The following is a 56,213-nucleotide window of genomic DNA, read 5'->3' as shown; positions in this document are numbered from 1 at the left end:
TTTCTTCTGATATGTGCGTAGCACCATCATGGAGATGTTTTGGACCTCCTACAAAAGGCACACACGTGTGCGCCCGCGAACAAGGATGTGCGTCATGACCGAGCTCGAAATGACCTCCGTCAGCACCTCATTGCCCAGCATCAGTGCCGGGGTAGGTCCAGCCGAGGGTGAATTCATTCGGGAGGTCCTCGACCGGGTCGGCGACAAATGGAGCGTGCTGATCATCGCGACATTGCACGATGGCCCTCGCAGATACACCGAGCTTCACGACGCCATTCCGGGCATCTCGCAGCGCATGCTCACGCGCACGTTGATGCTGTTACGCCGCGACGGGCTCGTCACGCGCACCGCGTTCGCCGAAGTGCCACCCCGAGTCGAATACGCGTTGACGCCGCTGGGAATCGACCTGCACGGCATCTCCGCCGCGTTGGTGCTCTGGGCACGCGCCCATCACGTGCAGATCCGTGGTCACAGAGCTGTGTTCGACGCCGCGCTGGACAACGCATCGGGGTCGTAGGTGCTGTCGCACCCGTTGCTTAGGGTAGGAGGGTGACTGCGCCTGCGACGAAGACCGGAACCAAACAGCCGACCCTCCTGCTGCTCGACGGTAACTCGCTGGCGTTCCGGGCGTTTTATGCGCTCCCGGCCGAGAACTTCAAGACGCAATCGGGCCTGACCACCAACGCGGTCTACGGATTCACCTCGATGTTGATCAACCTGCTGCGCGATGAGGCGCCCACACATGTGGCAGCCGCCTTCGACGTTTCCCGCAAGACGTTCCGCTCGGAGCGGTACCCCGAGTACAAAGCCACCCGCTCGGCCACTCCCGATGAGTTCCGCGGACAGATCGACATCACCAAGGAAGTCCTGCAGGCCCTCGGCATCACGGTGCTCGCCGAGGAGGGCTTCGAGGCAGACGACATCATCGCCACCCTGGCTACGCAGGGACAGGCCGAGGGTTTCAAGGTCTACGTGGTCACCGGTGACCGCGACTCGCTGCAGCTGGTCAACGAGGACGTGACGGTGCTGTATCCGCGCAAGGGCGTCAGCGACCTCACCCGGTTCACTCCGGAGGCGGTGGTCGAGAAGTACGGCCTGACGCCCACCCAGTACCCGGATTTCGCGGCACTGCGGGGCGACCCGAGCGATAATCTGCCCGGGATTCCCGGCGTCGGCGAGAAGACCGCTTCCAAGTGGATCCTCGAGTACGGGTCGTTGCAGGAATTGATCGACAAGGCCGACACCGTGCGCGGAAAGGTCGGCGACTCACTGCGCGCAAACCTGGCCTCGGTGGTCCTGAACCGCGAGCTCACTGATCTGGTGCGGACGGTGCCGCTTCCGTATGTGCCTGCCCAGCTGGCGTTGGCTCCCTGGGATCGTGACCAGATCCATCGTCTCTTCGACGATCTCGAATTCCGGGTACTGCGCGACAGGCTGTTCGAGACCCTGGAGGCCGTCGAGCCTGAGGTGGACGAGGGATTCCAGCTGGTGGGCCAGGCACTCGAGCCGGGAGCTGTCACCGACTGGCTGGCCACACACACCTCCGACGGTCGTCGTAGCGGGCTTGCCGTGGTCGGGGCGTACACGCCCTATGACGGCGATGCCACGGCAGTGGCCATCGCGTCGGCGGACGGCGATGGTGCGTACATCGACACCACCACCGTCACCCCAGAGGACGAGGCAGCTCTCGCCGCGTGGCTGGCCGACGAAGCCCGCCCCAAGGCTCTACACGAAGCGAAACAGGCCATGCATGCGCTGGCCGGGCGTGGGTGGCAGCTCGACGGTGTCACGTCCGACACGGCTCTCGCCGCGTACCTGGTGCGGCCGGGTCAGCGCAGCTTTGCACTCGACGACCTGTCGTTGCGGTATCTGCGCCGCGAGTTGCGTGCCGAAGACGATGGAGAGCAACAGCTTTCACTACTCGATGATGACGGCGCCGGTGATGCCAAGGCTGCTCAGGCCCAGATGTTGCGTGCCCGTGCTGTCATCGATCTCGCCGATGCGCTCGACGTCGAACTCGAACGTATCGAGTCGTCGGGTCTGCTGGCCGATATGGAGCTGCCGGTCCAGCGGGTGCTCGCGGGATTGGAATCCGTTGGTATCGCAGTCGACATCGACCACCTGACCTCGCTGCAGAACCAGTTCGCCACCGGTATCCGTGAGGCAGCCGATGCCGCCTACGCGGTGATCGGTAAGCAGATCAACCTGGGCTCTCCGAAACAGCTGCAGGTTGTGTTGTTCGACGAGCTCGGCATGCCCAAGACCAAGAAGACCAAGACCGGCTACACCACCGATGCGGATGCCCTGCAAACACTCTTCGACAAGACCGGGCATCCGTTCCTGGAGCATCTGCTCACGCACCGCGACGTCACCAGACTGAAGGTCACCGTCGACGGGCTACTGAAATCCGTTGCCGCCGATGGGCGTATCCACACCACCTTCAACCAGACAATCGCGGCGACGGGTCGATTGTCGTCAACCGAGCCGAACCTGCAGAACATCCCGGTGCGCACCGAGGCCGGTCGTGAGATTCGGGATGGATTTGTTGTCGGCGCGGGCTACTCCGAGTTGATGACGGTCGACTACAGCCAGATCGAGATGCGCATCATGGCGCATCTGTCGGCCGACGAGGGCCTTATCGAAGCGTTCAACACCGGCGAGGACCTGCACTCGTTTGTGGCTGCCCGCGCATTCGGGGTGCCGATCGACGAGGTCACCGGTGAGCTGCGTCGGCGGGTGAAGGCGATGTCGTACGGCCTGGCGTACGGATTGTCGGCCTATGGCCTGGCCACCCAGCTCAAGATCTCCAATGACGAGGCCAAAGAGCAGATGGACCAGTATTTTTCGCGATTCGGCGGTGTTCGCGAGTACCTGCACGCCGTGGTGGATCAGGCACGCAAGGACGGATACACCTCGACAGTGCTCGGCCGGCGCCGCTACCTGCCCGACTTGGACAGTGGCGATCGCCTGCGGCGCGAGGCGGCCGAACGTGCGGCTCTCAACGCCCCGATCCAGGGGAGCGCCGCCGACATCATCAAGGTCGCGATGATCACCACCGACAAGGCATTGCACGACAAGGGCTTACAGTCGCGCATGCTGCTTCAGGTGCACGACGAGCTGCTGTTCGAGGTGGCCGACTGCGAGCGGGAGACGCTGGAAGCGCTGGTTCGCGAAACCATGGGTTCGGCGTATCCGCTCGATGTGCCGCTGGAGGTTTCGGTGGGGTACGGCCGCAGTTGGGATGCCGCGGCCCACTAGTCCGTCAGGCCACGGCTCGCTAACCAGCCGTGCACCGTCATGGTGGTCGTTACCTCGTCGAGGTCCAGCACCATGCGGGTCTGATCGTTGATCAGCTGCACGGCGCGCTCGCAGACGGCAATGGATTCGCTACGTACCGCGGCATGGATCGCGTCGTTGATATCCGAAGGCAGATCCGCCGAGTCGCGCGTGAGTCGTCCGGCCGTACGTGCGGCGCGGGCGCCGATCTCGAGCAATGTGCTCCCGGCGTGGCGACGGATCGTCTCCACGGTGGTGATGGCACGGGCCAACGCGAGGTATTTCTCACGGGTATCGGCCTCGGGGGCATCAGGCCGGCCGAGTCGGTTCGTGGCGTCACGAAGCCTGTCGGAATCGTCTACGGCCTCGAAAGCCAAGTAGAAGCCCGCGACGGCACGACCTATGGGTGTCGAGGCGTCGACTGCGGGGGAGGACGGCCGTGGCGGGCGCTGACGCGCACTGGACTTTGATAACGGCAAGTCGACGGGCGACGGCAGGCCGCACCGTGGGACATCCATCTGTCCATACTGCCCGAAAAGTAGACGATGTGTGCAGAAGTTGACGAGGGAAAGATCACTAAGGACGAGGATCTCAGCGTTGTCCGAACCGCTCCCGCAGCTGTGGATCGTTCTCCCACCATAACGTCGAAGGGCCCTCGTCCCGCTCCGCCGCGTCGCGCAGATCGGCTGTGGCGCGATCGGCCTGGTCGAGTTCCGCGTCAATCCGGGCTGCCTGCGCCTTATCGTCGGCCGACAGTGCGCGCATGAGCAGCAGCAGGAAGGGAAGCCCAAGTACGTCGCCCAGGATCCAGAGAATCCCGGCACCATAGGTCTGATCGGTTCGCATATCCGGTCCCCAAGAGCGGTGCAGCGCCAGGTAGTAGGCCGACGCCACGAGCGGACCCTGCCACAGCACCAAACCCAGTATTCCGTCGCCGATCGTCTCGGCCACACTGATCAGCAGTGAGATCAGCTGTGGGTACCTGCGGGGTACCTGGTCAACCTGAAGGCGAGCGTAGAAGTACGCAAACCCTATGAATACCAACACTGTTCTTGTCGCCGCACCGAGCGCGCCGCTCGTGAGGGAGGCCGTGTACCAGGGCGTGAGATAGAGCAGCCATGGAGTGACCAGAATCGCCAGCGATGTGGTGAGTGGGTGCGTCACCATGCGCGCGGGCATCGACGACACTGCGCTATCGAATCTGTCCAGCATGCGCGGATGCAATGCGCTGCGCACAACGGTGACCGGGCGCCCCAGAGCCAAGAAGAACGGTACGACCAGCAGTAGCAAGACAACTTGCAGTGCGCGCATCCAGAACAGGGCGTGCGCATAGACACCGATGACGCTCATGCATGCCAGCGCCCAGCAGCCGATTCCGCCGAAAAAGCATCTCGTCGATGCGGCACTGACCGTCACGTGATGGCGACGCGCGCGAACCAGTGCCCAGCTATAGCCCACGCCGAGCAAGACAGTGCACACAGCCGCGGCCGCATCGAAATGCCATGCACACCAGAGCATCGTCCAGGTGAGTGGCTCAGAGGGTGCGAACATCTCAGGCCACGGCTCGAGGAGAGTGGGCGGTTGCGTCAGCCCGGTGAAGGACGGCGGCCGCGATGGTCACCACGGCCGTCGACAGCACGATCCCTGCCAACACATCGACCATCCAATGGTCTCCGAGGTAGAGACGGCTGCCGGCCACCGCCAGCACCGCAACGATCGTCCCCAACAGTGCTGCCTGACGTCGCCAATCGCGGTACCGGTAAGCGACGACCACCGTCAACATCCCGGCGAGTGCGGCTGTGCCCGTGACGTGCCCGGAGGGAAAGGACCAGCCGCTTTCGGCAACCAGCTGAGCTTCGCCGGGCGGACGGTGCTCTCCGACTGTCCATTTCGCCACCGCCGCGAGGATGAACGCCGCCGCGACCGCGACGGCGACGGTGGCAGCGGTTCTCGCCGAACGTGTGAAACGCCAGATCATCAGTGCCGCGACGACAGTCGCGATAGACACCGCCGTCGGGCTACCCAGATGGGTGACGACGACCGCCACCGCGGTGAGCCAACCATGCCGATGAATCTCCAACCAGCCCAACGTGTGGTGATCGACAGCGGTGCCCGAGTCGTAATGGCGCGCCGTCACCGCCAGTGTTGCGAAGACCACGAACAGCGCTGTTGCGAGAACCGCAGCGACCTTTGTGCTCGTTGTTTCGGGGCGAAGATTTCTCACGTTGAAAGCCATCGCGTCCTTCTCGTCGATTCCGGGACCGACGAATGAGGCTAGATCTCAGACCTGAGAATCTGCTGTCAGCACTCAACCAAGTGCCATCGCCTTCAGCCCCTCGGCGCGCGTTGTCTTTCCAACGTAACCCAGTTCGCGGCGTGCGGCGGTGTCGTCGGTCGTGAACTCACGTCCAATCAATCGCACCATCGTGCGGGTCAGCGGCGGGTCGCCCTTGTCGGAGCGCAATGCCGCGACCGCCTCCAGAACACGCCCGAGGGTGAAGGCCACTCAGTACGGGATGGACCGCAGGCCATCGATCGAAACACCTTCCACCTCTGCATGACTGGCTACAAACTCACGGAAGGTGACCGGTTCACGATCGTTGATGAAGTAGGGACGACCGCCGGTGCCGCGTTCGAGCGCGCATTGGACCGCCTCGACAACGTTATCGACATGGATGGTGGACACCGGGTATTCGCCGCGCGCGATAAATGCGAATTGTCCGGACTCCACCGCCGCGGGAAGCTGCTTGCTGAACGGACCGCCAGGACCCCAAACGCCGGGTGGGCGAAGTGCGAGGGTGCGGAACCCGGGCCGGTTCGCAGCCAGGACTGCCGCCTCGCCCTGAGATTTGCTTGCAATGTAACCGGAAAAGCTATTCGGGTAGGTGGGTGCGGTCTCATCGACGTTGCGCAGGGGTGTCTCACGATCGTCCATGACCAGCGCGGCGGCACTGATGTAGACAAATGTGTTAGCGCCAGCCTTTTGAGCTGCTGCCAGAAGCGCCTCGGTGCCAACGACATTCGCCTGGAAATAGGGGCCACGCGGGCCCGCGAACCGAAAGTGTGCAGCGGCGTGGACCACAGCGTCGACACGTGGAGGGCGTATGGCTGCATCGAGCTACAAGCTTCCCCAGGTCACCGCGTTGTTTTGGATCCTGAAAATCGCTGCGACGCCGCTCGGGGAGACCGGCGGGGACTTGATCGCCCAAACCCTGGGTCGCGGCTATGCCGCCGCGTCCGTCCTGTTTATCGGAGTGTTCGTGGTGAGCTTGCTCGCTCAGTTGCGTGCTCGGCAGTTCCGCCCAGCCCTGTATTGGACCGTGATTGCCGCCACCAGCACCGCCGGCACCACGATGTCAGATCTGGTCAACCGCGGCCCCGGAACGGGCACAGACACCGACGGCGGCCTGGGCTACGGCGCAGGGGCGGCCCTCTTGGTCACCGGCCTCGCCATCGTGTTCCTGATCTGGAAGCTGACGCGCGAAACCTTGGATGTCGCCAATATCAGCACCCTGCGCGCCGAAATGCTCGATTGGGCCGCAATCCTGCTGTCCAACACCCTGGGCATGTCACTGGGCGACTGCCTGGCCGACAGCTCCGGGCTCGGTTACTGGGGGGCGCCGCTCTCATCGCCACGGTCATGATCGCCATATTGGCCGCGCATTACCTCACCAACATCTCCGGCGTCCTGTTGTTCTGGGCGGCATTCATTCTCACCCGCCCCCTAGGTGCCACCGTCGGCGACTTGCTGTCCAAGCCAATTGAGAAGGGCGGGTTGGCACTCGGCACCTGGGGAACGTCGGCCGCATTGTTGGCCGTCCTTACCATTGGTATCGCTTTCGAATACCGCAAGGCGCAGGTCAACATGCCCGAGGATGATCCGGACCCGCGTGAGCTGATCCGAGACTAAGAGCGTGTTTCATGTGGATAGTTTTCTGAAGCAGACCAGGGTGGCGGCGAGTGTGAGGAATGCGGCGTAGAGATGGTCGTGGCGTTCCCAGCGGGTGCCCAGGCGGCGGTAGGTGAAGAGCCAGGACATGGTGCGTTCGACTTTCCAGCGTTTGGTGCCGAGCCGGTCGCCGGATTCGGTTCCGCGGCGGGCGATCCGGGGTGTGATGTGTCGATTGGTGAGCCATTGCCGCAGGTGGTTCGCGTCGTATGCCTTGTCTGCGTGCAGTTTTGCCGGTCGCCGCCTGCGTGGCCCGCCCGGGGATTTGATGGCGGGCAGTGCCCGTACCAGCGGCGGGACCGCATGCCCGTCCCAGGTGTTGGCGGCGGTGACCGCGGTCTGCAACGGCAGACCGGTCGCGTCGGTGAGCACGTGAATCTTGGTACCCGCTTTGCCCCGGTCTACCGGGCTCGGCCCGGTCATGGCGCCCCTTTTTTAGCCCGCACGTACGCCGAATCCACCACGGCCCGTGACCAATCCAATGCCCCATCGGCACCGAGCCGATCGAGTACCGCTTCTTGTAGACGCCGCCATACCCCGACGGCGGTCCACTCGGCGAACCGGCGATGCGCGGTAGGGACCGTCACTGCGAAACATGGTGGCAAATGCCGCCAGGCACACCCACTGACCAGCACAAACACCACCGCGGTGAATACCGCACGCTCATCGGCATACGCCGTCCCGCCGCCCTGGGGACGCACCCGCTGCACCGGCAACAACGGCTCCACCAACGCCCACAACTCGTCCGGAACCAACCTCAACGAAAGCTCTCTCACACCAGCACATCATGCCCCAACCACCCCACAAACCACACAAGACACGCTCTAAGAATGTCAAGCGAGCGCTTAAGTTTGGCTGAGAATTATCCGTTTTCATTTGAGGTGAGGCATGTCGACCGTGCATGACCTGCAGTGCCTCAGATCAAATGGAAATCTTGGGTTACGGCCGTTGCGATTTGTTTTCAGTTAACTTAAGGCAACTCGGCATGAGCGAGGCCGGGTCTGTTGGTAATTTGTTGGGGGCAAGAATGTGAGGAGATCAAAGTCGTTGAATTCGTGGCTATGCGGCGGAGCGAGCAGAATCCGGGTGGCAACGCGCGTCGACCACCCGGATTCTGCAGTTTTTTTCTAGCCCAGGGATGTCGTGTGTGTGGCTTCTTGTCCTTCTAGTCCTTTCCAGATGAGGGTTTCCGTTAAACGTGTGATGGCTTCCGCCACGCGTTTTCCTAGGGGTTGCCATCGGCAGGCATTGGCGAAGATCGAATTCGCGAAGGCTAGGGCTGACAACAGCCGCGCGCTAATTGGTGGATTGGGGATTTCGAGGTCAACGGCTATTCGGGAAGCGATACTCGGAATGTCTGACATTCCGTGGGTGAGGCTGCGGCTGGCTATGGCGTTGGTCAGCCAGCGAGGAAGCTTCACTCCACTGAGCAAGGCTCCGATGCTCTCATAGTAGTAGTCCGTCAGCCTCAATGCGGCATCTGTTGCTGGCCTCTGGTACCGCTCCCTGAACAGCTGTCGGCTCAACCGGTGCTGGTCACTAATGTCCGCCGGCACCAGTTCAGGCGGCGCGCCTTGTAGCAGCGTCACCCATTGCCACTGCCGGGTCATCGCGTCGAATTCTCTCTGAGAGAAGTATCCGCCCAACCCTCTGGCAGCCTGGACGGGATAATTGGCAAAAGTGTATACCCCGCCGGATATGGAGGCCGCGCTTATTGGCGTTCCTAGGCCATAATCCCATGTGCCGCTGCGGCTTATGCCGATGCGCACGCGACTGTGCATGAGGCGTATACGTACCCAACGAGCCCAGGATGAGCCTCCAGGTTTGATGTCCTCAACTTTCGATCCGTCGACGACGCCGCGCAGAGTCTCCCAGTATCTTCGGGAGATATCGCCGCCGTACCCTAGCCTCCCGCTGAAGTCTAGGACACCTGCGACATTGGGATCCCGATAGGTGAAGACAAGAGCACTGAACAGGGACGTGACCAGTCCGACAGGGTTTCGCATCAATGCGTTCAGCGCGGGTTTCATCTCGTCAAAATCGATGAAGTCCGGGACGTAGTTGATCGATTCCCACAGGTTAAGCGCGGCCGTGTGGCCTTGCTCTCGCATGATGTCGAGTGCGGCTAAGTCGTCGAGGTCTTTGAGCCCTTCCTCGGCTTTGGCGAGAATGAAGTTCTCGGCCAGTGGGTCGCCAACGAGATCAAGGGCGCGCCAATCCTCGATGGTGAGGTCATGCCACGACGTGATGTCGTTGCGGCACGGCGTGCTCAATAGTTGCTCCCAGTGTTCGATTCGTTCTGCCAGCATGGGGTCATGGCGGGGGCGGTGGCGCAGCCACTGAAGGCTTTCGGATGCGGCGGGCCGGGTGGTGGTGGGCATGGCGGTGTCTCCTTTGGCGGCAGTTTGAGCTAGCTGGTTCAGAGCGGGATTGGCTCTAAGGCCGTGGCGATTTGTCAGATCTGATGCGAATCCTGCGTGTAGATGTCCATTGCATCAGCGCGAGGGCGAATCGCGCTGTTTTGAATTTGTATGGCAGCCATAAAGGTTCTGTCGATCCAGTGCGGAATCGGGAGGCCGTGATTGCCTGCTTTTGGCAGTACTTTCTGAGGCCGTTCGCGCCACCCCGACTCCCGATGCCGGACTGTTTCCAACCTCCCATCGGCAGGGCGAAACTGAAAATATTGGCTAATGCGTCATTGATGTTGACTGAGCCGACATTAAGCTGTTCGGCCACCCGGCGCCCTCGTATGCTTGATTTGGTCCACACTGTCGCCGATAAGCCGTACACGGAATCATTCGCCAGTTCGATCGCTTCTTGTTCGTCTGACACCTTCATTACCGGCAGAGTGGGTCCGAAGGTTTCCTCGGTCATACATTTCATACCGTGATCCACATCCACTAAGATGGTGGGCAGATAGTAGTTACCTGGCAGCTCAGGCGCTCGGCCACCGGTCAATGCACGTGCACCTTTGGCGCGCGCTTCATCGACATGTTCGCGGACAATCTCACGTTGACGGTCACTGGCTAGCGTCCCGACATCATTGCCGGGGCTCGTCTGGTCGCAGCCCTGACGCACCTTGCCGACATGATCAACCAACTTCGCCACGAAAACGTCGTACACAGGCTCTTCGACATACACCCGCTCAACGGAGGCGCATACCTGCCCGGAATTGACCAACCCCCCATAGGCGACTCCTGCGACTGCACGATCAAGGTCAGCGTCAGCAAGGACGATGGCGGGATCTTTTCCGCCGAGTTCAAGACTGCATGGGATCAGGCGCTCCGCGCATGCAACGGCGATCTTTCGACCGGTACCCGTGGAACCAGTGAACTGAACATAGTCAACATGATTGACAACAGCGGCCCCTGTTTCACCCCCACCTGTTGCGACGGCGAATACGGGCGGCGCGCCGATCTCCTGCCAACCACGCTGCAACGCAAGCGCGGAAAGAGGGGTCAGTTCGGATGGTTTGAGTACGACCGACGCGCCCGCTGCAAGGGCGGGCACGACATCAAGCATCGGTATCGCCAATGGATAGTTCCACGGGGCAATCACACCTACGGCTTGGTATGGGCGGTATCGAACGGTGATCCGCTTGGCGCGAGCTAGCAGACTGTGCGGCGCCGGATGCTCGTCGGCCAGGAATTTCCCAGCGTTGCGCGCGTAATACGCGATGAGGTCCATGCCAGCTGCAGGTTCAAGTAGGGCGTCGACCCGCGGTTTGCCCGTCTCGGACTGGATAACATCGGCAATATGCTCGATGTTATCCAGGATCCAGTGCTGCCATGCAAGCAGCCAACGCTTACGCCCCTGCGGCGGCATCGCCTCCCAGCCAGGTTGATGCCGACGCACCTCATGCACAAGCGTTTCCACGGCGGCGGCCGAAAACACGGGCACTGTTCCGGCGACTCGGCCGGTCGCCGGATTCCGGACTTCTAAACACTCGTTGCCCGCTTGAGTCACACCTAAAAGTCAAACATAGTTGGACTACACAGTCAAGCATAGAGGCGGGGTGTGCTCCGACGGACGACCACCACGTCATCCGTGACAGCCGTCGCCGGAGCGTGCCAGATCTAGTGGCGCGTGTTTGAAGTGGCTTTACGGTGTTGCTTTGGGGCAATGATGTATGCGAGTGGCTCCGTTGGGTTTGTGGGATGGGGACCGGGAGAAGTTGGTGTCGTTGACGCGGTCCTCGACGGTGATGGCGGGGTTGGCGCAGCGGGCGCGGATTGTGTTGCTTGCCGCCGATGGTGTTTCGAACACTGAGATCGCTTCGCGGACAGGGGTTTCGCGTCCGACGGTGATTTCGTGGCGGGCTCGGTACGGTGAATCGGGAATCGTCGGGCTGGTTGATCTGGCGCGTTCTGGCCGTTCGCGCACGCTAGATCATGGCGAGATTGTGTCTGCGACGTTGCGGCCTTCACCTGCGACACTAGGTGTGACACATCGGAGTTCTCGGCTGTTGGCCGATCATTTGGGGATCAGTTTTTCGGCGGTGGCCAAGGCGTGGCGTGAGTATGGGGTGGCGCCGTGGCGCGTCGAGACGTTCAAGTTCTCGACCGATCCCGAACTGGTCGCCAAGGTCACCGATGTGGTCGGGTTGTATCTGGCGCCACCGGAGAATGCGGTCGTGCTCTGCATCGATGAAAAATCGCAGATCCGGGCGTTAGATCGGAGGGCGCCGATGCTGCCCATGCAGATCGGGATGCCCGAGCGTCGGACCCACGACTACGTCCGTCACGGCACCACCACCTTGTTTGCGGCCTTGGAGGTCGCCACCGGGAAAGTGACCGAAGTGTGCAAGCCCAGGCACCGCCATCAGGAGTTTCTCGCCTTCCTGCGTCACCTCGCACGCGCCTATCCGGATCAGGAACTTCATCTGGTGATGGACAACTACGCCGCCCACAAAAAGACCGAAGTTCGCGACTGGCTGGCCCAAAACCCCAGGATCAAAACATATTTCACGCCGACGTCGGCATCGTGGATGAACCTAGTCGAGGTATGGTTCGGCATCATCGAACGCCAAGGCATCCACCGTGGCGCCTTCGGCAGCGTCCGCGATCTGACCACCGCAATCCGCACCTTCATCAACGGCTGGAACCCTCGCGCGCATCCGTTTGTCTGGACCAAAACCACCGATCAAATCCTCAAAAAAGCAGAACGTCAACAGACTTCAAACACGCGCCACTAGCGAGATGTGGCGGGCTGCACAACGGTGGCGCCAGCTGCGATGAACGCCGCGCAAGTCTTGACCGCCAGAGCCGGATCAATGTCGTGGGCGATGGCGGTCAAGACCCCGGACATGACGGCGTTCGCGGCCATGGTCACCACGAGCAGGTGCTGGTGTGTGGCAGGGTCTTCTGCCTCCGCATCCGAGAAGTGAAAGGCGGCCATGACTCTAGCGACGGCATCGGCAAGAACCTGCTTGTCGAATCCCGGCACTTGCGGCGCTGTGGGATCGGCAAGCAATCGCATACCAAGCGAGCGCGCGGCGGCGTGCTTAAAGAATGGCTCAAGAGCCCCAGTCAAGTAGGTGGCCAGATCACTCACGTCGATTTTCTCAGGTGATGACACCTCGTCGAAAATTGCCCGCATCAGCGCAGCCTCGCGTCCGACGAGTCGGGAAAGCATCCCGTCCTTCGAACCGAAATGGGCATACAACGTCTGCTTGGTCACCTGGCCCGTGTCGGTGATCTGATCGACAGTTACCGCTCCGCAACCATACTCAACAACCACCGGTAACAATATGTCCAACAACTCGTCATCGGTCGGCCGGTAGCCGTGCCCGCGCCGCAACCGCCCTAACGCGCCAGCGTTGCGTGAACCCACCAGAGCACCATAGCCCACCAGCGTCACCACTCACCGCCCAGGCCTTATGTTCCGCAGCTCTCAAATGCCAGGCCGAGGGTTATCCACTTCGACAGCGTCATCGGGTCAATCCCGAAATCAGCGGCGATCTGCTCCAAGGTCACCCGGCATCGCGGTTACGGGCAACTCGCACCGTATCGGCACGGAACTCCTGCGGGAACGGCTTCGGCTCACCCACACCGGGCTAGCCAGCTCAGTTGTCACCTATCCGCCGGCCTGCCGGGCACCGCCGATCAATTTCCGCGGCGTCGCGAACGCTGCCAGCAACGTCTCAGCAACATCATCACGACAAACGCGCGGATGTCGATAACCCGACAGCCACCGGACGTTCACCACCAGCGCCGGATTAGGAGCACCCACCCGACGATAACGCCAACCCACTGTATAACAAGCGATTTCAGACAACTTGAACCTAGGCTGATCATCATCGGTGATGCGATCATCGGCCCTCACATCGACCACAGTCACACCGACATTGCTATGTCTAGCAAAATAGTCAGGGACATGGTGCGTGCCGTCAGTCCAGTGGAACCTGAAAGGCTGCGATGCCACAGCAACAACACCGGGATCAGCGTCCAGCAACATTAGATGATCGCGCTCCAGTCAAGGCTCATGACCAACATGCGTACCCGTCGTAGCAAACCACCACATGCCCGGATAGTTAACCTGGCCAGTTGGCGACAAATCGCTGAAGACGATTCGACCGCGAAGAATTGTGGTGAAGATGCCATTGTCCGACGGGTCGTCTATCCACCCCAATCGGCTGAGCATCAAGCATTCCCAATTGAGCGCCCAGCGAATCAGGCCCGGTTACTCTGCGCACGGTGGGGCCAGGCAAGGTGATGCGTCGTGCATATATCAACTGGTAGCGAGACGTGTTGAGGTGAGACGAGTGACTTTCAACTAGCGGTGCTGCGACACTTTTAGCTGGTCTCGGACTCACTCGAAGGCGCCCGGGGAACTATGGGGGGCTAGTCCTCGGCATCCGGGCTGTCAGCCCCCGGGCGCCGCTCGTCACTGGTCTTCTCGGCCGCGAGTCGTTGAGCGAGCTGGCTAATGGGGCGATGCAACTTCTTGTCGAGCTCCAACTTCAGACGAGCCGTCTCTATACGTACATCACGTGTGATCTCGGCTTGCGCATCCATCTGAGTCATCGGTTCGCCTCTCCTTCAACGCCATTGTCCTGCCCAAACACCACCATGTCCGTCAAACACACTCGCCGGAGGAGGGACTGTCGGGACTGTCTGAAAAACGGTGGATCTGACTTGGTTCAACACGCCGGGCGTTGCTTGGCGGGAAGGACTGATGATGACCGAAACCATGGATGACATGGCGAATCAGATTGATACCGCGGCGGTGGCCGCGCAGTTGCTGGCCCAAGCCGGCGAGCAGGGTGTGGAGCTGGTCGGCCCGGACGGGTTGCTCAATGCGCTCACCAAACAGGTGTTGGAGTCCGCGCTGCAAGCGGAGATGGATGAACACCTGGGCTATGAAAAACACCAGGTGGCGGGCCGTAATGGCGGGAACTCCCGCAACGGGGTCCGCGAGAAAACGGTGCTGACCGAGATCGGGCCGGTGCAAATCGAGGTGCCCCGCGATACCGACGCCCGCTTTGATCCGAAGATCGTCCGGAAACGCCAGCGCCGGCTGACCGGGATCGATCAGATCATCTTGTCCCTGACCGCCAAAGGGCTGACCACCGGCGAAGTCGCCGCTCATTTCGGTGAGGTCTATGGTGCTGACGTCTCGAAGGACACGATCTCGAAGATCACCGATAAGGTGGTCGGAGAAATGGCCGAATGGGCAGGGCGGCCACTAGATTCGGTGTATCCGGTGATGTTCATCGACGCTATCCACGTCAAGATCCGCGACGGCCAGGTCGCCAACCGGCCGGTCTATGTCGCCATCGGCGTCACCACCGCAGGTGAACGGGACATCCTGGGCTTGTGGGCCGGGGACGGCGGTGAAGGCGCCAAATACTGGCTTGCTGTCTTGACCGAGATCAAGAACCGTGGCACCGCCGATGTGTGCATCGTGGTCTGTGACGGACTCAAAGGCTTACCCGAGTCGATCAACACTGTCTGGCCCGCTGCTGTGATCCAGACCTGCGTTATCCATTTGATCCGCAATACCTTTCGCTACGCATCCCGCAAATACTGGGACGAGATGGCCCGCGATCTGCGGCCGGTCTACACCGCAGCGACCGAGGCCGCGGCCAAAGAACGCTTCGTCGAGTTCAGCGGCAAATGGGGCCAACGCTATCCGGCGATCATGCGACTCTGGGAGAACGCCTGGAGCGAGTTCGTGCCGTTCCTGGACTACGACACCGAGATCCGGCGAGTCATCTGCTCCACGAACGCTATCGAATCGGTCAACGCCCGCTACCGCCGGGCAATCCGCGCCCGCGGTCATTTCCCCACCGAGCAAGCAGCTCTCAAGTGCCTGTATCTGGTCACCCGATCACTAGACCCCACCGGCAAAGGTAGGGCACGATGGGCCATGCGGCGGAAACCAGCTTTGAACGCATTCGCTATCGCGTTCGAAGGCCGGATTACCCCGGCAGCGAATAACTAACCATGCCAAGCAGATCCACCGTTAATCTGACAGACCCCGAGGCAGGCGGCTTGGCCTTTTCTGGGGCCAGATCGATCGCACTTCTGCAGGCTGAAGGTATCGGCAGACCTCGTTCGGGCTGCACGAATGTGGGTCGAGGGTTTCGGCGTCTTGGCGCAGCCGGGTGATGGTGTCACGCAGCGCGAGCAGCGCGTTGATCTGTTTGTTGAGGTCGGCCAGGCGGGTGTCGAGCAGGTCGCGTACGTGGGTACATGGCGGCTGGCCGTGGTCGCGGGTATCGAGGATCTGTGTGACCTGGGTGAGGGTGAGCCGGTTCATTGTCTTTGAGTATTGCACCGGCCGACAATTCACGCCGGTCCGGTGTTAGCGCAGGAATTCTTCGAGTGCTGCGCGGGCGCCTGGCAGGCGGTTGCGGGATTGCAGTTCGAGTAGGGCCGCTTCGGCGGTCATGGCGACCCACAGCTGCGCCCCTTGAAGCGGGTGCTGCCGACCGATCGCCGCGAAATCCGGTCGGCACAACTCGGCCGTATCGGCGTTGCGTCGGGCGATCTCTGAGTTGACGGCGGGCTCTGCGCGCGCTTCCAGAAGCAACGCCCGCACACCACGATGCTGCAGGCAGCCGTCGAGATAGGTGTTTGCTGCGGCCATCAGGCGGCGCCGACCGGGCGACATCGTGGCGACGGCGTCCTGGATCTGCTCGGCGATGCGGTCGTGGAATTCGCGGTGCAAACACAGCAGGTAGGTCGACCGGTCGCCGAAGTGGTGAAAGAAGGTGCCTTTCGATACGCCCGCTTCGGCGACAAGGACGTTGACGCTCAGCCCTGCCAGACCAGTTCGTTCCGCGAGGATCAGCCCGGTGTCGATGAGCGTTGCGCGGGTTCGGGCGGCCGCGGCCTTGCGTCCGACCGCGGCGGTGGTTGCCGGTGGTGACGATTGCACTGGTGGGACTCTATGCGGCCGCGCACAGGTTGCGGGTGGCTTTTCGTCGGCTGCGCCGCGCCAGTGCTTCGCCGTATTGCGCGCACACATCGATGACGCCGGTGAGCTGGTAAGTGATCCAGCCCTTGTGGGTTGAGGGCAGATTGTGCTCGAACAGCACATGCCCGGCGATCTGTAGCAGCCACCCGCCGACGACCATCGGCACTCCCACGCGCGGCTTGGCGATGAGCAACGGCAGACCGGCCGCGATCACCGGGATGCCGATGAGGTGGACGACTCGCACGCCCCGGCTGGTGTGCTGGGTCCGGTAGTACGCCATCTTCTCGACGAACGGGGCCTCCGGCTCGGGAATGGACATTGCAACTCCTTCTTGCAGTAGGTTCGATCCTGATGCTAACATCGACCGACCGGTCGGTCAATAAAAGGATGTGCGACATGCCAGTTGTTCAAACCCGGGTGGGCCCCATTGCCTACGACGATCACGGCAGTGGGGCAGTGGTGGTCTTGCTTCATGCCACGTTGCATGACCGCCATGACTTCGGCACGATCGCACCCAAACTCGCCAGCCGTCACCGCGTGATCGCCATCGACTGGCCCGCCCACGGCGAATCACCTGATCTCGCGCCGTCGTTGGCGCCAGGAGCGGCGTTGTTCGCCGACGTTCTGCAAGACCTTGTCGAGGCGTTGGACTTGCCGCCGGCGGTGTTTGTGGGCAATTCGGTAGGAGGCTTTTGCGCGGCGCGCCTCGCGATCACTCACCCGCATCGGGTCGCGGGCCTGGTGCTGGTGAACGGGAGCGGTTTCCTGAGCAGTGCGGTCACTCGCACGTACTGCCGAGTCCTGGGCACGCCGGCGGTGATGCGTCCCCTCCTGCCACGCCTGGCCCGCAGTTATATGCGTGCCGCCAGCGCTAACGACCGCGCGATCCTGGACCGCGTGCTGGCCCGCGCCGACACCGATGAGGGTGTCAAAACCGTGACGGCGGTGTGGCGCAGCTTCGCCGCACCTGAGCACAACCTGCTTGCCCGTGCCGACCGGATCACCGCTCCGACGTTGATCGTCTGGGGATCCAAGGACACCGCGATCCCGCTGAGGTACGGCCGCGCCACCCACCGCGCGATCCCGGGCTCACGGCTGGAATTGCTGCCGACCGGACACCTCCCGTTTTCCTCGGATCCGGCCGGCTTCCTGACCATCGTGGACCCATTTCTGGCTGCCGTGCTGTCCACCCGGAGCCCGAAATAAGGTCGATCAATGACACCGCGGCGACGGTTCCGGTGACACCGATTCCCGGCCGATTACGCCGCCGCTGGGCGCGGCAACTGCACGGTTCCCCTTCGCGGGCAACAGGTGTCGACCATGCCACCGTGCAACCGATTGACAATCGCCCAGGTGCGGTACCGGAGATGAACGGAGTGAGGATGCTGACCTTCGACGACGTATTGTAGCTCGGGCTGCGTATACAGGCGGTTGTCGTTGGGGTCTTGGTCGTGCTTGAAAGTCAGTTCTCAGCACTGCGATGTCAACATCGCTATCCTGACGGACGTTTGTGTTATTTGCGTACGATCCTTTAACGACGTATCGAATGTTGGACGATGTCAGATCGTCCCGGCCATCAAGCCAGTTCGCAACGCTTTGCTTTACACGCTCCTCGGCGCGAAGAAACGAAACGCCGGGCTCTAGACGAAGCAAACGGGCTGCGGCACCGGGTAATTCGTCAAACACTCTGAATACCGCCCATCCCGCTTAGACTGGCCGAAACGTCACTGTGACGATTCTTTGTGGGGAGCCGGAGCTAGAGGTGGAACTACCGGATGGCAAGTCGGGGGTTCCGTGGCGGTAGTCGACTCGTGCGGCATGACGGCGTCCGGAACATTCTATCCTCAGCATCATTGCCTTCACTTGATGTTGAAATCAATCGTTTAATGAAAGAAACCCACGGCGACCTTGGGCGTGAGGTCAACAGAGACACGCGGACTGGGTGACATATCCAGTCACGAAACGCGGGGCGACGTGCGAAAACGACTGAATGCCAAGGAAGTGCGAGTTCTTTCATCTGATGCAACTCGCAATGGTTTAACGCCGATAAGACACATTATGTCAGATAATAGTTTGGCTTCTGCGGCGGATGTGCGATCGACTCCTGCTGCCCCGGCAGGCGGCTAGCGATTGACCGAACGTCCGCATGCTCTTCAGTTCACTGATCCTGCAATAGAATTGCAGCCAGTACGACCTCGCACCCTCAGTCGCATGGTCGGGTTCCTTCCTCTCCGCATTGGCCGGTAAGCGCCTGACCTTGCGTGAAATGATGTTGCGAGCAGATCGTCCATAACTCACCTTTGTGTCATGCGGGTCGGGGTTCAGGTGAGGGGTGACGGCCGAGTGCGCGTAGGCAGTCGTTGAAAACGATGTTCGCGACCCACACCGCGCATGAGAAGTGCGTCACAAACTCGCAAACCACTCCGTCAAGATCAATCCAGCCGTAGCCGTGCGCGGCCCCACTCGTCGTGTTGAACATGTGATCGATAAGCAGATTTCCATGGGCTTCATCGATCGACAGTCCTGTGAGCAGTGGCCCCAGCACATGTTCTTTCAGGTGCTCCAAGAGTTTCGTCTCACTAGATGTTCCCGGGGGCGGCGGGTACGGATTCGTGTAAGCCGCAAGCTGTCGCACAACGCCGTTTCGTGGGGGCCGCAGCCCTGCAAGAACATTCGAATTTTGTCGGTCGAGTTGCCCGACAAACTTCGACGCTGAATCAATCTCGAGCTTGTACAGTCGGCCCATGTGCTTCACACGCAGTTCGGGATCACCAGGGGGACTGTCTGAAAAACGGTGGATCTGACTTGGTTCAACACGCCGGGCGTTGCTTGGCGGGAAGGACTGATGATGACCGAAACCATGGATGACATGGCGAATCAGATTGATACCGCGGCGGTGGCCGCGCAGTTGCTGGCCCAAGCCAGCGAGCAGGGTGTGGAGCTGGTCGGCCCGGACGGGTTGCTCAATGCGCTCACCAAACAGGTGTTGGAGTCCGCGCTGCAAGCGGAGATGGATGAACACCTGGGCTATGAAAAACACCAGGTGGCGGGCCGTAATGGCGGGAACTCCCGCAACGGGGTCCGCGAGAAAACGGTGCTGACCGGGATCGATCAGATCATCTTGTCCCTGACCGCCAAAGGGCTGACCACCGGCGAAGTCGCCGCTCATTTCGGTGAGGTCTATGGTGCTGACGTCTCGAAGGACACGATCTCGAAGATCACCGATAAGGTGGTCGGAGAAATGGCCGAATGGGCAGGGCGGCCACTAGATTCGGTGTATCCGGTGATGTTCATCGACGCTATCCACGTCAAGATCCGCGACGGCCAGGTCGCCAACCGGCCGGTCTATGTCGCCATCGGCGTCACCACCGCAGGTGAACGGGACATCCTGGGCTTGTGGGCCGGGGACGGCGGTGAAGGCGCCAAATACTGGCTTGCTGTCTTGACCGAGATCAAGAACCGTGGCACCGCCGATGTGTGCATCGTGGTCTGTGACGGACTCAAAGGCTTACCCGAGTCGATCAACACTGTCTGGCCCGCTGCTGTGATCCAGACCTGCGTTATCCATTTGATCCGCAATACCTTTCGCTACGCATCCCGCAAATACTGGGACGAGATGGCCCGCGATCTGCGGCCGGTCTACACCGCAGCGACCGAGGCCGCGGCCAAAGAACGCTTCGTCGAGTTCAGCGGCAAATGGGGCCAACGCTATCCGGCGATCATGCGACTCTGGGAGAACGCCTGGAGCGAGTTCGTGCCGTTCCTGGACTACGACACCGAGATCCGGCGAGTCATCTGCTCCACGAACGCTATCGAATCGGTCAACGCCCGCTACCGCCGGGCAATCCGCGCCCGCGGTCATTTCCCCACCGAGCAAGCAGCTCTCAAGTGCCTGTATCTGGTCACCCGATCACTAGACCCCACCGGCAAAGGTAGAGCACGATGGGCCATGCGGCGGAAACCAGCTTTGAACGCATTCGCTATCGCGTTCGAAGGCCGGATTACCCCGGCAGCGAATAACTAACCATGCCAAGCAGATCCACCGTTAATCTGACAGACCCAATTCTGGATGACCCAGAACGCCATCGACGGACGCCATCTCAAAGCCCTACGGGACGAGTGCGTACTTCGAGTTGTTGGATCTTTGACTCGGTGCCGTACCTGCGGTTTGTTGATACACATAGGTTCCAGCGGTATCGGTGCTGCAGGTCAGCGTCAGGGTATATTTGACGGGCGTGGTGCCGTCCATCTCATCGCTAGCGATGAGACCGCGGCCATCCGGTTGCAGACTATAGGTATAGGTTCCGTTGTATCGCTGTCCGTCTATGTTGACATATTTGTAAGTACCATTAGACGCGTACACCATGACATAGGACTGATAGGCATTGGGGTTCTCTGGCGACGGCGGGTCGGTATCCTCCATAAGTATGGAGTGTCCAGCCACCGTAGTCGGAACCTTGCAGCTATTCGGTTCAGCATAAGCCGAAGGTGCCAGCACTCCCAACACCCCAATACCGCAAACCAATGAAAGCGCAATACCGCGAGTGCTCATCATGCGGCCCAATCTAGACGCACGAACCCCGGCTGTCGAGGACTGCGATCCACAGACCTAAAGAGCTGTTTCGCGAGCGTAACTACACCGCGATACAACAGATTTGCCGACCAACGCTAGCGGCCCCGCGCGCCGGCAAGGGCCTATCTCACCCAGCCTCGAAGCCGCGCGAACAGCAGTGGTGATGCCTCCAGCAAAACCAACACCAGCCAGGTGGGACAGTTGGTAGGAACCCATCACGTCGGCACCACCATCCACAGGTGGTCAATTTTCAACCGTCAATACCTGGTCAATTTTCAGTTGCCGTTGACAAACGAGCCGACCGCTCTGCTCGACGATGTCCATGACGTGACAAAGGTTGAGCAGCGCATGATCCATGGCATTCCGTAGCAAGGTTGTCGGCGACGCGGGCGCACCTGCAAAGGCTCGATCCACCTCATCAATAGGCGATCCCGCCACCGCAGCGATGGGTAGCTGCGCTACCGCGTCACGCATACCGTTCAGCAGAGACGCTGACCGTCCGTATTCCCGTCCATCGGCGTCGTCAGCTCGGAAATAGTGTTCGAACATGCGACCTCCCAGCTCGCGTCCAGCTTCACGACCGACGGCGCCATGTTCGGCGCTAGAGCCGGATCCGACAGACGTACGTCCGCCCTTTCGCCTCTGATCCACTCTGCGACCGCGTTCGGGCTGGAAGCCCGACGGACACATCGTTAGCATACTTGCATGATACCACCGACTAACTCTTGTTAACCGACTACAAGTCAGTTAACGTGAAGGTATCCGTATTGCGCAGGGCCGAAGGGAGTGCCTCCACATGAATAACTATCAGCCGCGGGTTCTTGTCATCGGTGCATCAGGTGCTCTAGGAAGAGCTGTCTGTAGTGCATTCACCGCCCGACACTGGAATGTGTTGCGTGGTCTAAGGACGCCGGATAACGAACCCCATTCGGTCTATGTAGACCTCGAAGATGAGCAATCAGTCGCCGAGGCGATGGCTAGCGCAGATATCACAGTCAATACGGTGCCACTGAATTACACCGCCGAGAAGATTGCGCTGATCACTGACGCGAAGCTGCTCAGCCTCGCGATTACCGAGACGTCCGCGCAACTGAGCCTTCGGAACCAGCATCTCAACGCACCTGGGACCGTTGTACTCAATGCTGGCCTCGCGCCCGGTGTTACGAACTTGGTTGCCGATGAACTGGTGGCGTACGACCGCTACTGGAAGGGACAGATCACCATCGCTGTGCCCCTGCCGTGGAATGGGTATAGGGGCACCGGCGGGATCCGCCTCGTGCACTCAAACTTCACGACATCCGGAAGGCATGGGGCCTACTCCGGATCCCATGACGCGGTGACGATTTCGTTTCCTGATCCGATCGGTGAGACGAAGTGCATCGGATGGTCTGAACGCAATGATGGCTGGGTACAGCGCTTAGCGGCCGGACGCATGGTCAGGGCCTACTGCTACATCGACAACCCGCGTCTGAACTCCCTAATCGTGCGTCTGAACAAGCGCGGAATCTTGGGCCGGCTTCCTTTGTGGCCATTCCTGAAGTTCCAGCACGAGTACGAGGCGCCCACTGAGGAGCCGGTGTCGATCTGGGTGGCGCTGAAAACTCCTGAGTTCCAGCAATCCAGGATTATCACGTGTAACGGGTGGTACCTCAGCTCGGCCAAGGCGGCCGAAGTGATGGCGGCGCAGTTGTTCCATAGCGAGCATCTCGCCGGTAGAGGCTGCCTGGACTCTAGCGAGGCATTCACGTTGGCGGAGCTACGCGGTGGTCTCGAAGACTGCGGCGTGAAGGTTTCCGAGCACACTCCTGGAATCGGGATGCAGAAGGCGGGCCCCGAGTACGCCGGTCGTCCAGCAGCCGGCTGGTCGGCTGGCTTGGGTGACCGTGAACGTTGGAGTGGCACCGATACCTCTCGGTGACTCAGCTAGCCCGCATTCGGGACGTTGTCCACGTGGGATCATCGGCGCTGATCGAGCTGTCGCTCGTTAAGGCGCGGCGTGGTGACGGTGGCGACAGTTGGGTGTATTCGAAGCGGCGTTGATTTGGGCTCTTATAGGTTCGGCAAGCCCTTACCCGACAGGCCCCGATTCATCTCAGCCTTGATGATTGCTCGGGAAGCGTCAAGGCAAGCCGAAATGTGGGTTCGTGCGGACACGACAGTATGACCGGTCCCCGCGAACCCAGATGCTTCAGTTACGACGCTGGCCGTCAGGCTGGCAGTTTGACGGCCAGTGCCATCTCAGCGGCATCGAGTACCTGCGTGAAGGCGCGCCCGAACAGCGCCGGAAAGATAATGCGCGTGAGCGGTACCGCCAACACGGGGAGCCGTAGCTCGGCAGTGGATGTCCAGACCAGCTCGGTCCCAGCACCGGTTTCGCGGAGCGCCACTTCTCCCCCGTCGTGATTCACTGGAGGCACGCTCTTGACAACCCTGTACTGAAATGAGAATGGCGGATCGAACTGCGTAATCTCCTCTTGCACAATCCCAAATGGAAATCTCAACTGACGCACTGCACCGGACCCGAACGCAGCTTCCCTACCCGGCTGAATCAGCCTGCAGGATCGGAAGAAGGGCGCAGCGGTGTAGTTGTGCGCGTTACTGAACCAGTCGAAAGTCTCAGTGATCGAGGCGGCGTAAGTGCGGCGGACCTCTAAGGTTTGCATTCGACTACTAGTCCTTTCTTCGGTGTGTGCAGTAGGCGCCCTGGCACTTGCCTCATCCCTAGTTACGCAATCCGGCGAACATGCTCAACATGACCACCTCAACCTCCGCGGAAGCCTTCCCAGGGTTATCTGAATTGGCGATCAGCAGCGACGACTCGCAGAGCACACGGAAAATCAGCTGAGAAGCCGTCTCGATCGAAACGTCGCTCAGCAGATCGGCTTCGTCCGCCTCCTGTAGCAGTGTGCGAATGAGCGGCAGCGCGAGTTCACCTTCAAGTTCCTGCGTCCGTTCGGCGCCCAAGACACCCATCACCTGTCGCACCAGCGACCTAGGCTCTGCCTGGTTGGTGTAGCCGCGAGTTACTGCACTGGCCGCTGCCTCGATGCGCTCCCAAGAGCCCACGGGCACATCGACAAGCACCTTGACGACGTCCTCGATGATGCCCTTGGTCGCCTCACGGTAAACGTCAATGAAGATCTCTTGCTTGTCTTTAAAATGATGGTAGACAGCGCCTTTGCTGACCTGTGCGCCTTCTGCGATGTCATCAACAGAAGTTTCTTCGAACCCTCGTTCGACAAACTGGACGCGAGCGACGTCCACGATTGCTGCACGAGTTAATGCCGCATACCACTCGCGTCGGCCCGACTTAGGTTCTTTCATATACCCGATAGTACTCTCCGAATACAATTCGTTGATAGAGCATCGGTATCTGAATCCGATATGACAGCAGATTCATTTCCGAACATCGATTACAGAACAGCGGATTCGTTTCCGAAAACCATGACCCGGTCCTGTCAGTGCCATGCGACTGCCCTGGAGAGCACCTGTCTCTCCACATCGGCCCCGAGGCGCGCCAGGTCCTCGACGGTGTGCGTGTGATCAACTCGGATCACGTCCTGCTCGATGATCGGGCCTCCATCGAGTTCTTCGGTGACGTAATGCGCTGTGGCGCCGATCATTTTCACGCCTCGTTCCCGCGCTCGGCGGTAGGGCATGGCCCCGGTGAACGCTGGTAGGAACGAGTGATGGATGTTGATCAGTGGGCAATCAATATCGGCCAGGAACGCCGGAGAGAGTATCTGCATATAGCGTGCCAATACCACAAGATCGGCATTGCCCCGAAGTAGGGCGAGCTGCCGCGACTCGGCGTCGGCCCGGGCGCCGGGTGTCACGGGTACGCAGATGAAAGGCACCCCGAAGGATCGAACTTGTTCGGCGAGATCAGGATGGTTTGACAGCACCAGCGCAATTCGCATGTCGAGATCTCCGCGGCGATGGCGCCACAGCAGATCCAACAGGCAATGATCAGCGCGAGACGCCAGGATCGCTACTCGTTTGGGAGCCGCCGAGTCGGTGAACCGGAAATCCATTCCGAATTCGGCGGCTATCGTAGTGTCGAATTCCCGTTCGATGTCATGCATAGCTGCCTTCAGTCCCGGCAGATGAAACACTGTGCGCTGCAGGAATCTGCCACCCTCGGGCTGCGTCGAGTGCTGAGCCAGCGAGATGATGTTCGCGCCGGATTTGGCTAGGAAGGTGCTCACTGATGCCACAACGCCGAGCTGATCGGCGCACTGCAACACTAGTCTGCCGGTGTCGGCGCTGTGGGTGTGCACGAGGGGTCCTGTCTCGGCGATCATGGCCTCTGCTACCCGTCGCTGGTGGGTGCCAGGGCACGCCGGGGTCTCGGGGTGAGCTCCCCCTTGCAGTTGGGGCACACCGGAAGTGAGGGCTTACACTCTGCGCAGTACGTGCATTCGTAGCTGCATATCCACGCGGAGTCGGTGTGGCCCAGCTCTACCTGGCAGCGCTGGCAGGCCGGTTTCATCTCCAACATCGTCGGCGTGCTCCTTATGCGGTCGAGCTCTGGTGGCCCGATGACCAGTGTCCTTGCAGCAGCGGGAGAAGTTGCTGGGCGTCTTCATCGGGGAAGTACAGTCGTGCATCGTTGAGTTCGTAGACGGCGACCGTGCCTGCGATCAGTTTCCCGAGCCTGTGGGCATATTTGACCGGAAAGAAGTGGTCGCCCGTCCCCCACACGATCAGCGTGGGGACTTTAAATGCGGCCAGTCCCGCTTTGGCGTCTTCGAGGTCCCGGCTGTGCATAGCGCGCAGCATTTTTGCGAGAAATCGGGATGACTCAGGGGTGCCGAAAACCGGCTGACCATAGGATTCGATGATCTCCGCGGGCAGCGCACCCGGGTCGCGATAGCCGGCCCGTAACAGTGCCCGCAGCACACCCTGCCGTCTGAATACGCGTGGACCCACCCTGGCCATCAGCCACGGAGGGCTTAGTGCCACGATCGGCTTGAACAGTGTTGGAGGTACGTGCCTTTCGGTGTCACAGTTGGTTAAGGTCAACGTGCGGATGCGGTCACCCGCACGTGCGGCGACAATCTGGGCGACGGCTCCCCCGGTGTCGTTGGCCACGAGGTCGAACCCGGCCACTCCCAGTGCGTTCACGAAACCGATCACCAGATCTGCAAGCCCGGAAAGGGTGATGTCCAGGTCTTGCACGGGTACCGGGGTCTGCCCGTGCCCAGGCAGATCGAGCGCGATGCACCGTCTGCCGTCCCTGGCAGCTTGGACAATGATTTTGCGCCACAACAAGCTGTTGGTGAGGACTCCGTGGATGAACACAGTGGCAGGCCCGGCTCCGACATCGAGGTAGCTGATGGTGCCGAGGGGCGTCACGACGGTATTGCGGTACTGCGACAGCAGCTGGTCCTCACTCACCGGAGCGGCTCACTTCGCGGGTCTGGCCACTGCGTGGGTGCCGGTACTCCCAGGCTGCAAGTCCTGCCAGCGTGCCGCTGGTCAAGCACAGCAGGATCGCTTCGGCGGGGCCGAGGTACTTGGTGTTGGCCATCGACATGTCGAGGATGTGGAAGAACCCGTGCATCCCGTTCCAGATCGCTGCCAGGATGAGGGTTGGAGCGCGCCAGCTCGGGATCCTCCACCCAAGGAGTAGCCCGGTGCCGAATGTTATCGAGCACACGGCGTAGTCGTGGATGAGATGTGGGTTGAACTCGCCGAAGTTCGCGATGGTCTTGCCGAACGATTCCGGATCAGTGGCTGCCCAAATACCGAGGGCTACGAACGTGAAACCGATGACCGCGATCACTGCTCCTGATGTGTCGCGGGGACGCGCGGCAGGAAGGCTGGCAGCGGTATGCACGCGCCTAGGCATTGTCATTGCCTTCCTGCCGTGTCCAGCGGGTTGGTTGCGATCGGGAGCCGCATGCCGATCTTCCACAACACAGATGCGCGGGAAGACTTCCGCTGAGTAGCTTCGTGCCGCATTGCGTCGATGAATGTGCTCGAAAAACCTTCTCGCGGATGCCTGCTGGCGACCTGGCGGGCGAACGAGGCGGGAATTTCGTCCACGCGCGCCCCGGCCACATCCAAATGTGCTGCTTCATGCAGGAGGTAGGGCTCGTTGCCGGCAACACCGGCTGAAACGCTGACGTCCATGTGCCGTGCGATGACATTCGCCACGGTGTCGCCGTATCCGGGGCTTGTGCCCTGGGCTTCGAGCCATGACTTGGCCAGTGCTCCCCCTTCGGCGGCGAAGCAGGCGTATGTCCGCTGATCCCGGTACTTGCTCGTTAGCGCGATATCGTGGAAAAGGCATGAGACATAAAGGAGCTCAGGGTCGTAGCGGTATCCGCCGATTTGGGCGAAGAAGTCTCCGAAGTACCAGCAGCGCAAGCAGTGGTGATACAGGCTCGTCGAATAGTGCTCAGCCACGAACCCTGCGGCTGCCAGCGACAGTGCGCTGTCCGGTGGGGCTTGTTCGCGGGCCAATGCGCTGGATGCACCGCGGCCGAGTCGGGCGCGCACACTTCCTGGAAGTGACTTCAGTTGCGCGCCGACCGCGTGGCGCGCAAACCGAAATTGTTCGTTCCGACTCAAACTTCCTGGTGACGTCGTCGATGTCGTCATCTTTTCAACTTTCCTGGTAGGTAACGGGTTTCAAGACGCGGATCCTATAGTGCGTTGGTCAGCCTCAGGAGGTGCCAGACCGGAAATACCTTGGGGCCGTGGGAGAACGCCAGGTATTCAGGCTCGATCACCTGGGGCGCCCACTTGTGTTTGAACGCTTCCTGTGTTTTCGCCGGGTATATGCTGCTTCCCCGCTGCGCGAGTTGTCTGACCATCCAGCTCACTACGCTGCTGGAGGACTTGGGAGAGTCCGCGGCGATACTCGCAAACGGTGTCAGTCCTAGGTGCAGCCAACCTGCTCCCTCGCTCTGGAACTGCTCCAGCGCAGTGAGATTGATCAGTTCAACGGTCCCAACCGAGGCATCCGGGCCGCGACGAGTCAGATCGTAGAGCCATCCTGGGCGGGTGCCGTATGCCGGCGAGTATGAGATGTATCCGGTGACTTCGCCGTCGCGCTCGGCGATGAACAGGCGCTTGCGGTCGCTTCCTCGGCCGATGCGCTGGCCTACCATGAAGTCGAGTTTCTTGACGTGCCATCCTTTGGCGCGCAGCCACGTTCGATCGATCTGATCCAGTTCTGCCGAAGATTCGGCACTGTCGATCTCCCGGACTTTGGTTCCCTCACGGCTAGCCCGGGAGACGTTCTGGCGTACCTTAGCTAGGTGTTTGCCCTTGGTAGTGAATTCGGACAAGTTGACTGAGTACGAGCTGCCGAACTGATCTATGGTGAAACCTCGTTCGTCGAACAGTGGGATGTCGGCTTCCCGGAGCTGCACGACGACCAGGTTGCGGCGACCCACAACACAGGTCAGGAAGCGGTCTAGGAGGGCCCCGCGATACTGTACTGGGGCGAATGGTCCGCCCAGCACGAAAACGGTTCGGCCCCGGTTTCGGTACGCGATAGCGCCGGGCACGTCCGGGTCGGTGAAGTGGCTGGTTTCGTCGTTACAGCCGAGGAATCCGCTGGGGTGGTCAGCGTATTTCGCGATCAACTCGACTGGGTCGATGACATTTTTTGTGTGCTCGGACAATGGTTTCCACCTTCTTGGTCGATCAGCTTGGGGCGACTTTGATACGTATAGCGGCGCCTGAGGTTGCCAGTTCCAGCTGCGGGTCGGCGGGTGCCGGAGTCTGGTCGTGTTCCGTGTCGGGATTCGGAGCCAGTGTGTGGCGCAGGACTGGCGCCGCAATGATGGTGGTGACGATGGTTGTCACCACCAGCGCGGTGAACATCTCGGGGCCAAAAACACCACAGCGCACGCCCACCGTGGCGATAACGATCTGAATGACGCCGCGGGTGTTGAGTCCGGCGCCTATCGCGATCGATTCACGCCAACTGAACCGGCTCATTCTGGCGCCTAGTCCAGCGCCGATGAATTTCGACGCCACTGCCACTAGACACGTTGTTGCGGTGAGGATTAGGACCGGGATACTGGCAAGTTTGGACAGGTCAAGCTGCAGTCCGATGGTGGCGAAGAAGATGGGACTAAAGAACGCTATTGCCATAGTGTGCATGGGTTTGTGCACTCGGCTGCCGGGCGGGGTTGCCAGCGCGATCAGCATCCCTGCGAAGAAGGCGCCGATGACCGGCTCGAACCCCAGCAGCTGACCGGCAGTGGCGAACAAGATGATGGTCGCCGCGGTTGCGGTCGTGCTGGTGGAGGCTGCCAGGTTCGAGCATCGATGCATCAACTGGCGCCGGGTTACCTGGCGTGCGAAGAACGCTGAGGCGGCAAGCACGCAAAGTATGGCTAGGGACATCTGGAGCAGTGCGCCCGTATGGGCGCCATCCGTGCCGGTGACGACCGATAGCAGCACCCATCCTGCAACGTCATCGACGACGGCGGCGGCCAGTATCACTTGCGTAATCTCGTGTTTCGACAGGCCGAGGTCCATGAGGATCCGCGCGATCACTGGGATCGCGGACACCGCGATTGCGGTGCCCAGGAACAGTGCGAAGGTAATGCGTTCCACTCCAGGAGGTTTCAGTGGTTCGGGCACTGCCAGCCCCGCTGCCACCCCGCATGCCAATGGGATGGCCAGCCCCAGCGTGCTGATGATCGCGATTCGGGCCATGCGTTGACGAATCATGTCGATGTCCACGTGCATGCCGGCCACCCCGACAAGCAGCACTACCGAGAGCTGACCCAGGCCGCTGATAATCTCCGATCCAGATCCAGGTCCGAACAATGCCTGTGCCCAGCCTGGGCAGAAGTGACCAAAGACCGTCGGCCCTAGTAGAACACCTGCGGCTATTTCTCCAACCATCTTCGATAGGCCGATCCGCGCCGCGGCTGCTCCGCAGATCAGTGCGGCCACCAAAAGGAGGACCAGGTCAACGAAGAAGACCAGCGTGGTCTCTTTCGGGAGCGACGCCAAGGCCACCACCGCGACGCTCATCGGCCGCTACTTCCAGTCTCTGTTCTTCGAGGTGACCATGTCCCGAATGGCGTGATTAGCCTCCCGGACACCGACTTTGACGGTGGTTCCGTAGAACTTTGCGGCTTCTTTCATGACCGGGCCGAAACCGGATTTGAAGTACTGGCCGCGTACATGCTCTGGACTCTGGTACTTGCCCCACGCCAGAATGCGCGACATGGACAGCAGTGTGAATGGACCTGAGGGGCACTGATCGGCGGCATCGAGGGTGTTCCAGAACCTGGGAATCAGCCCGCTCTCGCGGAGCGCTCCGTAGATGCGATCTTGCGCCTCAGCCGAGTCAATCAGCCCGCCTTGGTATTCATCGATGGCTGCCAGAGATTGACTGAACATGGTGCTGATTGTTGCGTTGTCGACACCCTGGATCCCGCGGTAGGGCCGGGTCTCGAGGACCTGGAATGCGGATCTGTTGCTTGACTTGCTGAAGTCGAACGAGGCTTCCATCTGGCCGTTCACCCCGTAGAGCGTCCCGATCGTCCAGACGCGGAACCAGGCGTTCCACAGATCAAAGCTGTCGAAGCTCGTGTACGAGGCCGATACCAGCTTGTCGTAGTAGTCAAACGATCGCTTCGTCCACTCCTGGATGTACGCAAACCGCTCCGTGGCAAAGTTGTTGTTGCGCACCGCGTCGATCAGCCGATGCCCGAGCGCGTTGAGAATCATTACCGTGACTGCGAGCCCGCTGGAAAATAGCGGGTCGATGAAGTCGGATGCGTGCGGCAGCAGGCACCACCGGTCCCCGACAACCTGTTTGGAGGCGAACTGACTGCGTCGGGACGCCGTATACGGGCGCACGGCGGCGGCTTGGGCCATCTGAGCACGGAAATCTGGGAACCGGTCTACATGCTTCCAGAACTCCTGCTCCGGTGTGAGCTCGGGGTCCATGGGATACCTGTCGACGTCGAGATTGATACCGACGCTGCAGAGGCGGCTGGTCGACCCGAGGTAGTTGTCGAACGGGATGACCCAGGCCCATCCCCCTTCGAACAGGTGGTGCAATGTTCCCTGGCTGAACGGACTGATCGCGCCCGTGCGGGCGTCGGTCTCCACGACATCGTCGAACGGACGCACCCCGGTGAAATGGCTGAAAATGGTTCGTGATCGGGTGCGGTAGGGCGGGTCGATACGCAAATCCAGTGTCTCGCCGAGGATGCTGCGCATCCCCCCGGCATCCACCAGGTACTTTGCCTCGAACTCGCCCTGGGATTCGGTATGCACGGTCACTTTGTCGGCGCCGAACACCACATCGGTAACCGCGGTGTGAGTAAGTCCCTTGGTACCATAGGATAGGGCGACCTGGTACATGTAGGCATCGACATCCTGGCGGAAGAAATGTGAATCCGGACCTATGGGAGGCCCCCAAGTCGGGTACTGGTTGTACTCCGTGGGTTTGGATCGCGCTCCGTCCTGGTGATAGACGAAGCTGAAGTTCCGCTTCACGCCGGAACCGGAACTGACCTTCTTCGACAGCGTGCCGTGTGCAGACAGGTCACCGATCTCCGGCACGTCGTACCGCAACGCGAGGTTCCTTAGCCCCATGATCGTCTCGGGCACAGTGGATTCGCCAATAGCGAATCGTGGGTGGCCGCTGGCTTCGATCATAAGCACACGCACCTCGTGCCGTGCCAGTATAGCCGCGAGCGTCGATCCCCCGATTCCCCCACCGACGATGATGACATCGTGTTTGCGATCGAGTTCGGTGGTGGTGCTCATTTGATGGCCTCCGTGAAACTTGTTGCACCAGGGGACTTCACAGCTGTGGGGTGCTGAGTGGGTGCGGTTGTCTTTGCGTCGAGAGTGTCTGCGGCTTGCAGGATCTTGAGATACGAGCCGATGGCGATCTGGCGTACCAGTGGCGAAGGTACCTTCTGTGCCTGGGACCGGAACCACGGAATGTCGGTGGGAAGTGGCTCGCCGATGAGTGTGCGCGCGAACCTCCATGCCGTATCGACCGACGTGGAAATGCCGTGACCGCACCAGCTTCCGGCGAACCAGAGTCCGTCCATTCCTGCTACTGGGCCCACGACTGGGTTGCGGTCAAAGGAGCTGGCGGTGATACCTGACCAGGCGGCGTCAATCTCGATTCCCGCGATCGCGGGGAACCGCTCTATGAGTTCTCGGCGAACCAGTTCCTGAATCTTTCGGGACCGCACCACGTCACGGGCAGCAACCTTCGACGGGACGAACGCTGGGCCGCCACCGAAGACGATCCGCTTGTCCTGGGACATCCGGTAGTAGTTGAAGAAGGTGCGCTGATCGATAATTGCGCCGCGCCCCAACCATCCGATCTGTCCCAGCTGTTCGTCGCTCAGTGGCGCGGTTGCCAGCAGATGGGTGCGCAGTGGGATTACCGACGAGCGCAGCGGATTGAGGTTCCCGGAGTAGCCGTCGGTAGCGAGAAGTCCGACGCGGGAGCGAATCTGGCCCCGCACCGTCGATACCTGTACACCGGACACACCCGCCGAGATGTCGATAACCGGGCTGTTCTCGTATACGGCGACCCCTCGGCGGCGCAGTGCAGAGGTAATGCCTACTACGAGCCGGTAGGGGTCGACCACCATCGCGTCGCGGTAGGCGAATCCAGCTTTGTATCCGGCGCCAGCCAGCTCGACGAGTTCTTGTGACCTCAACCAGGGCACCTCGCGGCCCAGCTCGGCCAAGTTCTGCAGGTGTACTTCCATCCGCCGCAGCGATCGGTCCGTCAGGGCCACCAGGGTGTGGGGTTCATCGCGCGCATCGCAGTCGATGTCTTCCTGGCGAACCAGATCACGCAGAAGCTGTACGCCGTGGAATGTCGCATCGAAGGATGCGGCGGCCGCCGGATCTCCGTACTTGCGGCGGAAAGACTTCAGCGGCATGCTCAGCCCGGGTGACACGATCCCGGTGCTTCTCCCGGTGGCGCCGGCACCGACGTGCTTGGCCTCGACGACGGCCACCGTCAACTCGGGTCGCAGTTCGGTGACGTAGTATGCGGCGGCCAGCCCTGCCAGTCCTGCACCGATGACGACCAGGTCGACGTCGGCGCGTCCTTCGAGGATCGGGCCGGGTTGTGCAGGTACGGATGGCCACCAAATCGGTTGTGTCTCAGCGGTGTGTGCGATCTCGGGTGCGCTCATTGTTCTCTCCCACTAATTGGCGGTGAAGGGTCGATGTCTAGATAGCTGCTGTCGTGCCAGATCAAGGGATCTCCCGAGGAGCCCTGGCGGGTTGCGATCACTTCACCGATAAGCAGGGTTCGGTCGCCGTATATGCGGGCATCAACTAGCTCGCTGATGGCCCAAGTGTCGACTTCGGTAAGAATCGGCACGCCCATGATCGAGGCGAATCCGTGCTGGGTGAATCGCGCCGAGTTCGGTGTGGCGAACTCAGTGGCCAAGGCACGCTGGTCGGCGCGCAGGACATGCACCCCGAAGCGCCCAGCGATGACCGCGGTGTTCAGAGTCCTGGACTCGTGGGCAAGACACACCGCTAGCAGCGGCGGGTCCGCGCTGATCGCGCCGATCGCCGAGACTGTGAGGCCGAGCGGGCCGAGTTCGGGGCACATTGCCGACACGATGCTCACTGAGGAGGACAGTGTGCGGTACAGGCTTAAGCACTGTTCGCGGTCTACTGGTTCCTGCTTGCGGCGTAGCCGGTACTCATTGAGTGACGTCGGCATAGTCGGCGTCCTTCCCGGATGGGTGGGAGCGCCCGCTGACCTGCCGTTCGAGCTCGACAAACTCGGGTAGCGCTTTCGGTTCGAATGGTAGATAGAACTGCTTCATGAAGTTGCCGAATAGCGCCCTGTCTCCGCACAGATGCAGTGGGATAACCAGGAGTGCCCATTCCCATCCGAAGAAATAGACCCAGAGCGCCGCGACGGCTGCTTGCGTCAGGAAGCTGTGCATCGTGTTGTATAGGACGTAATAGTATTTCGGCAGCGGTTCTCGCTTCCGCGTGAAATGCGCGATTACACCAGGGATGTATCCGACTACATCTATCCAGCTGAATAGGATTATCGCCGGTATCCAGCGGATTTCATCGATATTCCACAGCAGCAGTACGCCTGACGCGACCATCCCGACAAAATACTCAGCGCGTAGCAGACCGAACGTAGTCTTCGACTCGAAGCGATTTATATGATCCATGTCAGTGTTCCTCCCGGTGCGCTCTTATTGGGTTAAGTCAGCTCACGCCGACTCTGCGGGAGAAATAGGCATCGTCGGATGCCGCGGCGATGGCACGTTGATCTTCACTGGTCAGAAGATTATTTTCTGTCAGCGCAACATTCTCAAGAATGCGATCCAGGATGGTGTAGATGCTTTCCTTCAGGACACGTTCGGCGATAGGTTCTAGCACTCCGGCCAAGCTCGGGATGCCGAAATCGAAGGTGACTTCGAAACCGACTCGAGAGCCAGTATCTGTAGCGTCTACGCGCCACAGACCGCGGAACACTTCGAAATCTCCGGAGTGCTGCTCGAAAGATATCTGACGCTTCACGGGGTCGTGGTAGTCGACCTCCGTCCATTTGAGTGGTCCGTTGCGGAAATTCACCTCCCAATCGCTATACATGGTGTTGGGTGGAGCAGTGCCCGACGTTTCCGGGCGCACAGTGATAGAGGAGATGTCGTTCACGAAGTTGGGATACTCCTCGAATCGGGAGATCGCTACGTAAGCTCTGTCGGGGTACGAGCTGGATGACACGGTCAGGCATGCGGTACGCATAGAGATTCCTTCCAATGGTTACTGGGCGGCGGGGTGGTTTTTGGCTCGCCTAGAGACTTGCTCCACGGCATTGCGGAAACCTGATAGGAGGAAGTTGATCTCGTCTGCGTCGACGGTCGCCGGTGGGGTCAATCGCAAGACATGATCAGAGTTCAGTGAGTGGTTAACGATGATTCCGTGGCTGATGAGCTCGATGAGGAGATCGCCCACGAGGGATGCGTCGGTGAATGCGATCCCGATCAACAGACCCCTGCCCCGCACCTGAACCTCGTGGGATTCGAACCACGGCTCGAGTGCGGACCGGATGCCCTCCAAGATCTCCTCACCGATCGCCGCGGCGCGCTCGACCAGCCCTTCGGTGCTGATGACGGTCAGCGCACCGCAGACCGCTGCCATGCCCAATGGAGTGCTAGAGAATGTTGAGGTATGGAGGTAGGGGTCTTTGTCGAGCTGCCGGAAACATTCGGTGGTCGTGATCGCTGCAGATACTGGCATCACCCCGCCGCCGAGCATCTTGCCCGAGAGCAGGATGTCTGGGATCACCTGTTCGTGGTTGATTCCCCACCATTTCCCGAGCCTGCCGAGCCCGGTCTGGATCTCGTCGGCGACCATCAGCGCCTCGTACTGATCGCACAATGCGCGTACGCCGGACAGGTAACCAGCCGGTGGAATGATGACGCCTGCTTCACCCTGGACCGGCTCGACGACGACACAGGCCTTCGTGGTGTTCATCGCGAGTTCGGCGCGCAGTGCTTCAAGGTTTCCGTACGGTACGTGGCTGACGCCGGGAAGTAGCGGGCGAAACGGGGCCTGGAACACTTCGCGGGAGGTGAGCGACAGTGCGCCAAGGGTTTTCCCGTGGTATCCGCCGTGCATGGAGATGAACCGGCGGCACCCGTTGAGGCGCGCTATTTTCATGGCGGCCTCGGTGGCTTCGGCGCCAGAGCATGCGAAGTGGATGCGGTCGAGTCCGGCGGGCGTGATGGCCGCCAACGCCTCGGCGGCGCGGGCCGCCACAGGCTCGTAGAACATTCGCGAGGATATGGGGTGCTCGTCGAGCTGTTGGCGAATGTGCGCCACGATCACGGGATGCCGGTATCCGGCCAGCGCCACTCCATAGCCGCCGGCGTTGAAGAATCGGTTACCGGAAGCGGTGATGAGCCAGGATCCCGTGGACGATGTCTCGATGTGCCCACCGAAAACGTCCCCGAGGGTGGCCCGGCCCGCGTTCAGGTGCTTACGGTAGGTGTCAGCGATCTCGCGGGTGGTCGTGTGTGTCAATGTGCCACTGAGAGTTGGCATTTGTTGTCCGTTCTAGCTGAGTCGCAGCGGGCCGCCGACGGCCGCTTCCGCGAGTGCGTCGGACATCGATAGGCGTGACGGCGGGTGGAATGCGGCGCACTGGCAGGTGGCTGACAGGTACGCGACATCGCTCGTGGAGATGAATCCGATCCCGCCGAGTGCTTCCACGGCCTTGGCCGCCACTTCACGAATGGCATCTTGTGCGCCGTAGCGGGCGTGTAGCGCCGAGACGAGTGAGCGCTCGGTGACCTGCTCGTGCTGCAGGTGAAGAGCAACACGTTCAAGCAACAGCGTGGCTGTTTCTAGGCGCACCGAAAGGTCTGCGCGCACACTAGTTGAGCTGCGGGCGCCTTCGTACACACGCTCGACCAGGGCGGTCGCGGCGCCCAGGTAGCAGCTGGTGATCAGCAGCTCGAACCACACAAATCCGATTGTCTGAAGAAGGTCCAGTGCCCCGCCGTTGTTGTTGGCGGGCACAGTAAGCTGCTCGTCGACGAACACCTCGGTGAACCTGACTTCGTCGCTCTCGGCTCCGCCCAGCACTGGTGTGCCCCAGAACGGGTGGACCGAGACACCGTCTGTCTGAGCGGGGATGAGGGCAAAGAGCGTATCGGGCTCTTTTCCTTCGGATGGCGGTACTGCCATACTCAGCGACACAAAGTCCATCGAGCGCGACAAGCTGCATGGCTTTTTGGAGCCGTTGATCACGACTCCCCCGTCTGCATGCCGCGCCGAAACCACCGGAGAGACAACGCTTTGCCCCGGTACACCTTCTGCGAAAGCGGAGGAGACCAGCAGCCGCTGTGATGCGATCACTTCGAGCATGGCCCACTCGAATCCGCTAGATTGCAGGCTGTCGGCGAGTGTGAACAGTGTGGCTACTGAGAAGTGGTGCATCGCAGTGGCCACCGCCAGCGAGGGCGACTTGGTCGCAATCGCTCGCATTACGGCCACCGTCTCGATCGGTGATGCCCCTGCCCCCGAATGAGTGGTGGGAATGACCAGTGCCGGCCCGTTGAACTTGCGGAAGATTTCGATTCCTGGGCTTCCGGGAACCTCGAGCTCCTGCAATGTCTTTTCCGAGAGTGCATCCAGCATTCCGGGTAGCAGTTTTTCGGCGATTTCATACGCCGCGCCAGTGGTTTCGAGCATTACACACCTTCCTGGTGATGACGCGGTGCACGCGGTGTGTACGAGATCGAGACACCCTGCATGTGCGAGGTTCGCAGTGCCGGATAGTTCGCTTCACCGAGCGCTCCGCCGGTCAGGGCGGTGCCTCCGTGGGTAGGCAGCGGTGCGGTGAACGCGATATGCGATTGATTGACCTTGATGATTCCGCTGTTGGTGACATTGGCAACGTAGGTATCGATGATGTCTACGCTGTTGGTCCACAGGGAGTTTCGCAGGCCGTACATGTTGGTGTTGACGAAATCGATTACCGTGGACAGCGTCAGCTCTCCGTCGTGTTCATCGGGAACGACGATGGGTAGTAGCGGGAAGAACGTCTCATGTTCCACCGCCTGCGTTCGGCGCGCGTCTTGTAGGCCGTTGACGCGGATGATGGTGGGCTGCAGGAACATACCTGTCGACGACGGTGATCCGTCGACATGTGTGCTGCCGCCACCGGTCAGCAGGTGCGCTCCCTTGTCGATCGCGTCACTGAGAGTGTCGTAGAACTTGTCGTGCCGCAGCACTGGAGACAGCAGCACTCCATCCTCGTCTGGGTACCCATAGCGGAGGTTCCCAGCTTTTGCGAGCACCAGCTTGATCAGTTCGTCTGCGATATCTGGGTGCGCTATAACGAGATTGGGGATCATGCAGAGTTGCCCCGATCCGTAGAACGCCTCGAGCAGCGCATCTGAGGCGTAGTCGAGGTTGGCGTCTGACCATACGGTGACCACGTCGTTGCCGGCCAGCTCCAGGATGGGCTTCTTGCCCGCCTCGATGCTGCGCCGCTCGATGTCCAACCCCGGCTTGACCGCCCCGAAGTACATGATGTCGTTGACAAGGGGGCTTTCGAGCCACTGATCGAAGGTAGGTACTGGTTCGGTGCACACCACGTTGACCAACCCCGCTGGTGCGCCCACTTCTTCGAGCACCGGGGTGATGATCTCGATCATGCTGTAGAACGCGCCCAGCGGAACCGATCGCGGGGCACGTACGACCACTCCGTTTCCGGCCATGATGCTGGTGGCAGCCAGCATGGCGCTCGACATCGGCGCGTTGGACGGTGGGTTGATGCAGATCACGCCGTCGGGGCACCGGCGAATGATCCGCGTGGTGTCGCCTTCGGTGAGCTGTGTCCAGAGCTGGTTGCGGTAGAAGTCCTTGGAATCCTGCGTCGTTGTCGCCAGCCACCCGGAGATCTCCCAGCGCACCAATTCGCGCGGGTGGCCCTCGTACAGTGCCACACGCTCGATGTGCTCGCGCTGGTCAAGGATACGTGCCCGGAGTCGGTCAAGGAATTCATCGACACGGACCTCTACTGGCGCCGATCGCCAGAGTTTGGTGGCGTGCGCCGCGGAGGCGATCGCGGAGGCCATGTGCTCGGCGGTGCCGGCGGCTACCCGGCCGACGATCCCCTCAAGGTCTGGGGTGTACGGCTGCTCCCCTGTGTCCAGTCTGCGCTTGAGTGACAATGCAGCAAATGAGTCGTCAAGGATGTTGCGGGGATCAACTACGTAGTAACAACTATCCGAGGCTACTTCTTTTCCCCCGACGAAGCTCCCGAACGACAACAGTGCGCGGGTGTTCACGGTGTCCGTGACTGTCATGGATGTCTCCTGTCCCCGGCTGTCGTCCAGCCGGTGCCCGAAGAGTGGCAGAGCCCTCTGAAACGAGCCTGACTTCTCTCTGAAATGGGTAGCAGCAGTTCCGATGAAACCCCTGGTAGCAACCTAGAATTAACGTTCAAAAGTATCTCGTCGCTGCAAGATTTAATGTGTGCGCGCGGGATACGTGGCTGAGACTATGTGCGTAGTGCTTAAGGTTGGCGACTGATCAAGATCAGGCTAAGCTTCGTAACCACAAGCCCTACGATGTGTTTGTGATTATTCACAAACACTGGGGGTGTTTCGATGCGTGCCAAAATTGAGCTTCTAGGGCCTTTGCAAGTCAGAGTCGGTGATCGCGCATGCATTCCTTCGGGAGCTAAACTTCAAAATGCATTGACATTGTTATCGGTCCATTCTGGAGAAGTCCTCGCACGCGATGAATTGATTGAAGAACTGGCACTGACTGGCGCCAAAGACACAATCAATGCGTTGCATGCGAACATCCGGCGTCTGCGTAACTGGCTCGAGCTCCAGGGAGTCTCACCGGATCTCCTGCAGACCGCTGGACGCTCCGGTTACCGCTTGGATGTCACGCGACAGGATGTGGACGCGTACGTGTTCATCCGGTGGGTCAACGAGGGCTTCGCGCTTCGCACCAAGGCGCCCAGTGTTGCAGTGGCGATGCTGGAGAAGGCGCTGAGCACCTGGCGCGGTACGCCGCTGCAGGAGATGACCGACAGTCTGCGCGTGCAGTCGCTGAGCCGGGAGCTCGTCTCGAGCAAGGAGCTGGCGCAAGAGACCCTCCTTGCGTGCTACCTGTCCCTCAAAATGGCGCACGAGGCCGCAGCAGCAGCACAGCAATACACCCTGGACAACCCGTACAACGAGCGGATTTGGGGAAGTCGCATCGCTGCGCTGCGGATGCTCGGCAGGAATGCCGAGGCCGCCCGCACCTACCGGGAGATCCAGAAGCTGCTCTATGAAGACTTGCGAGTGTCTCCATCGGAGTCCCTACGCTTAGCCCTCACCGACATCAGCTGGAAGATGCCCTAGTTTGGGGCTGCGGCACCGTAGCCTCAAACTAGGAGTCAGCGCGTGCCGGCAGTTACCGGGACGGGGGAAGGTTCTGATTCCTCCACAAGCCCCCAGCGCCGGTGCCATCGGGCTAGGGGGCCGGGCGCCCACCAGTTCAGGCGCCCCATGAGCTGCATGAAGGCGGGCACCAGCAGGGGGCGAACGAGAAACGCATCTACGGCAACCCCGACTGCGAGACCGACGCCCAGGCCGCGCATGAACGCCACCTGTCCTGCGCTGATTGCGATGAAGACCACGATCATCACGGTCGCTGCTGCTGTCACGATTCGCCCCGTGCGCATGAGCCCGACCGCTACCGCCTGCTTATTGCCCGCAGGGGTGCCGTCCGTGGCCAGCCACGCCTCGCGGATACGTGAGAGCACGAAGATCTCGTAGTCGATCGCCAACGCGTAGGCGATACAGGCAAGCAGTGGCGGGATGAACGCGGTGAAGTGACCTGTCGCCACAGTTCCCAGGCCACCGAGGTTCCCGTCCTGGAAGATCCACACCAGCGCACCAAAAGCCACGCACAGCGAGAGCAGGTTCATCACGAGCGCCTTAATCGGCAGGATGATGCTTCCGGTCATCAGGAAGATCAGTACGAACGTCACCGCGATGATCGCGATCAGGACCAGCGGGAGGCGGTCGGTGATTCCGGCGATGTTGTCCTTGTTCTTCTGGGCGAGACTGTCGACGAGCACCTGCGCGGGCCCCGGAACTCCCTTGATCGTCTCGAGCATGTTCTTGCCTTGATCACTGAATGGATCCACGTCGGTGCTCAGTGAGACGTACGCCCCGGTGTCACGAAGATCGGCGCTGCCCGGGGTGCTGGGCCCCACGCGCTGGCCGTGGATATAGACGGTGCCGGGGGCGCTCACTGCCCGGACGCCGCCGATCTCTGAGAGGCGCTGCGCGTATTGGTCCACCGAATCGAGCGGTATGGATTCGCCCATAATTCCGATTCGGGTCGTAGCAGTGAAATTCTGATCAAAGTCAGTGCGGACAATATCGCCCGCAAGACGCGCTGTCTGAGAGGTCGGCAATACACGGTCGTCGGGATATGCCAGCTTGATTCCGAGCACCGGAAATCCCAACAAAGCCAGCACAGCTCCGATAACTATGATCACCGTTACTGGCCGGTTCGTGGAGAATCTGGCAATCCTGGCCCAGACTCTATCGCTCGTCTCCTGTGGCGCTGCATCGCTCCGACGAAATAGATGGCCCACATAACTACGTATATCGAACTTATTGAGTTTATCCCCAAGTAGCACTATGAGTGCCGGTGCAACTACAAGCGCACCCACCAGAGAAAGGATCACACTTATTAAGCTCGCGTATGCCAAAGATTTCAGCAAATACTGCGGAAAGATCAGCATCACAGCCACGGTACACGCCATGGTCATCGCCGAGTACAGCACCGTGCGGCCAGCGGTCTGCATCGTCACATTAAGTGCACACGCCTGTGTCGAGCCAGACACCAGCTCCTCGCGATACCGGGACACGATAAACAAGGTGTAGTCGATAGCTAATGCAAGCCCGAGAGCTGTCGCGACATTGACTCCGAAGATTGAAACATCCGTAGCTAAGTTTAGAGCACTGAGCGCCGCGGCAGTTCCTGCGATAGCGAACAGCGAGACCACCAACGGCAGCAGCGCGGCCACTGCACTGCCGAAGATCCATACCAGGGCTAGGAAGGTGATCGGGAACGCGATGACCTCCATCACGATCAGGTCTTCACGGGACTGCCGATTGCCGGCGTCGTATGTCAACGCCTGCCCGCCTCCTTGGACAGACACCCCGTCGTGCGCGCCCACCAGAGGATCTGCGATGTGACGGGCCCGCGCCGGGGCGTCTGTGTCATCCCCTTCGAGGCGTGCAACTACCAGTCCCGTTCTGCCGTCCTTGGAGATCAGGGGGTTGGTTACCCCGGCGGGGGTCTGCCCGTACCAGGTGATTTGGTGGATGTACTGAGACCCGGACAGCGCTGAAACCACTTTGTGGGCTTGCGTGAGCGCCGCAGTGCTATCTGCGCCGTTCTGTGCCGTCACGGTGAAATAGATCGGGTTGCCCCCGACGCCGAACTCGTCCTGCAAGAACTGCTGTGCCCGCAAGGACTCGGAGTTCGGCACGTCGTATCCGCCGGCGGGGAGACTCTGGCTTGCCGGAAGCCCGTAGAGACCAGCAGCGATAGTGAACAGGGCAGCCAATCCCACGATCATCTTGGGGGAACGCCCAACAAGTGCGGCGACTCTGCCCAACAATCCCGAACCACTCCCTACCCCGTGTTGCATACTGGCGACGTTAACACACTCGGAGTCGGTGAACATCCGACAGTTTGTTAAAATCTTGACCACGGTGACATACTGTCGTAGCCGATCGCCACCGGACCTCAATTTCGTGCGCGAGCGGTTGGGGGTTGATCTGGTTGTCGCGTGCCGCGATGATCTGCCGACTCTGACCATCAGATAGGTTGCGTGACAGTGTGATTAGCGTTCATGCGCAATCAACGACTCCAAATCGACTGCTGCACAGCAGCTCTGATCGGGCGGTTATGATCGATTGGAAAGGAAAGCTCGCAATTTCCAGCGATGTGTGTTTGACTCACCCGGTGATCACTTCTGGAACTGATCGACGAATCCTCTTAGCGCTTGGCGCCTTTCAGGCAGTCGATGCCGCTCTTTGTATCCAGCCCATCCCGTATGTGGGCCGGTGCCTAGACACAGTGAGATACCCCAAAGAACATCGAGAGATATTCCCGATCATCAAAGGCGCCTCGGCTATCGGCCTACTCGCGGGGGCGCGATTCCCCGCCCTGGCGAAGCTCACTCTGGTCATGCTGTCCATTTATTTCAGCTTCGCTTTCGGTGCCCACGTCCGTGTTCGCGATGTGAGCCTCAACGCTGCGGCAGCCGGTGCCCTGCTGGTTACCTACACCGCGCTCACAACCAGAGAGCTGATAGGCAGAAGTGTGAACTCGAGCTCGTGACCGACATTAGGTTGTCGACCCCGAAGGTCCAAACAACCCTGATTCGAACAAGTTTCATGCGTGAGAAACCGAGTGGCGCCCGTCGGTTGAAGTAATCCGGGGCAGTTGCGAGTGTCGTTCAATGGCAGGATCTCTGATTTCCAATCAGAAGACGTGGGTTCGACTCCCGCCACTCGCTCAACCTGCGATGGAACCCTAGCCTTGCGCGGCCTAGCCACCGCCGACCTGCAGCCTTACATCCCAGCGCCCGACAACTTCTGTCGGTGGGCGCGTCCCCGAGGATATCGGCCAGCAGACTCTCCGAAGTCGCCACTGCCCCATGGCAGCGCACAGCGCGACGATAGCAAGGGCGACATCCGCGCTAGTTACAAACGGGCCGGTTACACCAAGTAATTACTTACCATCCTGTAACGCAATGCTTTTGGTCATGCGCCGGATCGATAAGCATCGTGTCGACACAGGCTGCGCCTTCAAATGGATCACGGTGGCCGCAGGGACACTCAAGGAGTGGTTAGGGTGGCGAGCATGACTGTGCACGACCGGCTCGCTGAGCTTTCCCAGCGGATCACCGCGCTGACGGGGCAAACCATCAGCCGCGACCAGGTGATGGCAGTGGCCGACCAGGCCTTCAAACAGCAGATCGATCTCGATGACGACAACCAGCTGCGCACGCTGGCAGCAGAACTCGCTGCACCGCTGGCTGCCGGCGGACCCGTATTGCCGGGCATACAGTCTGGCCAGTCTGCTGAATCGGAGAACGCTGCCTCAACCTTGCCTGCACCCACGCCTCCTCCATCCGCGGCGTCCGGGTATCGCCGGATGCGATGGGCGGTAGTCGCAGCTGTCGCAGTATTAGTGATCGCGGTGGGCACCACCGCCTACTTCGTGATCCGACGCGCCTCGAACCACTGCGCCACTACGGTCGCCGCCGCCGCGGAGGTTGCCCACCTGAGCTTCGAGTTCACCGGTCTCGCAGATCAGAACCTGCCCGCACTCAAGGAGCGTCTATCCCCTGAGGTTTACACACAGTCCGAACAGGCATTCCGCTCCGTCAGCATGATTCCGGGCGCAGATCGATACGTCTCGCATATCGCCGAGCTGACCAGCAAGCAGGTCGAGTGCTCCGGTACCAAGGCCCGCGTTGAGTCACAGATCGCCTGGTCGGTAACGACACCGAGAAACCCTGCACCGCAGACCGCGCACGGGACCTGGGCCACCACTCTCGAGTACCAGAAGGACAGGTGGATCGTCACCAAGGTTGAGTACGCGTCTAAGCACTGAATGTGGCCGGTCCTAAGCGATTTTGCCGCCGGGAGGACATTCTGCCTGTGTCCTGGTTTCGGCTTATCCGGTTCCGGAAGTCGAATATGCCGGGTTACCAGCGTATCTGGGTGGTTAGTTCACCCGATCAATCGCTGCGGCCGCCTCGATAGAAATCCAGGGGGCGTCCGCATTTTGCTCAGCGGAAGAAAGGTTCAACCGTGCCACTGAGCTTGACGACCATCGGATTTCCGCGGCGATCCTTCGCGGTGGGGACTTCAACACGCACCCAACCCTCGGCCACGTTGTATTCGTGAACATTGGTTTTCTCGACACCATTAAAGCGAATACCCACGTCGCGGCGAAGCACCTCTTCGCTATAAAAGGCGCTACGCGGATCGATGGAGAGGTGATTCGGTGGAACGTCTGTGTTCTGATCCTCGGACATGATGGCCTTCGTTGAATGCTGCGTTGGTGCTCGGATTGTTCTCGAAGAATCTACGCGACCCTGCCGTAGTGGGTTGCGCGTAGGTCTCGGAGGGCCGCTCTCCCCTGCCGCTTCTGATGAACTCCGCACGTTCGTATCGGGAGGAATGCGCCGCTCTCCCATCATGCGCGCACCCCACTGTTGCTGCATGGTTGCGTGCCTGGGTGGCGACGCGAACAGACGTCTGGCGCGGCGGCCTGACTACTGAATGCGGCTGAATGCGGCCCGACTGCTCGGTGGGCGCCACTTGGGTGGACACTATGACGTGGCCCTTTCTGCAACAGTCTTCAAAGTCGAACTTGGCGTCTCCGATGTCGATCACGGTTACTACGCCGATCACTCGCTGACCGTGGCCCGTCACCCCAGTGAGACCGATGAGCGGATGGTGGTGCGGTTGTTGGCTTTTGGGCTTCGCGCGCACAGACTCAGCGACGTCGACGGGGAGTTGGTGTTCGGGCCAGGCCTGTCCACTCCTGGTGTGCCGGACTTGCGGCTCGTCGACTACACCGGCCGGATCCTGGAGTGGATCAACGTCGGCCAGCCCGATGAACGCGCATTAGGCAAGGCGGCCAGCCAGGCCGATCGGGTGCTGCTCTTCCCATTCGCCGCCGGCGTCACCACCTGGTGGCGCACCGTCGGCCCCAAAGTGGCGGGGCTGTCGAACCTGTCGGTAGTGCAGATACCGCATGCAGCCGTGCAGCAACTGGCCCAGACTGTTGATCGACGGGTCTCGGCGCAGGTGATGGTGATCGAAGGTCAGGTGACGATGACCGTAAGCGGGGTCGACGTCACCTTCACGCCCGAGCCATTGGAGTGAACGTCTGAGCCCGAGCGCTAGTCGATAGCGTTAGTGTCACGGATGCCGATGTCATCATCGTCTGGGCCGAGCCGGAATTGTCGCCACCCGCTCCCCTGACGCCGTTTTCACCTGTTGCCCAATTTTTCTCGACCGTAAGCCCGCACAGTGTTCACCTGCAGTCTGGACGTTCTGCCGGACCAGTAGGCAGTGGAAGGTGCTGCAGCACCGAGAATGGGGTCATCGTCGTCTCTCGGGTGCGGCGGCGGAACGGATAAAGCCCCAGTCGCATCCGACGCTTTTGGGCAAGACGTCGACGCTGGGCCGCTACCGCGCGACTGGATCGACCGGTCCGGGCAGCAATCTCATGCTCGGTGAGGGTGTCGGCTGTTATGAGTGCTATCTCGGCGGGCGACCAACGCCTACCACTGACCCGACCTAGCGGACTCGCAACCACAGCGCACCTTTCTCTTACTGGAATTCATACTGCTACAAAGCGTTTCGATGCAATTGGTTGGTTTTTTAGTTAGAGAAGTCGGCACGCTATCGAAGCGAACGTCGGCAGCCGAAGGTCGCCAACAGCGGTGAGACGACTGCCGAGGTGGTTGGTCACGAACGCTATTGACATACCCGACTCAGGAAACGTTCCAGGCCAGTCGAGTTCACCGGGAGTGAAGCTGGCGGCATGCACCCGGACGATGACATCATTCTCGGCAGCATGCGGGTACAGCATATCCATCAACGACAGCTCGACGCCCTCGGCGCCTTGCTGCGCGACGATCGCCTTCATCATCGCTGCCGCTTTCAAAGCCTTATCCATGGCCGGCATCCTCATCTTTTCGTCTGTGTCTCTCCATCACAGTCGACGCAAGTCATCTAGTCCAACGCATCTATTTGATAGGTTTCATCTACCAAATAGATGAGGTGGCGGATGGAACTTCGGCAGTTGGAGCATTTCGTCGCCGTTGCCAGCGAGATGAGCTTCTCCCGCGCGGTCCAGCGTGCCCATGTTGTCCAGTCCGCGCTCTCTACATCGGTGAGCAAGTTGGAGAAGGAACTCGGGGTGGAACTGTTCGACCGCACGCGGCAGCAGATCCGGTTGACCCCGGCCGGAGAGTTGTTCCGCACGCATGCCATTCGCGTCATCCAGACCGCCCGGCATGCCAAAGATTCCGTCGGCGATTTCCGTGGCGCGCTGACCGGCAGGGTAGATCTCGGCGCACTCATCTCCTTTGGACCGCTGGACGTACCCGCGGTGCTGGGGCAATTTCACCGCGACTATCCACTGGTTCAAATCCGCTTGCGGCAGAGCCAAACCGGATCGAGCGCATACCTGTCGGCCATCGCCGACGGGACCCTCGACCTGGCCCTGGTCTCGGCACCTGAGCGGTTTCCGGCCGGTATTCAGATGCGGCTCCTCTGTGCAGAGCCCATGATGTTTGTCTGCCGACCCGATCATCGACTCGCCGAGCGAAGCCACGTCGGCATCACCGAACTCGTCGACGAACACCTCATCGGCTTTCCCAGCCAGTTCGGCCTGCGACGCTTGGTCGACGACGCCTTTACCGCTGCGGGCGTCACCGCGTTCACGCCGCATGAAGTCGCCCTTGAGTATTCGATCGCAGCGAGCCTGGTCCAACATGGGCTCGGCACCATCTTCATGCCCGCCAGCGAGGCCGCACAGTTCTCGCACGTGCGCGCGCTCACCGTACGCCCCGCCATCACATGGAAGATCTACCTCGCGTCGGCCGAACAATCTCAACTCGGACCGGCGAGTGCTCAGCTGGCGGAACGTCTCATCGCCTCCGCTCACCATTAGCCGCAGGGCCGCCACGATCATCCTCTACCCACGTGCGATCTTTCTAAACCGTCCCGTAAATACCGCGTAATACGTTTCCAATTTGTTATCGACTTTCAGCAGACTGACAACTTTCACCTAGCCTCTATTCAGCAACAGGGAGTAATTTACCCTTTGAAAAATGGTCAGCTTGCGCAAAACAATTTGTTGCCGCCCATGGATATCGCACCTAATATCGGCAATATGCCAACATTTGATGTGAATGCCGTGGACTGGGACGAGTTGTACAAGGGCGAAGCCGTTTACGCACCTGGCGATCCGGGTTGGAATATCGGTGAGATGCAACCCGAAATAGCAGCTCTACACCGGCAAGGTCGTTTCGAGAGCCCGATCCTCGATTCTGGATGCGGGGTGGGGTTGACCTCGCTGAAGCTGGCCGGTCATGGGTACCAAGTCGTGGGTCTCGATCTATCTGGCAGTGCGATAGACAAAGCGCAGAGAGCGGCCGCCCAGCTCGGCTTGGATGCTATTTTCAATACAGCTGATCTGACCGCAGATACCGGCTACCACCATTATTTCAATACCGTCATTGATGGCCTTGTATTTCACTGCTTACCCGATGAGCTCAGAGAAAGCTATGTGCGATCGCTGGCGCAAGCGCTCAGGCCCGGCGGAAAGTTCTTTGCACTTGTTTTTGCGACCGAGGCCTTTCCGCCGGATGCCGGATTCGGGCCCCGGCCCTTCACCGAACAGCAGCTGCACAGCATCGTGGGGCGGCACTTGGTCATCGACGAGATCCGGCGCGCACGAGCCTGGGTGAATGTTCCCAGCCAGTTGCCCGAGGGCTTCGAGTATCGCGGTGTGACGATCGGCTCCGACGGACGCGCTCAGTTACCGGCCTGGTTGGTTTCTGCGCACCGCAGCCTCTAGCTGCACGGAACTTGCCCGTTGAGCACACAGTTCAACGGTGGCGTGTAGGAACCGCTCAGCACTCCCCGTAGACCGCCGGTGGCCGAACCTCCCGGCGCGATGATGCGGTTCCAGTTCGCGGGACTCAGCACGTAGTGCGTACCAGATTGCGTCACAGTGCTACTCCACGTGTGTCGGATGGACTCTCCGATCGGCAGGTCGAACTCAAGCCGCCAATCGGAGAGCGGCACCGTGCTCAAGTTGGTGATCGTGAAACTAGCGATGAAACCGGTCTGCCACGTCGATGTCACCGACAACGTCGCCGCGGCCGCAGCCGCATGGGCTACCGGCGCAATGGGGAGTCCGAGGCCGGCAAGCACCGATGCCGACACGGTTACGTGAAGGGCTGTGCGCCAGCGCTTCACGTAACCGACAAGTCCCGCCATAACAGCCAACACTAAAGCCACGCGGCGGCGATAAGTCCCCACATCGCGGGTAAGACGCAGTACCTTTGCCCAACTGAGACCGTTGCGACATCACTGATTAGGCTCGAAATTGCGCCGGTAATAGCTGATACGGGGCACGTCACGGGTATCGCTACAGAAGAATGGCAGGGTGCCGGGTGCCGGCACGGCGTCGGTGTAGCAGTCGATCCGGATCTCCCCTGAGATCCAGTCGATCTCGTCCGCCGCGTCTTCAAGAACGGGGACAACCCAGTCGGCGAGGGTGCCGGTCACCAGGGACTTGTTCGGCACCTGATGGAGCGGACCGGAGTGGAGCGGCTTCCAGCCAGGGTTCCGGTCTTCGGTGCACATCACCTGGTACCAATACGACTGCCAGTAGCGGCTCATCGGCGTCGCTTCTCCTGGGTTCGCCTTAAAGTCTCGACGTTCAGCGTAGCGTCGAGCTCCGTTCGGTATCAAGCAGTTTGGGCGAATCGCTCCACTCCCCGAGGTTCCGAATCCAGTGGCCAATTCATGTGCTGCCACACCGAACTACTGTCGGCCATTGGTTATCGGGCTGAACCTCTGATATGGTCAAAACGGTTGATTTTCTTAGTGACACGCTCGCGAAGATTTTCCGCGGCGGACACATACCCAATCTCCGTGACTTTTGCCGGTTGCTTTGATTTCGCGTACCTCCGCAAGACCCAGGGTCGAATGTCGACCCCGCAATTAGACACTCAGGAGAGTAATCGCATGGCTCAAGGCACCGTGAAGTGGTTCAACGCCGAAAAGGGATTCGGATTCATCACCCCGGACAACGGTAATAAGGACCTGTTCGTTCATTTCTCGGCCATCCTCGACAAGGGCGGCTTCCGCAGCCTCAACGAGAACGATCGCGTCAGCTTCGAAGAAGAAGCCGGCGATCGCGGCCCCCAGGCTGTCTCAGTGCAGACCGTCTAAGGTTCTCACAGCGCTCGAAAGATGCGCCCGGCTGGCCGTCCAGGAATCCTAGGCGGCCAGCCTTTCTACTTGCAGCCCAAGCTATCTCGCCTGCCGACTCAACGCTCGTGCGGCGCTCGACGAGATTGTCCCCTAGCGAGGCCACCCAAAGTCTCACGTGAAGGTGCGGCGCCCAAGCTCGGTGAAATCCACCTCGACCTCGTCACCGTCCCGCTCGACCTCGCAGTAACCCGTACTACGCAGCTCGTGCAGTGCCTCCCAGGGCGGCTCTTCGTCAGGCAGGTGCCAGCCGATCGCCGTGGGCCACTCGCGATCGTGATGGTGATCAACGAGCTGGTCAACCACAGAGGCGGCCTCAGCGCTGAGCGGAACGGGCTCGCGGTCTTCGCTGCGCCTCCGTGAGAACCATTTCATGGCAGCAGTTTACGAGTAGCCCCGGCTAGCGCGATACGCCCTCCGCGGACATCGCCTCGACCGCGGCGCGCTCGCCTGAGCGAATGGCGCCGTCGACCCACCCCAGCATGACGGCAGAACTCTCGGTTCCGGCCCAGTGGATGCGGCCACACGGCTGACGCAGCGCGGGCCCGAACTCCGTCATCACCCCGGTTGGCGCATGACTGATCATTCCTCCACCGGAATACCTCTCGGTGGTCCAGTTCTGCTCGTGATAGCCCTGCGGTGACGCGGCTTTGGGCCCGAACCGGTCGACGAGTTCCCTGATGACCGTCGCCCTGCGCGCGGATTCGTCGAGGCGCCCAAGAGCACGCGCGGCCGGTCCTTCGGTAATGACACACATGATGCCGGGCGTTCCGGTATCGGTGCAGGCGTCGATCGTCAACGTCGCGGGAGTGCCCGGTGCGGCGGATTGTCCGCATAGCCCGTCCCCGCGCCAGAACGGTTCGTCATAGACCACCGAGATTTTCATAACCGCGCCGCCGGGCATCCGTTGCTGCAGCAGGCCGCGGTCCGCGCTCAGCATCGGCTCATAGGCGATCTGTCCGGCGATCGCCAACGGTACGGCCACGATGACCCGGCGTGCCCGTACCGTCAGGTGGTCGGCACGAACCGTTACCCCGTCCGCATCTTGCGCAATGCTTCGTACCGGCTGCGAAAGACGCAGTGCCTCAGTGAGTTCAGTGGCGATCGGGCGGTAGATCGCGCCCATCCCGCCCACCGGTCGGGCATCCTGCGAGCCGTCCTTGGCCGAAATCACGAAGACTGGGCCGCCCCCCGAGGCCATCTGGGTCAGCATCCACAACATCGATGTCTCCGACGCTGCCGACGTGTACGTGCCGGCTAGCGCCATCTCGAGCATCTCTCGGGCTTTCCTGGACTTGATGCGGGTGCCAAGCCAGTGGCCAACACTTATTCGATCCCACTGTGCGGCTCTCTTGGCACTCCACGGTGTTTCCAGCGGAATCGACTTGCACATCTGGATGACCTCGAGCAGGCCGGCGCCAAGGTTCGCGATGGCCCATGGGCTCATGCTCCACGGAATGGTTCCGCGATAGCGATGCGTCGTGCCGTCGACGATCATCATCGCGTCACCACCGGTGTACTGCTTGTACTCGGCTACACCGAACTCGCTCATCAACGCATAGATTCAGTCCTGGCCGGGGCCAATCCAGGCGCCACCTCGATCGACCCACGTCCCATCGGGTAACACCTCGGTGAATGTGCGCCCACCGACCCGGTCACGGGCTTCCAGCAGCGCGATCGAGCGTCCCGCCTGTTTCAGGCGCAGTGCGGCGACCAGTCCGGCAAAACCCGCACCGACGATGCAGTAATCGACATCCGTCATCATCCACCTCGTATCGGCAGTTGACTCGGCAGCTCCAATCTGAAAGTTACTCGCGGACCGACGGAGGAAAGCACGATTGAGCGAGTTCGTCGAGGCGTGCCGATACCCGGGCAGTGTCGCCGCCCCGCTGCGTGGACGCCACTGACTCGGCACTCGCAGGCGGTCTCCACGCGGCTGTTAGCGTGGCGACCGTGAACTCCTCGCGCGTGTACCCCTCCGTCGCACTTGCCGCCTGCGCCGCCTCGTTCGTTGTGACGCTGGCCGCCTGCGGCTCCGACACGGAGGCCAAGTCAGCCCCCGCCGACCCGCCCACCACGGCCAGCGGGTGCCCCACGGCAGCGCCGCAGGGCTCCGGCACACCCGAGTGGACCCTGGCGGGTAGCACAGGAAATGTCGCCGTCACCGGGTCCACAGACACCGCGGCGCCGAATGTCAACGTGACCGCCCCATTCAGCGTGGCCGAGACCCAGGTGCACACACTCCAGGCAGGGTCCGGACCGATCGTCGGAGACCTGGCCACGGTTTCGGTCTGCTACATGGGCGTCAACGGGCGCGACGGCTCCGTGTTCGACAGCGCCTACACGCGTGGCACGCCGGCCCAGTTCCCGCTTAATGGGGTGGTACCGGGATTCAAGAAGGCCATCGCGGGCCAACATGTCGGCTCGACCGTCGCCGTCGCGATGGTCCCCGCCGACGGCTATCCGACCGGGCAGCCCAGCGCAGGCATCCGCCCCGGAGACACACTCGTCTTCGCGATCAAGATCCTCAACGCGTCGAACTGATTTAGCGCGCCGGCTCCGGCGCCGTCGACTGCGTGTTCTCGACGGCACCGAACGCGGCCACACTCACCGCCGAGACGACCGCAACCACGAACGCGACGGCAACAAGCCATCCCCATCCCGGGCGCGCACCGTCGCCCAACAGCAATACGCCGGTTACACCGGGTACGACCGTCTCCCCCACAACCAATGCCGCGGCCGCGCCGTTCACCGAACCCACTTGCAGCGCAACGGTAAACAGGTAGAAGCCGCCCACCCCGGCGAGGATCATCGCGTAGGCGGCGGGATCGGACAGCAGGACCTTCACCCGTAGCGGATCGAGCCCGTCAACCACCCTGACCGCGACAGACATTGCGCCATAAAGAATCCCGGCCAGCAACCCCGCGGGAATTGCGGCGCGTGAGCCCAAGAGGCGAATAAGACCCAGACCGGCGAGCAGCACCGCCACCGACGCGATCAACACGCCCCAGTGCACCGAGGGCTCCGCGGAATCCTCGCCACGAGGACCGGCAGTCAACGCCAGGACACACAGCGACAGCAGCACGGCCGAGATGGCCAACCAGTCCCGTCGTTGCAGGCGCACACCCAGTACGGCGATGCCGAGCACCGCGGTGACCGCCAGGTTCGCACTCATGATCGTCTGGGAGAGAAACAGTGGAATCAACCGGGCCGACACCAGGGTGCCCGCGAACCCGACGAGATCGAGAACCATCCCGGCGATGAATGCCGGAGTCAGCATCGCGGCGATTGTCGAGTTCAGCGACGGTGCACCCTTATCGGACCGCCCGTGAACGTTGCTCGCGGATTGGCGGACGCCATATCCCTGCAGGACGGACGCGGTTCCATATCCCAGGCAGGCCAGCACGGCCGCCGCGATACCGATCAGCATGAAGGAGCGCTGTCACTGCGGGTGGTCGTCGACATCGGTCGATTCTATTGGCAGCAGCTGGGATCCAGGACCGTGCACAACGCGGTCAGTGCATCCGGAACCGGGCGGTGATAGACGTTCATCCCGCGGCGGTCTGATTCCACCAGCCCCGCCTTTCTCAGCTGATTCATGTGGTGACTGATGGTTGACTCGGCGAGTCCGAGGATGCCCGCAAGATCACCGCTGATGATCTCTCCCGTGGACGCGCCAAAGAGCTGAGACATGATCTTGACCCGCACGGGGTCGGCGAGCGCCTTGAGCCGCAGCGCGACCTCGAGGGCCTGTTCGTCGCTCATCGGACCGGCCGCCACGGGTGCGCAGCACACGGGACCGGTGGTATCTACCACGGGAAGAGCCTTGGGCATGCTTTCAGCATCCCGAATGCTTTGACATATGTCAAAGACATGGCACACTGGCCACATTCCAATAGTTCGATAAATATCTCATTAGTTCCGGAGGTGAATCGGTGTCCCGTGTACAGCTGGCGCTCAATGTCGACGACCTCGATGCGTCAATCGACTTCTATTCAAAGCTTTTTAGCGTACAGCCGGCTAAACGTAAGCCCGGATATGCCAACTTTGCGATCGATTCCCCACCGCTGAAGCTGGTGTTGTTGGAGAACCCGGGCCACGGCGGCACGATCAACCACCTCGGGGTACAGGTCGAATCCAGCGAGCAGGTCCATGCCGAGATCGGCCGATTGACCGATGCAGGCATGTTCACCGAGGAGGAAATCGGCACCACGTGTTGTTTCGCGACACAAGACAAGGTGTGGGTCACCGCACCCGATCATGAGAAGTGGGAAATCTACACGGTTTTAGCGGATTCGGAGACATTCGGCACCAGTCCAGAACTCCTCGCCGAAGACAGCGACTGCGCCTGCGGGCATCTCGAGTGAGTACACCCGCTGCACCGAGATTATCGATGCTGGACCGGTTTCTGCCGGTGTGGATCGGACTCGCGATGGCGGCCGGGTTGCTGCTGGGTCGCTGGATCCCCGGGCTGAACAGTGTGCTGGAAAGAGTTCAGGTCGAAGGGATCTCGCTGCCTATCGCGATCGGACTGCTCATCATGATGTACCCGGTATTGGCCAAGGTGCGCTACGACCGCCTCGGTGCCGTCACCGCTGACCGCAGGCTGCTGATCGGCTCGCTGGTCTTGAACTGGGTGCTTGGCCCGGCGTTGATGTTCGCGCTGGCGTGGCTGCTGCTACCGGATCTGCCCGAGTATCGCACCGGCCTGATCGTCGTCGGATTGGCGCGGTGCATCGCCATGGTGATCATCTGGAACGACCTTGCGTGCGGTGATCGAGATGCGGCGGCCGTGCTCGTCGCGCTGAATTCGATGTTTCAGGTGCTCATGTTCGCGGTCTTGGGTTGGTTCTATCTATCCGTCCTGCCCGGTTGGCTGCATCTGCCGCAAACCGTCATCGCCGCCTCCCCGTGGCAGATCGCCAAATCTGTACTCCTGTTCCTGGGGATCCCACTCGCGGCCGGATACCTCTCCCGCCGTATCGGCGAACAGGCCAAGGGACGCACCTGGTACGAAACCCGATTCCTGCCGATCATCGGCCCCTGGGCGCTATGGGGACTGCTGTTCACCATCGTGACCTTGTTCGCGCTCCAAGGCGCTCAGATATCTTCTCGGCCTTGGGATATTGTACGTATCGCGGTGCCGCTACTCGCCTACTTCGCGATCATGTGGGGCGGCGGATACCTGCTCGGCGCTGCCCTGAGGCTGGGCTACCCACGCACCACCACGCTCGCGTTCACCGCCGCCGGTAACAACTTCGAACTGGCCATCGCTGTCGCGATCGCCACCTGGGGCGCCGCCTCCGGCCAGGCTCTGGCAGGTGTCGTCGGCCCCCTGATCGAAGTGCCCGTGCTGGTCGCCCTCGTGTACGTGTCCTTGGCGCTGCGGCGCCACATTATGCGTGCCCCTCAACCGGATTCGATCGACACCGCAGACCAGAAGGTGACCCAATGACCAAAGACAAGCCCACTGTGCTTTTTCTGTGCACGCACAATGCGGGCCGCTCCCAGATGGCACTCGGATTCTTCACACACTTAGCCGGCGATCGGGCGGTTGCCTGGTCGGGCGGCTCAGAGCCCGGAAAGGAAATCAACCCCTCCGCGGTCGCAGTCATGGCCGAGCTCGGCATCGATATCACCGGCGAGTACCCCAAACCGTGGACCGAAGAGATCGTGCGAGACGCCGATGTCGTCGTCACCATGGGCTGCGGCGACACCTGCCCGTACTTCGCCGGGAAACGTTACGAAAACTGGGAGCTGGCAGACCCTGCCGGTCAGCCCCTCGAAGCGGTGCGCCCCATCCGGGACGACATCGAACAACGCGTCCGCCGTCTGCTCGCCGAGCTCAATGTCGACCGCTAAGCGGCCATGATGATCCGGAGCGCCGCGGAGACTTCGTCCTCCTTAGGAGAATCGAGCAGAGGCATCTGCGCGGCCAGACGCATGATCATCCTCGCCAGAATCCTGTTCGTACGAGCCGGCACCATGAGAATCCGCACCGTCCGATGCTCACCTCGAAGTGTGACCACCCAATGGAACGGACGGTTGGCGAGCGCCGGAGGCATCGCCGCCGACCTCATGCTCGACCGAGGTGACCCCGCCTTCCAGTTCAGTGACACCTCACTGACCGCGCCGATGTGCTCGGACAGCTCTTCCACCAACGGCGAGAGTTCCCGCGCGATGAATCCGTCGTCCTGGGGCCACCATGCCCCGTTCATCCTGCCGGTCTTACGTGGACCTAGCGTGAAGCGAATGGGAGGGCCGGGGTACTCAGCCTGTGTCATGCGTACTTCCTTGTTGCTCAGTGGGACTCAAACAAACGGAATCCGTATGAGCCAAACCAGTCGGCGCTAGTACATGCCACGGCGATAGTTACGTCACGGACACTACTCCCCTTTTGATAGATGCG

58 protein-coding genes, 1 tRNA gene and 4 pseudogenes are annotated in these 56,213 nt (G+C 60.9%); 20 read left to right on the top strand and 43 right to left on the bottom strand.

Annotated elements, in window-relative coordinates; translation table 11 throughout:
- Window positions 1–94: 94 nt before the first annotated feature.
- Window positions 95–517 carry a winged helix-turn-helix transcriptional regulator gene (locus MSTE_RS12450; protein ID WP_408645786.1) on the top strand — a complete coding sequence of 141 codons (423 nt, stop codon included), beginning with the start codon at window positions 95–97 and terminating at the stop codon, window positions 515–517.
- 32 nt (window positions 518–549) lie between these two features.
- Window positions 550–3,258 carry a DNA polymerase I gene (polA, locus tag MSTE_RS12445; protein WP_096501587.1) on the top strand — a complete coding sequence of 903 codons (2,709 nt, stop codon included), beginning with the start codon at window positions 550–552 and terminating at the stop codon, window positions 3,256–3,258.
- Here the strand turns inward: polA and MSTE_RS12440 are convergent.
- The 5 genes from MSTE_RS12440 to MSTE_RS12425 form a co-directional block, all read right to left on the bottom strand.
- Entirely contained in the window at window positions 3,255–3,794 is a 540-nt protein-coding gene (locus MSTE_RS12440; RefSeq protein ID WP_096501585.1) for a hypothetical protein, read from the bottom strand. The two genes, polA and MSTE_RS12440, sit on opposite strands and share 4 nt — an antisense overlap.
- Before the next feature lie 73 nt (window positions 3,795–3,867).
- Window positions 3,868–4,827 carry a cytochrome c oxidase assembly protein gene (locus tag MSTE_RS12435; protein WP_096501583.1) on the bottom strand — a complete coding sequence of 320 codons (960 nt, stop codon included), beginning with the start codon at window positions 4,825–4,827 and terminating at the stop codon, window positions 3,868–3,870.
- 1 nt (window position 4,828) lies between these two features.
- Window positions 4,829–5,512: a phosphatase PAP2 family protein gene (locus tag MSTE_RS12430; protein ID WP_096501581.1), complete on the bottom strand. Its 684-nt coding sequence runs from the start codon at window positions 5,510–5,512 to the stop codon at window positions 4,829–4,831.
- 72 nt (window positions 5,513–5,584) lie between these two features.
- Window positions 5,585–5,782 carry a hypothetical protein gene (locus MSTE_RS25345; RefSeq protein ID WP_197704783.1) on the bottom strand — a complete coding sequence of 66 codons (198 nt, stop codon included), beginning with the start codon at window positions 5,780–5,782 and terminating at the stop codon, window positions 5,585–5,587.
- A complete protein-coding gene (locus MSTE_RS12425; RefSeq protein ID WP_197704782.1) occupies window positions 5,783–6,358 on the bottom strand; it encodes an NAD-dependent epimerase/dehydratase family protein in 576 nt (191 codons plus the stop codon). It abuts the gene before it with no gap.
- Window positions 6,359–6,380: 22 nt separating this feature from the next.
- Here MSTE_RS12425 and MSTE_RS12420 point away from each other — a divergent pair.
- Window positions 6,381–7,186, top strand: a pseudogene (locus tag MSTE_RS12420) (COG4705 family protein).
- A 9-nt stretch (window positions 7,187–7,195) separates the two neighbouring features.
- On the opposite strand, the gene MSTE_RS12415 reads toward MSTE_RS12420, so the two are convergent.
- The 3 genes from MSTE_RS12415 to MSTE_RS12405 all read right to left on the bottom strand — a co-directional run bounded on the left by MSTE_RS12415 (window position 7,196) and on the right by MSTE_RS12405 (window position 11,191).
- Window positions 7,196–8,001, bottom strand: a protein-coding gene (locus MSTE_RS12415; protein ID WP_231896870.1) for an IS5 family transposase whose coding sequence is annotated in 2 segments (ribosomal slippage) — window positions 7,196–7,654 and window positions 7,657–8,001 — 804 coding nt in all. Because the reading frame shifts where the segments join, the coding sequence is not laid out codon by codon here.
- Between the two features lie 351 nt (window positions 8,002–8,352).
- Window positions 8,353–9,606, bottom strand: a complete 1,254-nt coding sequence (locus tag MSTE_RS12410) for an oxygenase MpaB family protein (RefSeq protein WP_096501577.1) — start codon at window positions 9,604–9,606, stop codon at window positions 8,353–8,355.
- Window positions 9,607–9,661: 55 nt separating this feature from the next.
- Complete coding sequence (locus tag MSTE_RS12405; RefSeq protein WP_096501575.1) at window positions 9,662–11,191, bottom strand: aldehyde dehydrogenase family protein; 1,530 nt, start codon at window positions 11,189–11,191, stop codon at window positions 9,662–9,664.
- A gap of 163 nt (window positions 11,192–11,354) precedes the next feature.
- Between MSTE_RS12405 and MSTE_RS12400 the strand changes: the two genes are divergently transcribed.
- Window positions 11,355–12,419 carry an IS630 family transposase gene (locus tag MSTE_RS12400; RefSeq protein WP_096501573.1) on the top strand — a complete coding sequence of 355 codons (1,065 nt, stop codon included), beginning with the start codon at window positions 11,355–11,357 and terminating at the stop codon, window positions 12,417–12,419.
- On the opposite strand, the gene MSTE_RS12395 is transcribed toward MSTE_RS12400, so the two are convergent.
- From MSTE_RS12395 to MSTE_RS12385, 3 genes are all read right to left on the bottom strand, one after another.
- Window positions 12,416–13,084, bottom strand: a complete 669-nt coding sequence (locus MSTE_RS12395; RefSeq protein ID WP_162291415.1) for a TetR/AcrR family transcriptional regulator — start codon at window positions 13,082–13,084, stop codon at window positions 12,416–12,418. The two genes, MSTE_RS12400 and MSTE_RS12395, sit on opposite strands and share 4 nt — an antisense overlap.
- 216 nt (window positions 13,085–13,300) lie before the next feature.
- Complete coding sequence (locus MSTE_RS12390) at window positions 13,301–13,699, bottom strand: TnsA-like heteromeric transposase endonuclease subunit (protein WP_269458246.1); 399 nt, start codon at window positions 13,697–13,699, stop codon at window positions 13,301–13,303.
- Window positions 13,700–14,067: 368 nt separating this feature from the next.
- The gene (locus MSTE_RS12385) at window positions 14,068–14,250 is read right to left on the bottom strand and encodes a hypothetical protein (protein ID WP_096501569.1); all 183 of its coding nucleotides are present in this window, start codon (window positions 14,248–14,250) and stop codon (window positions 14,068–14,070) included.
- 175 nt (window positions 14,251–14,425) lie between these two features.
- Between MSTE_RS12385 and MSTE_RS12380 the strand changes: the two genes are divergently transcribed.
- Complete coding sequence (locus MSTE_RS12380) at window positions 14,426–15,670, top strand: IS256 family transposase (protein ID WP_408645785.1); 1,245 nt, start codon at window positions 14,426–14,428, stop codon at window positions 15,668–15,670.
- Window positions 15,671–15,691: 21 nt separating this feature from the next.
- Here the strand turns inward: MSTE_RS12380 and MSTE_RS12375 are convergent, their stop codons facing one another.
- From MSTE_RS12375 to MSTE_RS12365, 3 genes are read right to left on the bottom strand one after another with little or no spacing between them, the layout of a single operon-like run.
- Entirely contained in the window at window positions 15,692–15,988 is a 297-nt protein-coding gene (locus MSTE_RS12375) for a MerR family DNA-binding protein (protein ID WP_096501567.1), read from the bottom strand.
- A 45-nt stretch (window positions 15,989–16,033) separates the two neighbouring features.
- The gene (locus MSTE_RS12370; RefSeq protein WP_231896868.1) at window positions 16,034–16,609 is read right to left on the bottom strand and encodes a TetR/AcrR family transcriptional regulator; all 576 of its coding nucleotides are present in this window, start codon (window positions 16,607–16,609) and stop codon (window positions 16,034–16,036) included.
- Between the two features lie 10 nt (window positions 16,610–16,619).
- Window positions 16,620–16,967, bottom strand: a complete 348-nt coding sequence (locus MSTE_RS12365; RefSeq protein WP_197704780.1) for a DUF962 domain-containing protein — start codon at window positions 16,965–16,967, stop codon at window positions 16,620–16,622.
- A 77-nt stretch (window positions 16,968–17,044) separates the two neighbouring features.
- Between MSTE_RS12365 and MSTE_RS12360 the strand changes: the two genes are divergently transcribed.
- Window positions 17,045–17,854: an alpha/beta fold hydrolase gene (locus MSTE_RS12360; protein WP_096505802.1), complete on the top strand. Its 810-nt coding sequence runs from the start codon at window positions 17,045–17,047 to the stop codon at window positions 17,852–17,854.
- A gap of 1,663 nt (window positions 17,855–19,517) precedes the next feature.
- Window positions 19,518–20,672, top strand: coding sequence for an IS256 family transposase (locus MSTE_RS12345; protein WP_408645897.1), 1,155 nt, complete (start codon window positions 19,518–19,520; stop codon window positions 20,670–20,672).
- Window positions 20,673–20,756: 84 nt separating this feature from the next.
- Here MSTE_RS12345 and MSTE_RS12340 read toward each other — a convergent pair whose 3' ends face one another.
- A complete protein-coding gene (locus MSTE_RS12340; protein ID WP_157997680.1) occupies window positions 20,757–21,203 on the bottom strand; it encodes a hypothetical protein in 447 nt (148 codons plus the stop codon).
- A gap of 261 nt (window positions 21,204–21,464) precedes the next feature.
- Entirely contained in the window at window positions 21,465–21,770 is a 306-nt protein-coding gene (locus tag MSTE_RS12335; RefSeq protein WP_096501555.1) for a hypothetical protein, read from the bottom strand.
- 247 nt (window positions 21,771–22,017) lie between these two features.
- Here MSTE_RS12335 and MSTE_RS12330 point away from each other — a divergent pair, with 247 nt between their 5' ends.
- A complete protein-coding gene (locus MSTE_RS12330; RefSeq protein WP_096501553.1) occupies window positions 22,018–23,139 on the top strand; it encodes an NAD-dependent epimerase/dehydratase family protein in 1,122 nt (373 codons plus the stop codon).
- Between the two features lie 289 nt (window positions 23,140–23,428).
- On the opposite strand, the gene MSTE_RS12325 is transcribed toward MSTE_RS12330, so the two are convergent.
- The 17 genes from MSTE_RS12325 to MSTE_RS12245 form a co-directional block, all read right to left on the bottom strand.
- On the bottom strand, window positions 23,429–23,884 hold the full coding sequence (locus MSTE_RS12325) for an SRPBCC family protein (protein ID WP_096501551.1): 456 nt from the start codon (window positions 23,882–23,884) through the stop codon (window positions 23,429–23,431).
- Window positions 23,885–23,942: 58 nt separating this feature from the next.
- Window positions 23,943–24,545 carry a TetR/AcrR family transcriptional regulator gene (locus tag MSTE_RS12320; protein WP_096501550.1) on the bottom strand — a complete coding sequence of 201 codons (603 nt, stop codon included), beginning with the start codon at window positions 24,543–24,545 and terminating at the stop codon, window positions 23,943–23,945.
- A 134-nt stretch (window positions 24,546–24,679) separates the two neighbouring features.
- Complete coding sequence (purU, locus tag MSTE_RS12315; RefSeq protein WP_096501549.1) at window positions 24,680–25,525, bottom strand: formyltetrahydrofolate deformylase; 846 nt, start codon at window positions 25,523–25,525, stop codon at window positions 24,680–24,682.
- Between the two features lie 8 nt (window positions 25,526–25,533).
- A complete protein-coding gene (locus MSTE_RS12310) occupies window positions 25,534–25,713 on the bottom strand; it encodes a DUF1272 domain-containing protein (RefSeq protein ID WP_231897099.1) in 180 nt (59 codons plus the stop codon).
- A 23-nt stretch (window positions 25,714–25,736) separates the two neighbouring features.
- Complete coding sequence (locus MSTE_RS12305; RefSeq protein WP_231897057.1) at window positions 25,737–26,621, bottom strand: alpha/beta fold hydrolase; 885 nt, start codon at window positions 26,619–26,621, stop codon at window positions 25,737–25,739.
- Entirely contained in the window at window positions 26,614–27,006 is a 393-nt protein-coding gene (locus MSTE_RS12300; RefSeq protein ID WP_096505796.1) for a hypothetical protein, read from the bottom strand. Before MSTE_RS12300 ends, MSTE_RS12305 begins: the two co-directional genes overlap by 8 nt.
- A gap of 71 nt (window positions 27,007–27,077) precedes the next feature.
- Window positions 27,078–27,830 (bottom strand): HD domain-containing protein, encoded by a 753-nt coding sequence (locus tag MSTE_RS12295; RefSeq protein ID WP_096501545.1) that lies wholly within the window; start codon window positions 27,828–27,830, stop codon window positions 27,078–27,080.
- Window positions 27,831–27,874: 44 nt separating this feature from the next.
- Entirely contained in the window at window positions 27,875–28,861 is a 987-nt protein-coding gene (locus MSTE_RS12290) for a bifunctional lysylphosphatidylglycerol flippase/synthetase MprF (RefSeq protein ID WP_096501543.1), read from the bottom strand.
- 22 nt (window positions 28,862–28,883) lie between these two features.
- Complete coding sequence (locus tag MSTE_RS12285; protein WP_096501541.1) at window positions 28,884–30,230, bottom strand: cation:proton antiporter; 1,347 nt, start codon at window positions 30,228–30,230, stop codon at window positions 28,884–28,886.
- A 6-nt stretch (window positions 30,231–30,236) separates the two neighbouring features.
- Complete coding sequence (locus tag MSTE_RS12280) at window positions 30,237–31,982, bottom strand: NAD(P)/FAD-dependent oxidoreductase (protein WP_096501539.1); 1,746 nt, start codon at window positions 31,980–31,982, stop codon at window positions 30,237–30,239.
- Complete coding sequence (locus MSTE_RS12275) at window positions 31,979–33,385, bottom strand: NAD(P)/FAD-dependent oxidoreductase (RefSeq protein WP_096501536.1); 1,407 nt, start codon at window positions 33,383–33,385, stop codon at window positions 31,979–31,981. The genes MSTE_RS12280 and MSTE_RS12275 overlap by 4 nt, the downstream gene beginning before the upstream one ends.
- Window positions 33,382–33,927 (bottom strand): flavin reductase family protein, encoded by a 546-nt coding sequence (locus MSTE_RS12270; RefSeq protein ID WP_096501534.1) that lies wholly within the window; start codon window positions 33,925–33,927, stop codon window positions 33,382–33,384. Before MSTE_RS12270 ends, MSTE_RS12275 begins: the two co-directional genes overlap by 4 nt.
- Window positions 33,908–34,396 carry a hypothetical protein gene (locus tag MSTE_RS12265; protein ID WP_096501532.1) on the bottom strand — a complete coding sequence of 163 codons (489 nt, stop codon included), beginning with the start codon at window positions 34,394–34,396 and terminating at the stop codon, window positions 33,908–33,910. Before MSTE_RS12265 ends, MSTE_RS12270 begins: the two co-directional genes overlap by 20 nt.
- 37 nt (window positions 34,397–34,433) lie before the next feature.
- On the bottom strand, window positions 34,434–34,973 hold the full coding sequence (locus MSTE_RS12260; protein WP_096501530.1) for a type II toxin-antitoxin system RatA family toxin: 540 nt from the start codon (window positions 34,971–34,973) through the stop codon (window positions 34,434–34,436).
- Window positions 34,974–34,991: 18 nt separating this feature from the next.
- Entirely contained in the window at window positions 34,992–36,275 is a 1,284-nt protein-coding gene (locus MSTE_RS12255) for an aspartate aminotransferase family protein (RefSeq protein ID WP_096501528.1), read from the bottom strand.
- A gap of 12 nt (window positions 36,276–36,287) precedes the next feature.
- Window positions 36,288–37,427, bottom strand: coding sequence for an acyl-CoA dehydrogenase family protein (locus tag MSTE_RS12250; protein WP_096501526.1), 1,140 nt, complete (start codon window positions 37,425–37,427; stop codon window positions 36,288–36,290).
- Window positions 37,427–39,049, bottom strand: coding sequence for an aldehyde dehydrogenase family protein (locus MSTE_RS12245; RefSeq protein WP_096501524.1), 1,623 nt, complete (start codon window positions 39,047–39,049; stop codon window positions 37,427–37,429). The genes MSTE_RS12250 and MSTE_RS12245 overlap by 1 nt, the downstream gene beginning before the upstream one ends.
- 303 nt (window positions 39,050–39,352) lie before the next feature.
- Between MSTE_RS12245 and MSTE_RS12240 the strand changes: the two genes are divergently transcribed.
- On the top strand, window positions 39,353–40,102 hold the full coding sequence (locus tag MSTE_RS12240) for an AfsR/SARP family transcriptional regulator (RefSeq protein WP_096501522.1): 750 nt from the start codon (window positions 39,353–39,355) through the stop codon (window positions 40,100–40,102).
- A gap of 35 nt (window positions 40,103–40,137) precedes the next feature.
- Here MSTE_RS12240 and MSTE_RS12235 read toward each other — a convergent pair whose 3' ends face one another.
- Entirely contained in the window at window positions 40,138–42,414 is a 2,277-nt protein-coding gene (locus MSTE_RS12235; RefSeq protein ID WP_096505794.1) for an MMPL family transporter, read from the bottom strand.
- A 317-nt stretch (window positions 42,415–42,731) separates the two neighbouring features.
- On the opposite strand from MSTE_RS12235, the gene MSTE_RS12230 reads away from it, so the two are divergent.
- From MSTE_RS12230 to MSTE_RS12220, 3 genes are all read left to right on the top strand, one after another.
- Window positions 42,732–43,109, top strand: coding sequence for a DoxX family protein (locus tag MSTE_RS12230; protein ID WP_231897098.1), 378 nt, complete (start codon window positions 42,732–42,734; stop codon window positions 43,107–43,109).
- A 107-nt stretch (window positions 43,110–43,216) separates the two neighbouring features.
- A tRNA-Gly gene (locus tag MSTE_RS12225) sits at window positions 43,217–43,287 on the top strand.
- Window positions 43,288–43,634: 347 nt separating this feature from the next.
- A complete protein-coding gene (locus MSTE_RS12220; protein WP_096501518.1) occupies window positions 43,635–44,390 on the top strand; it encodes a hypothetical protein in 756 nt (251 codons plus the stop codon).
- Between the two features lie 178 nt (window positions 44,391–44,568).
- Here MSTE_RS12220 and MSTE_RS12215 read toward each other — a convergent pair whose 3' ends face one another.
- The gene (locus MSTE_RS12215; RefSeq protein WP_005058085.1) at window positions 44,569–44,817 is read right to left on the bottom strand and encodes a DUF3297 family protein; all 249 of its coding nucleotides are present in this window, start codon (window positions 44,815–44,817) and stop codon (window positions 44,569–44,571) included.
- A 304-nt stretch (window positions 44,818–45,121) separates the two neighbouring features.
- Here MSTE_RS12215 and MSTE_RS12210 point away from each other — a divergent pair, with 304 nt between their 5' ends.
- Window positions 45,122–45,673 carry a YaeQ family protein gene (locus MSTE_RS12210; protein WP_096505792.1) on the top strand — a complete coding sequence of 184 codons (552 nt, stop codon included), beginning with the start codon at window positions 45,122–45,124 and terminating at the stop codon, window positions 45,671–45,673.
- Window positions 45,674–46,274: 601 nt separating this feature from the next.
- Here MSTE_RS12210 and MSTE_RS12205 read toward each other — a convergent pair.
- Window positions 46,275–46,442 (bottom strand): annotated as a pseudogene (locus tag MSTE_RS12205) (NADP-dependent oxidoreductase); the annotation flags it as partial.
- A 141-nt stretch (window positions 46,443–46,583) separates the two neighbouring features.
- On the opposite strand from MSTE_RS12205, the gene MSTE_RS12200 reads away from it, so the two are divergent.
- Together MSTE_RS12200 and MSTE_RS12195 are read left to right on the top strand one after the other, a co-directional pair.
- The gene (locus tag MSTE_RS12200; protein WP_096501516.1) at window positions 46,584–47,471 is read left to right on the top strand and encodes a LysR substrate-binding domain-containing protein; all 888 of its coding nucleotides are present in this window, start codon (window positions 46,584–46,586) and stop codon (window positions 47,469–47,471) included.
- Between the two features lie 222 nt (window positions 47,472–47,693).
- Entirely contained in the window at window positions 47,694–48,380 is a 687-nt protein-coding gene (locus tag MSTE_RS12195) for a class I SAM-dependent methyltransferase (protein WP_162291635.1), read from the top strand.
- Here the strand turns inward: MSTE_RS12195 and MSTE_RS12190 are convergent.
- Entirely contained in the window at window positions 48,377–48,805 is a 429-nt protein-coding gene (locus MSTE_RS12190; RefSeq protein WP_096501514.1) for a cellulose-binding domain-containing protein, read from the bottom strand. The genes MSTE_RS12195 and MSTE_RS12190 overlap by 4 nt on opposite strands.
- A 90-nt stretch (window positions 48,806–48,895) precedes the next feature.
- Entirely contained in the window at window positions 48,896–49,210 is a 315-nt protein-coding gene (locus MSTE_RS12185; protein WP_096501512.1) for a hypothetical protein, read from the bottom strand.
- A gap of 348 nt (window positions 49,211–49,558) precedes the next feature.
- Here MSTE_RS12185 and MSTE_RS12180 point away from each other — a divergent pair, with 348 nt between their 5' ends.
- Complete coding sequence (locus MSTE_RS12180; protein WP_064408839.1) at window positions 49,559–49,765, top strand: cold-shock protein; 207 nt, start codon at window positions 49,559–49,561, stop codon at window positions 49,763–49,765.
- 153 nt (window positions 49,766–49,918) lie between these two features.
- Here MSTE_RS12180 and MSTE_RS12175 read toward each other — a convergent pair whose 3' ends face one another.
- Complete coding sequence (locus MSTE_RS12175) at window positions 49,919–50,110, bottom strand: hypothetical protein (protein ID WP_046255779.1); 192 nt, start codon at window positions 50,108–50,110, stop codon at window positions 49,919–49,921.
- 94 nt (window positions 50,111–50,204) lie between these two features.
- Window positions 50,205–51,566, bottom strand: a pseudogene (locus tag MSTE_RS12170) (flavin monoamine oxidase family protein).
- Between the two features lie 251 nt (window positions 51,567–51,817).
- On the opposite strand from MSTE_RS12170, the gene MSTE_RS12165 reads away from it, so the two are divergent.
- On the top strand, window positions 51,818–52,348 hold the full coding sequence (locus tag MSTE_RS12165; RefSeq protein WP_081346431.1) for an FKBP-type peptidyl-prolyl cis-trans isomerase: 531 nt from the start codon (window positions 51,818–51,820) through the stop codon (window positions 52,346–52,348).
- Window position 52,349: 1 nt separating this feature from the next.
- Here MSTE_RS12165 and MSTE_RS12160 read toward each other — a convergent pair whose 3' ends face one another.
- On the bottom strand, window positions 52,350–53,234 hold the full coding sequence (locus MSTE_RS12160; RefSeq protein WP_096501510.1) for a DMT family protein: 885 nt from the start codon (window positions 53,232–53,234) through the stop codon (window positions 52,350–52,352).
- A gap of 44 nt (window positions 53,235–53,278) precedes the next feature.
- The gene (locus MSTE_RS12155; protein WP_096501508.1) at window positions 53,279–53,638 is read right to left on the bottom strand and encodes an Rv2640c family ArsR-like transcriptional regulator; all 360 of its coding nucleotides are present in this window, start codon (window positions 53,636–53,638) and stop codon (window positions 53,279–53,281) included.
- Window positions 53,639–53,739: 101 nt separating this feature from the next.
- Here MSTE_RS12155 and MSTE_RS12150 point away from each other — a divergent pair, with 101 nt between their 5' ends.
- From MSTE_RS12150 to MSTE_RS12140, 3 genes and pseudogenes are all read left to right on the top strand, one after another.
- Window positions 53,740–54,171: an ArsI/CadI family heavy metal resistance metalloenzyme gene (locus tag MSTE_RS12150; RefSeq protein ID WP_096501506.1), complete on the top strand. Its 432-nt coding sequence runs from the start codon at window positions 53,740–53,742 to the stop codon at window positions 54,169–54,171.
- 26 nt (window positions 54,172–54,197) lie between these two features.
- On the top strand, window positions 54,198–55,259 hold the full coding sequence (gene arsB, locus MSTE_RS12145; protein WP_096501504.1) for an ACR3 family arsenite efflux transporter: 1,062 nt from the start codon (window positions 54,198–54,200) through the stop codon (window positions 55,257–55,259).
- A 5-nt stretch (window positions 55,260–55,264) separates the two neighbouring features.
- Window positions 55,265–55,666: pseudogene (locus tag MSTE_RS12140) on the top strand (arsenate reductase ArsC); the annotation flags it as partial.
- Here MSTE_RS12140 and MSTE_RS12135 read toward each other — a convergent pair.
- Window positions 55,663–56,022 (bottom strand): DUF5994 family protein, encoded by a 360-nt coding sequence (locus MSTE_RS12135; RefSeq protein ID WP_162291634.1) that lies wholly within the window; start codon window positions 56,020–56,022, stop codon window positions 55,663–55,665. The pseudogene MSTE_RS12140 and the gene MSTE_RS12135 sit on opposite strands and share 4 nt — an antisense overlap.
- Window positions 56,023–56,213 lie beyond the last annotated feature (191 nt).

The sequence above is a fragment of the [Mycobacterium] stephanolepidis genome, assembly GCF_002356335.1.
Taxonomy (GTDB): domain Bacteria; phylum Actinomycetota; class Actinomycetes; order Mycobacteriales; family Mycobacteriaceae; genus Mycobacterium; species Mycobacterium stephanolepidis.
Note: the sequence above shows the minus strand (reverse complement) of the source record. Positions and strands in the feature narration are given on the sequence as shown.

Bases quoted from the DNA above. Each gene is read 5' to 3' on its own strand.
- MSTE_RS12450 (WP_408645786.1), top strand. From the start codon at position 95: ATGACCGAGCTCGAAATGACCTCCGTCAGCACCTCATTGCCCAGCATC.
- MSTE_RS12440 (WP_096501585.1), bottom strand. From the start codon at position 3,794: ATGGATGTCCCACGGTGCGGCCTGCCGTCGCCCGTCGACTTGCCGTTA.
- MSTE_RS12435 (WP_096501583.1), bottom strand. From the start codon at position 4,827: ATGTTCGCACCCTCTGAGCCACTCACCTGGACGATGCTCTGGTGTGCA.
- MSTE_RS12430 (WP_096501581.1), bottom strand. From the start codon at position 5,512: ATGGCTTTCAACGTGAGAAATCTTCGCCCCGAAACAACGAGCACAAAG.
- MSTE_RS12410 (WP_096501577.1), bottom strand. From the start codon at position 9,606: ATGCCCACCACCACCCGGCCCGCCGCATCCGAAAGCCTTCAGTGGCTG.
- MSTE_RS12400 (WP_096501573.1), top strand. From the start codon at position 11,355: ATGCGAGTGGCTCCGTTGGGTTTGTGGGATGGGGACCGGGAGAAGTTG.
- MSTE_RS12385 (WP_096501569.1), bottom strand. From the start codon at position 14,250: ATGACTCAGATGGATGCGCAAGCCGAGATCACACGTGATGTACGTATA.
- MSTE_RS12380 (WP_408645785.1), top strand. From the start codon at position 14,426: ATGGCGAATCAGATTGATACCGCGGCGGTGGCCGCGCAGTTGCTGGCC.
- MSTE_RS12375 (WP_096501567.1), bottom strand. From the start codon at position 15,988: ATGAACCGGCTCACCCTCACCCAGGTCACACAGATCCTCGATACCCGC.
- MSTE_RS12365 (WP_197704780.1), bottom strand. From the start codon at position 16,967: ATGTCCATTCCCGAGCCGGAGGCCCCGTTCGTCGAGAAGATGGCGTAC.
- MSTE_RS12360 (WP_096505802.1), top strand. From the start codon at position 17,045: ATGCCAGTTGTTCAAACCCGGGTGGGCCCCATTGCCTACGACGATCAC.
- MSTE_RS12345 (WP_408645897.1), top strand. From the start codon at position 19,518: ATGGCGAATCAGATTGATACCGCGGCGGTGGCCGCGCAGTTGCTGGCC.
- MSTE_RS12340 (WP_157997680.1), bottom strand. From the start codon at position 21,203: ATGATGAGCACTCGCGGTATTGCGCTTTCATTGGTTTGCGGTATTGGG.
- MSTE_RS12335 (WP_096501555.1), bottom strand. From the start codon at position 21,770: ATGTTCGAACACTATTTCCGAGCTGACGACGCCGATGGACGGGAATAC.
- MSTE_RS12330 (WP_096501553.1), top strand. From the start codon at position 22,018: ATGAATAACTATCAGCCGCGGGTTCTTGTCATCGGTGCATCAGGTGCT.
- MSTE_RS12325 (WP_096501551.1), bottom strand. From the start codon at position 23,884: ATGCAAACCTTAGAGGTCCGCCGCACTTACGCCGCCTCGATCACTGAG.
- MSTE_RS12320 (WP_096501550.1), bottom strand. From the start codon at position 24,545: ATGAAAGAACCTAAGTCGGGCCGACGCGAGTGGTATGCGGCATTAACT.
- purU (WP_096501549.1), bottom strand. From the start codon at position 25,525: ATGATCGCCGAGACAGGACCCCTCGTGCACACCCACAGCGCCGACACC.
- MSTE_RS12310 (WP_231897099.1), bottom strand. From the start codon at position 25,713: ATGAAACCGGCCTGCCAGCGCTGCCAGGTAGAGCTGGGCCACACCGAC.
- MSTE_RS12295 (WP_096501545.1), bottom strand. From the start codon at position 27,830: ATGACGACATCGACGACGTCACCAGGAAGTTTGAGTCGGAACGAACAA.
- MSTE_RS12285 (WP_096501541.1), bottom strand. From the start codon at position 30,230: ATGAGCGTCGCGGTGGTGGCCTTGGCGTCGCTCCCGAAAGAGACCACG.
- MSTE_RS12280 (WP_096501539.1), bottom strand. From the start codon at position 31,982: ATGAGCACCACCACCGAACTCGATCGCAAACACGATGTCATCATCGTC.
- MSTE_RS12275 (WP_096501536.1), bottom strand. From the start codon at position 33,385: ATGAGCGCACCCGAGATCGCACACACCGCTGAGACACAACCGATTTGG.
- MSTE_RS12270 (WP_096501534.1), bottom strand. From the start codon at position 33,927: ATGCCGACGTCACTCAATGAGTACCGGCTACGCCGCAAGCAGGAACCA.
- MSTE_RS12265 (WP_096501532.1), bottom strand. From the start codon at position 34,396: ATGGATCATATAAATCGCTTCGAGTCGAAGACTACGTTCGGTCTGCTA.
- MSTE_RS12260 (WP_096501530.1), bottom strand. From the start codon at position 34,973: ATGCGTACCGCATGCCTGACCGTGTCATCCAGCTCGTACCCCGACAGA.
- MSTE_RS12255 (WP_096501528.1), bottom strand. From the start codon at position 36,275: ATGCCAACTCTCAGTGGCACATTGACACACACGACCACCCGCGAGATC.
- MSTE_RS12250 (WP_096501526.1), bottom strand. From the start codon at position 37,427: ATGCTCGAAACCACTGGCGCGGCGTATGAAATCGCCGAAAAACTGCTA.
- MSTE_RS12245 (WP_096501524.1), bottom strand. From the start codon at position 39,049: ATGACAGTCACGGACACCGTGAACACCCGCGCACTGTTGTCGTTCGGG.
- MSTE_RS12240 (WP_096501522.1), top strand. From the start codon at position 39,353: ATGCGTGCCAAAATTGAGCTTCTAGGGCCTTTGCAAGTCAGAGTCGGT.
- MSTE_RS12235 (WP_096505794.1), bottom strand. From the start codon at position 42,414: ATGCAACACGGGGTAGGGAGTGGTTCGGGATTGTTGGGCAGAGTCGCC.
- MSTE_RS12220 (WP_096501518.1), top strand. From the start codon at position 43,635: ATGACTGTGCACGACCGGCTCGCTGAGCTTTCCCAGCGGATCACCGCG.
- MSTE_RS12215 (WP_005058085.1), bottom strand. From the start codon at position 44,817: ATGTCCGAGGATCAGAACACAGACGTTCCACCGAATCACCTCTCCATC.
- MSTE_RS12200 (WP_096501516.1), top strand. From the start codon at position 46,584: ATGGAACTTCGGCAGTTGGAGCATTTCGTCGCCGTTGCCAGCGAGATG.
- MSTE_RS12195 (WP_162291635.1), top strand. From the start codon at position 47,694: ATGCCAACATTTGATGTGAATGCCGTGGACTGGGACGAGTTGTACAAG.
- MSTE_RS12190 (WP_096501514.1), bottom strand. From the start codon at position 48,805: ATGGCGGGACTTGTCGGTTACGTGAAGCGCTGGCGCACAGCCCTTCAC.
- MSTE_RS12185 (WP_096501512.1), bottom strand. From the start codon at position 49,210: ATGAGCCGCTACTGGCAGTCGTATTGGTACCAGGTGATGTGCACCGAA.
- MSTE_RS12180 (WP_064408839.1), top strand. From the start codon at position 49,559: ATGGCTCAAGGCACCGTGAAGTGGTTCAACGCCGAAAAGGGATTCGGA.
- MSTE_RS12160 (WP_096501510.1), bottom strand. From the start codon at position 53,234: ATGCTGATCGGTATCGCGGCGGCCGTGCTGGCCTGCCTGGGATATGGA.
- MSTE_RS12155 (WP_096501508.1), bottom strand. From the start codon at position 53,638: ATGCCCAAGGCTCTTCCCGTGGTAGATACCACCGGTCCCGTGTGCTGC.
- arsB (WP_096501504.1), top strand. From the start codon at position 54,198: ATGCTGGACCGGTTTCTGCCGGTGTGGATCGGACTCGCGATGGCGGCC.
- MSTE_RS12135 (WP_162291634.1), bottom strand. From the start codon at position 56,022: ATGAACGGGGCATGGTGGCCCCAGGACGACGGATTCATCGCGCGGGAA.